General features: G+C 66.8%; 49 protein-coding genes (2 of these 49 cut by a window edge). 24 read left to right on the top strand and 25 right to left on the bottom strand.

The features are described from left to right. The 7 genes from trxA to ACX12F_RS29175 all read right to left on the bottom strand — a co-directional run. Positions 1 to 171: the 5' portion of a thioredoxin gene (trxA, locus tag ACX12F_RS29205; protein WP_138232308.1), read on the bottom strand. The gene continues 162 nt to the left of window position 1, outside the view; 171 of the gene's 333 nt are visible here — the first part of the coding sequence; the start codon lies at positions 169 to 171; its stop codon lies beyond the left edge, outside the window. Between the two features lie 41 nt (positions 172 to 212). Beyond that, positions 213 to 1,148: a thioredoxin-disulfide reductase gene (gene trxB / locus ACX12F_RS29200; protein ID WP_459367692.1), complete on the bottom strand. Its 936-nt coding sequence runs from the start codon at positions 1,146 to 1,148 to the stop codon at positions 213 to 215. 121 nt (positions 1,149 to 1,269) lie between these two features. Then, positions 1,270 to 2,034 (bottom strand): RsmA family anti-sigma factor, encoded by a 765-nt coding sequence (locus ACX12F_RS29195; RefSeq protein ID WP_459367691.1) that lies wholly within the window; start codon positions 2,032 to 2,034, stop codon positions 1,270 to 1,272. A gap of 86 nt (positions 2,035 to 2,120) precedes the next feature. Further along, complete coding sequence (gene sigM / locus ACX12F_RS29190) at positions 2,121 to 2,672, bottom strand: RNA polymerase sigma factor SigM (RefSeq protein ID WP_459367690.1); 552 nt, start codon at positions 2,670 to 2,672, stop codon at positions 2,121 to 2,123. A 96-nt stretch (positions 2,673 to 2,768) separates the two neighbouring features. Then, positions 2,769 to 6,158: a murein biosynthesis integral membrane protein MurJ gene (murJ, locus tag ACX12F_RS29185; protein WP_459367689.1), complete on the bottom strand. Its 3,390-nt coding sequence runs from the start codon at positions 6,156 to 6,158 to the stop codon at positions 2,769 to 2,771. After that, the gene (locus tag ACX12F_RS29180) at positions 6,155 to 8,578 is read right to left on the bottom strand and encodes a hypothetical protein (protein ID WP_459367688.1); all 2,424 of its coding nucleotides are present in this window, start codon (positions 8,576 to 8,578) and stop codon (positions 6,155 to 6,157) included. Before ACX12F_RS29180 ends, murJ begins: the two co-directional genes overlap by 4 nt. After that, a complete protein-coding gene (locus ACX12F_RS29175; RefSeq protein WP_459367687.1) occupies positions 8,575 to 9,372 on the bottom strand; it encodes an NUDIX hydrolase in 798 nt (265 codons plus the stop codon). Before ACX12F_RS29175 ends, ACX12F_RS29180 begins: the two co-directional genes overlap by 4 nt. Before the next feature lie 198 nt (positions 9,373 to 9,570). Between ACX12F_RS29175 and ACX12F_RS29170 the strand changes: the two genes are divergently transcribed. Both ACX12F_RS29170 and ACX12F_RS29165 read left to right on the top strand, forming a co-directional pair. After that, a complete protein-coding gene (locus tag ACX12F_RS29170; RefSeq protein WP_459370554.1) occupies positions 9,571 to 11,007 on the top strand; it encodes a CCA tRNA nucleotidyltransferase in 1,437 nt (478 codons plus the stop codon). Between the two features lie 18 nt (positions 11,008 to 11,025). Further along, complete coding sequence (locus tag ACX12F_RS29165; RefSeq protein ID WP_459367686.1) at positions 11,026 to 11,517, top strand: pullulanase; 492 nt, start codon at positions 11,026 to 11,028, stop codon at positions 11,515 to 11,517. On the opposite strand, the gene ACX12F_RS29160 is transcribed toward ACX12F_RS29165, so the two are convergent. Continuing rightward, a complete protein-coding gene (locus tag ACX12F_RS29160) occupies positions 11,514 to 12,296 on the bottom strand; it encodes a TIGR03084 family metal-binding protein (protein ID WP_459367685.1) in 783 nt (260 codons plus the stop codon). The genes ACX12F_RS29165 and ACX12F_RS29160 overlap by 4 nt on opposite strands. Positions 12,297 to 12,409: 113 nt before the next feature. Between ACX12F_RS29160 and ACX12F_RS29155 the strand changes: the two genes are divergently transcribed. Then, positions 12,410 to 13,381 (top strand): IS481 family transposase, encoded by a 972-nt coding sequence (locus ACX12F_RS29155; protein ID WP_459367633.1) that lies wholly within the window; start codon positions 12,410 to 12,412, stop codon positions 13,379 to 13,381. Between the two features lie 24 nt (positions 13,382 to 13,405). Here the strand turns inward: ACX12F_RS29155 and ACX12F_RS29150 are convergent, their stop codons facing one another. Continuing rightward, positions 13,406 to 14,695, bottom strand: a complete 1,290-nt coding sequence (locus ACX12F_RS29150) for an MFS transporter (protein WP_459367684.1) — start codon at positions 14,693 to 14,695, stop codon at positions 13,406 to 13,408. 118 nt (positions 14,696 to 14,813) lie between these two features. Here ACX12F_RS29150 and ACX12F_RS29145 point away from each other — a divergent pair, with 118 nt between their 5' ends. Beyond that, a complete protein-coding gene (locus ACX12F_RS29145) occupies positions 14,814 to 15,434 on the top strand; it encodes a YqgE/AlgH family protein (protein WP_459370553.1) in 621 nt (206 codons plus the stop codon). Here ACX12F_RS29145 and ACX12F_RS29140 read toward each other — a convergent pair. Continuing rightward, positions 15,431 to 15,787 carry a hypothetical protein gene (locus ACX12F_RS29140; protein WP_459367683.1) on the bottom strand — a complete coding sequence of 119 codons (357 nt, stop codon included), beginning with the start codon at positions 15,785 to 15,787 and terminating at the stop codon, positions 15,431 to 15,433. The genes ACX12F_RS29145 and ACX12F_RS29140 overlap by 4 nt on opposite strands. Positions 15,788 to 15,836: 49 nt before the next feature. Next, positions 15,837 to 16,838, bottom strand: a complete 1,002-nt coding sequence (locus ACX12F_RS29135; protein WP_459367682.1) for an LpqN/LpqT family lipoprotein — start codon at positions 16,836 to 16,838, stop codon at positions 15,837 to 15,839. A 253-nt stretch (positions 16,839 to 17,091) separates the two neighbouring features. Between ACX12F_RS29135 and leuS the strand changes: the two genes are divergently transcribed. Next, a complete protein-coding gene (gene leuS / locus ACX12F_RS29130) occupies positions 17,092 to 19,926 on the top strand; it encodes a leucine--tRNA ligase (protein WP_459370552.1) in 2,835 nt (944 codons plus the stop codon). A gap of 62 nt (positions 19,927 to 19,988) precedes the next feature. Here leuS and ACX12F_RS29125 read toward each other — a convergent pair whose 3' ends face one another. Further along, on the bottom strand, positions 19,989 to 20,654 hold the full coding sequence (locus tag ACX12F_RS29125; RefSeq protein ID WP_459367681.1) for an SDR family oxidoreductase: 666 nt from the start codon (positions 20,652 to 20,654) through the stop codon (positions 19,989 to 19,991). A gap of 54 nt (positions 20,655 to 20,708) precedes the next feature. Between ACX12F_RS29125 and ggh the strand changes: the two genes are divergently transcribed. Then, complete coding sequence (gene ggh, locus ACX12F_RS29120; protein WP_459367680.1) at positions 20,709 to 22,049, top strand: glucosylglycerate hydrolase; 1,341 nt, start codon at positions 20,709 to 20,711, stop codon at positions 22,047 to 22,049. A gap of 1 nt (position 22,050) precedes the next feature. Here ggh and ACX12F_RS29115 read toward each other — a convergent pair whose 3' ends face one another. From ACX12F_RS29115 to ACX12F_RS29070, 10 genes are all read right to left on the bottom strand, one after another. Further along, positions 22,051 to 22,515 carry a MarR family winged helix-turn-helix transcriptional regulator gene (locus ACX12F_RS29115; protein WP_459367679.1) on the bottom strand — a complete coding sequence of 155 codons (465 nt, stop codon included), beginning with the start codon at positions 22,513 to 22,515 and terminating at the stop codon, positions 22,051 to 22,053. 40 nt (positions 22,516 to 22,555) lie between these two features. Then, positions 22,556 to 23,293, bottom strand: coding sequence for an amino acid ABC transporter ATP-binding protein (locus tag ACX12F_RS29110; RefSeq protein ID WP_459367678.1), 738 nt, complete (start codon positions 23,291 to 23,293; stop codon positions 22,556 to 22,558). Next, positions 23,290 to 25,050 (bottom strand): ABC transporter substrate-binding protein/permease, encoded by a 1,761-nt coding sequence (locus tag ACX12F_RS29105; protein WP_459367677.1) that lies wholly within the window; start codon positions 25,048 to 25,050, stop codon positions 23,290 to 23,292. Before ACX12F_RS29105 ends, ACX12F_RS29110 begins: the two co-directional genes overlap by 4 nt. A gap of 78 nt (positions 25,051 to 25,128) precedes the next feature. Continuing rightward, positions 25,129 to 25,911, bottom strand: a complete 783-nt coding sequence (locus ACX12F_RS29100; RefSeq protein WP_459367676.1) for an LLM class F420-dependent oxidoreductase — start codon at positions 25,909 to 25,911, stop codon at positions 25,129 to 25,131. A 9-nt stretch (positions 25,912 to 25,920) separates the two neighbouring features. Next, complete coding sequence (locus ACX12F_RS29095) at positions 25,921 to 26,835, bottom strand: Rv0045c family esterase (RefSeq protein ID WP_459367675.1); 915 nt, start codon at positions 26,833 to 26,835, stop codon at positions 25,921 to 25,923. A gap of 21 nt (positions 26,836 to 26,856) precedes the next feature. Further along, positions 26,857 to 28,428: an alkyl hydroperoxide reductase subunit F gene (ahpF, locus tag ACX12F_RS29090; RefSeq protein WP_459367674.1), complete on the bottom strand. Its 1,572-nt coding sequence runs from the start codon at positions 28,426 to 28,428 to the stop codon at positions 26,857 to 26,859. A 131-nt stretch (positions 28,429 to 28,559) separates the two neighbouring features. Then, complete coding sequence (gene ahpC / locus ACX12F_RS29085; protein ID WP_459367673.1) at positions 28,560 to 29,123, bottom strand: alkyl hydroperoxide reductase subunit C; 564 nt, start codon at positions 29,121 to 29,123, stop codon at positions 28,560 to 28,562. 189 nt (positions 29,124 to 29,312) lie between these two features. Next, the gene (locus tag ACX12F_RS29080; protein ID WP_459367672.1) at positions 29,313 to 30,401 is read right to left on the bottom strand and encodes an inositol-3-phosphate synthase; all 1,089 of its coding nucleotides are present in this window, start codon (positions 30,399 to 30,401) and stop codon (positions 29,313 to 29,315) included. A gap of 53 nt (positions 30,402 to 30,454) precedes the next feature. Then, the gene (locus tag ACX12F_RS29075) at positions 30,455 to 31,027 is read right to left on the bottom strand and encodes a PadR family transcriptional regulator (protein WP_459367671.1); all 573 of its coding nucleotides are present in this window, start codon (positions 31,025 to 31,027) and stop codon (positions 30,455 to 30,457) included. Between the two features lie 179 nt (positions 31,028 to 31,206). Further along, a complete protein-coding gene (locus ACX12F_RS29070; protein ID WP_459367670.1) occupies positions 31,207 to 32,061 on the bottom strand; it encodes a DUF1707 SHOCT-like domain-containing protein in 855 nt (284 codons plus the stop codon). 144 nt (positions 32,062 to 32,205) lie between these two features. Between ACX12F_RS29070 and ACX12F_RS29065 the strand changes: the two genes are divergently transcribed. Genes ACX12F_RS29065 through ACX12F_RS29050 form a run of 4 tightly spaced genes read left to right on the top strand, consistent with a single transcriptional unit; the run spans position 32,206 to position 37,253 of the window. Continuing rightward, positions 32,206 to 32,637, top strand: a complete 432-nt coding sequence (locus tag ACX12F_RS29065) for a DUF5318 domain-containing protein (RefSeq protein ID WP_020099850.1) — start codon at positions 32,206 to 32,208, stop codon at positions 32,635 to 32,637. Between the two features lie 4 nt (positions 32,638 to 32,641). Continuing rightward, positions 32,642 to 35,101: a transglycosylase domain-containing protein gene (locus ACX12F_RS29060; RefSeq protein WP_459367669.1), complete on the top strand. Its 2,460-nt coding sequence runs from the start codon at positions 32,642 to 32,644 to the stop codon at positions 35,099 to 35,101. Beyond that, positions 35,098 to 36,747 carry a glycosyltransferase family 87 protein gene (locus tag ACX12F_RS29055; RefSeq protein ID WP_459367668.1) on the top strand — a complete coding sequence of 550 codons (1,650 nt, stop codon included), beginning with the start codon at positions 35,098 to 35,100 and terminating at the stop codon, positions 36,745 to 36,747. The genes ACX12F_RS29060 and ACX12F_RS29055 overlap by 4 nt, the downstream gene beginning before the upstream one ends. Positions 36,748 to 36,788: 41 nt before the next feature. After that, positions 36,789 to 37,253 (top strand): SRPBCC family protein, encoded by a 465-nt coding sequence (locus ACX12F_RS29050; RefSeq protein ID WP_459367667.1) that lies wholly within the window; start codon positions 36,789 to 36,791, stop codon positions 37,251 to 37,253. Between the two features lie 174 nt (positions 37,254 to 37,427). Here ACX12F_RS29050 and ACX12F_RS29045 read toward each other — a convergent pair whose 3' ends face one another. Further along, the gene (locus ACX12F_RS29045) at positions 37,428 to 38,093 is read right to left on the bottom strand and encodes a hypothetical protein (protein WP_459367666.1); all 666 of its coding nucleotides are present in this window, start codon (positions 38,091 to 38,093) and stop codon (positions 37,428 to 37,430) included. Positions 38,094 to 38,286: 193 nt separating this feature from the next. On the opposite strand from ACX12F_RS29045, the gene rpsF reads away from it, so the two are divergent. From rpsF to ACX12F_RS29020, 5 genes are all read left to right on the top strand, one after another. Then, complete coding sequence (gene rpsF, locus ACX12F_RS29040) at positions 38,287 to 38,577, top strand: 30S ribosomal protein S6 (protein ID WP_020099843.1); 291 nt, start codon at positions 38,287 to 38,289, stop codon at positions 38,575 to 38,577. Positions 38,578 to 38,658: 81 nt separating this feature from the next. Beyond that, positions 38,659 to 39,168 carry a single-stranded DNA-binding protein gene (locus ACX12F_RS29035; RefSeq protein WP_064857464.1) on the top strand — a complete coding sequence of 170 codons (510 nt, stop codon included), beginning with the start codon at positions 38,659 to 38,661 and terminating at the stop codon, positions 39,166 to 39,168. A gap of 47 nt (positions 39,169 to 39,215) precedes the next feature. After that, positions 39,216 to 39,470, top strand: coding sequence for a 30S ribosomal protein S18 (gene rpsR, locus ACX12F_RS29030; protein ID WP_459367665.1), 255 nt, complete (start codon positions 39,216 to 39,218; stop codon positions 39,468 to 39,470). A gap of 15 nt (positions 39,471 to 39,485) precedes the next feature. Continuing rightward, entirely contained in the window at positions 39,486 to 39,941 is a 456-nt protein-coding gene (gene rplI, locus ACX12F_RS29025; protein WP_459367664.1) for a 50S ribosomal protein L9, read from the top strand. A 509-nt stretch (positions 39,942 to 40,450) separates the two neighbouring features. After that, positions 40,451 to 43,516 (top strand): replicative DNA helicase, encoded by a 3,066-nt coding sequence (locus ACX12F_RS29020; protein ID WP_459367663.1) that lies wholly within the window; start codon positions 40,451 to 40,453, stop codon positions 43,514 to 43,516. Between the two features lie 348 nt (positions 43,517 to 43,864). On the opposite strand, the gene ACX12F_RS29015 is transcribed toward ACX12F_RS29020, so the two are convergent. Then, the gene (locus ACX12F_RS29015) at positions 43,865 to 45,034 is read right to left on the bottom strand and encodes an IS3 family transposase (RefSeq protein ID WP_459367662.1); all 1,170 of its coding nucleotides are present in this window, start codon (positions 45,032 to 45,034) and stop codon (positions 43,865 to 43,867) included. Positions 45,035 to 45,320: 286 nt separating this feature from the next. Here ACX12F_RS29015 and ACX12F_RS29010 point away from each other — a divergent pair, with 286 nt between their 5' ends. Both ACX12F_RS29010 and ACX12F_RS29005 read left to right on the top strand, forming a co-directional pair. Then, positions 45,321 to 45,689 (top strand): winged helix-turn-helix transcriptional regulator, encoded by a 369-nt coding sequence (locus tag ACX12F_RS29010; RefSeq protein ID WP_459367661.1) that lies wholly within the window; start codon positions 45,321 to 45,323, stop codon positions 45,687 to 45,689. A gap of 487 nt (positions 45,690 to 46,176) precedes the next feature. After that, positions 46,177 to 47,331: an MCE family protein gene (locus ACX12F_RS29005; RefSeq protein WP_459370551.1), complete on the top strand. Its 1,155-nt coding sequence runs from the start codon at positions 46,177 to 46,179 to the stop codon at positions 47,329 to 47,331. 21 nt (positions 47,332 to 47,352) lie between these two features. Here ACX12F_RS29005 and ACX12F_RS29000 read toward each other — a convergent pair whose 3' ends face one another. Beyond that, complete coding sequence (locus ACX12F_RS29000; protein ID WP_459367660.1) at positions 47,353 to 48,324, bottom strand: IS481 family transposase; 972 nt, start codon at positions 48,322 to 48,324, stop codon at positions 47,353 to 47,355. Positions 48,325 to 48,691: 367 nt separating this feature from the next. On the opposite strand from ACX12F_RS29000, the gene ACX12F_RS28995 reads away from it, so the two are divergent. The 7 genes from ACX12F_RS28995 to ACX12F_RS28965 all read left to right on the top strand — a co-directional run. Beyond that, a complete protein-coding gene (locus ACX12F_RS28995) occupies positions 48,692 to 49,969 on the top strand; it encodes an MCE family protein (RefSeq protein WP_459367659.1) in 1,278 nt (425 codons plus the stop codon). Positions 49,970 to 50,966: 997 nt separating this feature from the next. After that, positions 50,967 to 51,659: an MspA family porin gene (locus tag ACX12F_RS28990; RefSeq protein WP_459367658.1), complete on the top strand. Its 693-nt coding sequence runs from the start codon at positions 50,967 to 50,969 to the stop codon at positions 51,657 to 51,659. Between the two features lie 68 nt (positions 51,660 to 51,727). Continuing rightward, on the top strand, positions 51,728 to 52,912 hold the full coding sequence (locus ACX12F_RS28985) for a hypothetical protein (protein WP_459370581.1): 1,185 nt from the start codon (positions 51,728 to 51,730) through the stop codon (positions 52,910 to 52,912). Between the two features lie 61 nt (positions 52,913 to 52,973). Beyond that, complete coding sequence (locus ACX12F_RS28980) at positions 52,974 to 56,111, top strand: hypothetical protein (RefSeq protein WP_459367657.1); 3,138 nt, start codon at positions 52,974 to 52,976, stop codon at positions 56,109 to 56,111. 15 nt (positions 56,112 to 56,126) lie between these two features. Further along, positions 56,127 to 57,134 (top strand): hypothetical protein, encoded by a 1,008-nt coding sequence (locus ACX12F_RS28975; RefSeq protein ID WP_459367656.1) that lies wholly within the window; start codon positions 56,127 to 56,129, stop codon positions 57,132 to 57,134. Between the two features lie 34 nt (positions 57,135 to 57,168). Beyond that, positions 57,169 to 57,501: a hypothetical protein gene (locus ACX12F_RS28970; RefSeq protein WP_459367655.1), complete on the top strand. Its 333-nt coding sequence runs from the start codon at positions 57,169 to 57,171 to the stop codon at positions 57,499 to 57,501. A gap of 49 nt (positions 57,502 to 57,550) precedes the next feature. Beyond that, positions 57,551 to 57,671 carry the start of an SPFH domain-containing protein gene (locus tag ACX12F_RS28965; RefSeq protein WP_459367654.1) on the top strand. Its footprint extends 800 nt past the window's final position, so only the first 121 of its 921 coding nucleotides appear in the window; the start codon lies at positions 57,551 to 57,553; its stop codon lies beyond the right edge, outside the window.

The following is a 57,671-nucleotide window of genomic DNA, read 5'->3' as shown; positions in this document are numbered from 1 at the left end:
GGTCAACTCACCGGCCTTCTCACCCGCCAGCTCCTCGAGCACCGGGGCGATCATCTTGCACGGTCCGCACCACGTCGCCCAGAAATCGACCAGCACCGGGGTGCCGCTCTTGATGACGTCGCTGTCGAACGAACCGTCCGTGACGGTCAGCGTTGCGCTGCCCTCGCTCATGTATTGCTCCTCTCGGGTGAACTCTGTGGGGGATAGGACGATCAGCTGTGTTCGGCCAGCCAGCGCTCGGCGTCGATGGCCGCCGAACAGCCGCTGCCGGCCGCGGTGATCGCCTGCCGGTAGGTGTGGTCGACCAGGTCGCCGGCGGCGAACACGCCATCCAGTGACGTGTTGGTGGTGCGACCCTGCACCTGCACGTAACCCTCGTCATCGAGATCCACGAGGCCGCGCACCAGGTCCGACCGCGGGTCGTGGCCAATGGCGACGAACACGCCGGTGACGGGAAGCTTGCTCTCCTCGCCGGTGGCGGTGTTGCGCAGAACCAGCCCGCTGACCTTCGAATCACCTTCCACCGCAAGAACTTCGGTGTTGGTGACGAAGGTGATCTTCTCGTTGGCCTGTGCGCGTTCCAGCATGATGCGGGACGCGCGGAACTCGTCCCGGCGGTGAATCAGCGTCACCGAACGGGCGAAGCGCGTCAGGAACGTCGCCTCCTCCATGGCAGAGTCGCCGCCGCCGATCACGGCGATGTCCTGGTCGCGGAAGAAGAAACCGTCGCAGGTGGCACAGGTGCTCACGCCCTGGCCGATCAGCTCCTGCTCACCCGGGATACCGAGGTGCCGGGCAGCGGCACCCATCGCGAGGATGACCGCGCGCGCCTGGTAGGTCTCGCCGTCGACGGTGACGGTCTTGATGGGGCCGTCCAGAGACACCGCGTCGACGTCCTCCATGCGCAGGTCGGCGCCGAACCGCAGGGCCTGCTCGCGCATCTCCTCCATGAGCTCGGGGCCGGTGATGCCCTCCTTGAAGCCTGGGTAGTTCTCCACCTCAGTGGTGGTCATCAACGCACCACCGAACTGGACACCTTCGAAAACCAGCGGCTTGAGCTGGGCGCGCGCCGTGTACACCGCGGCGGTGTAGCCGGCCGGCCCGGAGCCGATGATGATCACGTCGTGCACGGTGTCTTGGGTGGTCATGGCCGCCTTTCATCTGGCTCTGGTCAGGCTCATACCTGGCTGGCCTGCTGCCAGAGTCGGTACGCCTATAACACCAGGGTAGGTGCCGGTGTTCCCGGGCGGTTGACGGGCTCCGGGGCAGTCAGCGGCTGGATTGTGTCGGTGGGCCCGGAGCGTCGAGGATGACGGCATCGGCGATCAGGCCGGCGTTGGCGGAATTGCAGTCGGCAGACACGACCAGGGCCATCGTCGGGCCGCGGTCGGCCTCAGGCAGCAGCAGGAGCACCTGGGCGCGGTCGTGCACGGTCAGGGTGGCGGCACCCAGAATCGGGGTTGTGGGGGAGTAACCGAGCCCCTGTAGACAGGACTGCAACCGGTCCGGCGGGGCGAGCGCTCCCAACTCGGCAGGCCGGCCCCGCAGGTCGAGGATCTGCCGGTCGGGCCACGGCATGCCCGCCTGCCGCTGCACGGTCAGCGACGCCGCCTTGGGGCCGGCCGAGACCCGCGCCGGTTCGTCAGACCCGCTGAGCACGACGGTGGCGCCGACGGCGATCGCGATCAAACCGGCGGCGGCGCCGGCGATGACGGCGGGATGTGCGCTACGCGCACCATGGCCGGCCGAGTGCCCAGGGACGACGGCGTGGCGGGGCGGTCGAGTGCCGGCCTCGCGCAGGGCTGATCCGATGTGTGCGGTGACGTCGGCAGGGATGTCGCTCTCGCCGTTGTCGTCCGCCAGGTCATGGAGGTCGCGGCGCACCCGCTTGAGTTCGGCGTACTGCCGCGCTACGACGGGGTCGTCCCGGATGCGCCGGCGCAGTCGGGCTGCCGTGGCGTCGTCGAGCAGTCCGGCCTGGAGGTCGGCGAGCAGTTCCAGGGAGACGGGCTGGTCGGCGTGTTCGTCGTCCACCTGCCGAAGCCTAATCCGGCCGTCGCGGGGCGCGACCGCCCATCGAATCCGGTGTGCGGTGGAAAAACGTCACGTGACCGGCCCGGTCAGTCGGAGAGATGTGCCAACGACCGGGCGAGCTTGGCCCGGGCCCGCGCGCAGCGGCTCTTCACCGTGCCCTCGGCGATGCCCAGCATTGCCGCGGTCTCGGCCACCGAGTAGCCCTGCATGTCGACGGCGACCACCGCTGCCCGCTGTTCGACCGGCAGCCGCAGCAGTGCGCGTTCGACGACGATGGTGGTCTCGACCCGGTGCGCGGGGTCCGCGGTCTGGCAGGCCGTGTCGTTGAGTTCTTCAGTGCGGCGAAACTTGTTGTGGCGCAGGCGGTCGAGGCACGAGTTCACCACGATGCGGCACAGCCAGCTGCGGACCGAACTGTCGTGCCGGAACCGCGGCGCATGGCGGTGGGCTTTGAACAGCGCGTCCTGCAGGGCGTCCAGGGCGTCTTGCGGGTCGTGGCTCGTCAACCGGGCGAGCCGGTACAGCTGGTGGCGATGCCGGTAGAACAGCTCTTCGAACGCGTACCGCTCACCGGCGACATGCGCCGCGAGCAATTCTGCGTCGGATGCGTCCGACTGTGGCCCCCCGAAACTCCCCACCTCCGAACCATAAATCGGGTTCGGCAGCGGCCCCGACGCGAATTGAGCGGTGCGGTTCTGACCTGCGCAGATGGCCTGCTCAGGCCTGTGGATAACTCAGGCGGCCGCCTTCACGACGACGTTGGAGATGTCAGTCTTGCTCTTGCCGTCGACCGTCCCCAGCGTCGAGATCCAGATCAGCAGATGTGAGGTCGGCTGCGCGCCCGAGATCGTGATCGTGTTGGTTCCGGGCTTCATGGTCGCCGGCTGCGTCAGGACGGTCGTGGCATCCAGCGAGGCCGGGGTGGCCGTCTGAGCCGACCGGATCTGGACGGCGGTGCCCGTGCTGGTCAGGTTCAGGCTGACCGATGCCACCGTGGTCGCCTGGGGCAGAGTCAGCATGAGGCCGACGCCGCTCTTGAAACTGGGGAACGGCGTGGGATCGGTGTAGATATCGGTGGACCACGCATCGCCTGCGGCGCCGGTGATGGCCTTGCCCGCGGACTCCGGGGAGTCTGCGCCACCGCCAGGTGAAAACACCGTCACCCCAACGGGTTTCACCACGTTGCCGGGGGCCGGGGCGCCGCTCGAGGTCGGGTGCTGGCTGTTGAGGCCGAGCTGCTGCTTGTCCAGGCCGCCGCCGACGTCACCGAAGATGCCCCTGAGCACCGACGCCAGCACCAGTAGCGCCACGAGGAGGACGGCGCCGCCGACACCCACCCCGATCAGCAGTGCCTTGCGTCGCTTCGCCGCGGCATCGAGTTCTGGCGCGTCTGCGGCTTCCGGATGCTGCGAGCCATCGACGGGCTCCAGCAGTTCCGTGGTGTCGGCGACGGTGGTCGCCTGCTGAAGCAGATTCAACAGCGTTGGCGCCGACCGGATTCCGCCACCCTCCTGGACCGCCCTGGCCGCCGCCGCGGAAATCTGGAAGGGGATGGTCCCGTCGACCGCGCGGGGTTCGACGGGCTGGCCGGCGCTGTTCTTCGTCGCGGGCAGCATGCCGCTGAGGGCACCGGATTCGGGCAGGGGCCAGCGGTTGGTCAGCAGCGCGTACAGCGTGGCGCCGATGCCGCGGATGTCGTCTTCTGGTGTGGCGGACGGCAGCGTGCCGGGGAAGGCGAGCACCACGTCGCCCTCGATGCTGACCCGGATGCGGCCAGGGTGGTCGACCGACAGCGCGACGCCGGACCGGTGTGCGGACTCGGCCGTCGACGCCAGGGACTGGATGGCGCGGGCACCGCCCATCGCGGACGGTTCCGTCGCGGCCACCTCGGCCAGTGAACCGCCGCGGATCCATTCGCTGACCACCAGGCCGCCATGGCCGAGTCGGGTGACGTCCAGGATCCGGGCCAGCCCGGGTCCCTCGATGTGGCTCAGTTTGCTTGTCCGGGTGAGGATTTCCTGCACCATGGACTGGGGCAGCTCGCCGTCGTGGTCGACGAACGTCAGCGCCACCTGGCGATCGAGCGGAATGTCCAGGGCATGCCAGAACTGCAGATCGGGCGGACCGCCATGGAAGACGAGCAGCCGGTAGCGGCCGTCGGCCACCACGGCGCCGGCCCGCAACGCGACGTCGTCGGCGCCGCCTGACGTATCCGGGATGTGGGCGGATCCCTGGTCCGCGGGTGCGTCGGTCACCGCAAATCCTTTCCGAAGCCCGCCCGCGGTACCACTTTCCGGGGTTGCCGCGCCGTTGGCAGACGCGCCGGGCCGGCGTGGTACCGGAGATGAATTGCCGTGTCCAGGGTACGGGACCACGGTCCGTCCCGAGTCCGGTACAGCAGAGCTGACCTGGACTGCGGGGGCGGGTGCCGGGCTGCTGCGGCCCAGCCGGCGCTGTACGAAAGCCACCGCGGCCAGGGCGTCGGGCACCTTCGCGGCCACCAGAACCGCCACGATCACCGGGAGCATGATGAGCCCGAGCAGAAACAGCCGCAGCAACGATCCGGCGGCGCCGCCGTGCTCGGTCAGCCGACCGAACCCCAGCAGCCGGTCGGCGACATAGGCCAGCAGCCCCGAACCCAGGGCGGCACAGATGGTCACCAGAATGGTCCGGACCACCGGCAGCTCGACCATCCGGCCGTGCGGCGGCCGCAGTGCCGACCGCAGCAGGATGTAGCCGACGGTCGCGCCGGCCAGGAACCCCACCCCATTGGCCAGCCCCAGGTATCCGGCCACGAGTTCCCGGTCATCGGTCAGGTGGGGGGCGATCAGCGAGCCGACGATCTTCACCACGGTGATCACGACGATCAGCACGATCGGGATCCACGGTTGTTCGCGGGCGTAGAACACCCGAAGTTCCAGCAGCACCATGGAATACGGGATGAGCGTGAACGCCGACAGGGTGATGGCCATGCCGAGATAACCGGCATCGGTGGCACCGAAGTTGCCGTACGCGAAGAGGGCACTGCCGATGGCGGGGCCCGCGACGGTCATGAAGGCGACGATGGGGATCAGCGTCACCATGGTCAGCCGGGTGGCCAGCGAGAAATCGGCGAGCACCGCGGGGTTGTCGTTCGCGGCGGCGTTGCGGGACAGCCGCGGCATCACCACGGTCAGCACCGTCACGCCGATCATGCCGAATGGCAACTGCAGCAGCAGCCACGCGTAGTTGTAGATCGCCGGACCGGATGCGGCTGCGTGGCTGGCGATTTCGTTGCCGACGATCAGACCGATCTGACTGATCAGGACGTACAGCATCATGGCGACGGCCATGGTCCCGAACTTCTTGAGCCGGTCGTCGATGCCCCACAGCGGCCGCAGGTCGACGCGGTGCCGGTGCAGGGAGTACAGCAGCACCCCGGCCTGGGCCACGACGCCGAGCGTGGTGCCGATGCCGAGAACCAGCAGCTTGGCGTTGCCCATCTCGACGGGATCGATCGAGAGTTCGCCCGGGACAAGCACATACACGCCCAGCGTGATGATGGCCACCACGTTGTTGAGCACCGGCGCCCAGGCTGGCGGCCCGAAGACGTTGCGGTTGTTCAGGATTGCCATGTAGACCGAGGTCAACCCGTAGAAGATGATCTGCGGCAGAAGCAGATACGCGAAGGCGGTGGTGAGCGGCTTGTTCACCTGGGGGTCGCTGCCCAGCATCAGCCGCACCAGCAGCGGTGCCGCCGCGACCGACAGCACCGTCGTCACCAGCAGCAGCGCGGTGGCCAGCGTGACCAGCCGCCGCACGAACGCGGCGCCACCGTCGGCGTCGTCGCGTTCGGCCCGGGCCAGCACCGGCACGAAGATCGCGGTGAAGGTGGCTTCGAGCACCAGGGCGGCCACCATGTTCGGCAGCTGGTTGGCGACCGTGAACGAACTGGACAGTGCCGCACCGAGAATCGCGGCGAGCAGCACGATGCGCAGGAAGCCGGTGATGCGGCTGACCAGGGTGGCGAAGGCCATGCCCCAGGACCGGGAGACGACGGCGGCGTCGGACAGCTCAGCCCGCCGAGGTGGTGGTGGCGGCGACACTATGGCCTGCGGCCGGGGACCACCACGCGGGGCGCTCATGAGTCCTCCGGGGCGTGGGCGATGGCGGTGTCGAGCGGGTCGGGGCGGTCGGGCTGGGAGGTATCTGCCGGGACCGGCCGGGCGTGGTGTGGCCGGTCCAGGTCGGCCCGGTCGGGCTGACCGCGGAACCGGTGCCACAGCCGGCGGCCGGCCAGCAGGAACAGCACCGCGCCCGCGGACAGCGTGATGAAGAACAGCACCTTGCCGTAGGCGTTGGAGTGCACCGACAACCGGACCGGTTCGCCGAGCGTCAGTCCGTTGACGGTGCGCAACGCGGCGTCCACTGCGACGCGCTGGGTGAAGTGCACCTCGATGGGCACGCGCAGTGGCAGATAGCCCGGCGGCAGTTCGATCTCACCCATGTCGGTGACGGTCATGCCGGGTGGCGCGTCGATGACCAGTCGCACCCGGATGGGCAGCGGGAGGTCGTTGCGCAGGGCGAGGGGGAGGGGACTGCGTTCGGTGGCCAGCGTGTACGAGCCGCCGGGGTTGACGACGGTGACCGCGTGGAACAGGTCGTCCATCGTGGCCTGCGTGGTGGTGACGCGCTGCTGGGCCAGGGTTTCGCGGACGGTCGGTGGTAGCGACTGGGTCAGCGCCCGCAGCATGTCCTCGCGTAGCGGCGCCGTGTACTGATCGCCGGTGAGCCCGGTTTGGGTGTTGACGGTCAGCGCGGCGGTCAGGCCCCAGATGCGCTCCATCGCGGTCGAGATCTGGCTGGTGATGCCGTCGCCGTAGCGGGCCTTGGGGTTGCCGGTTCCGTTGTCCGGCGGTGTGGCGGACGGCGTCGGCGGCAGGGCCTGGGCATCGGCGATCACCGCGGGCATCGGGCGGGCGACCGCCAGCCCGGAGTGGATCGCCGTGGCCACCGACGTCAGGATCGCCTGCGCGTCGTCGGGGGTGACGTCCCACGCCAGCGGGGGCATCAGGATCTGGTTGCGGGGCTGCGCATCGGGTTGCAGGCCACGCCACAGGACGGAGGCGATGGCGTCCTGGCGACGTGCCACCGGCGAGTCATGGATGAGCGGCACGTGCAGCGACGTGTCGAGGTATCCCGGCGAGATCGGGGTGCGCCCGGCGCCGGCGAGGGCCGCGGCGACGCACGGGTCGAATGGCGCCACGGTGACTTTGTCGCTGTATCGCCGGGGTGCGGTGTCGGCGGGATGATCGGACTCGTCGGCGGTGATCGGCGCCGCGGCGATCGCGACGGTCGGTTCGGGCTGCGCGGACAGCAGTCGGACGGCCGGGCCGGTGAGCGGGCCGTCGCCGACGACCGTGGCGCCGCGCAGGGCTTGGATGCCGAGAAGCTGGTTGACGATCGGTCCGGCGTCGGTGGTGGCGGTGGAGCTCAGGGCGGCGTCGCCGACGCGCTGCAGCGCGCGCAGGTCGGCCTGGGCGTACACCGTCGGGGTGACGCAGACCCGCTGTGCCAGCTCTCGCAACCGGTGCAGCCACTCGGTCGCGGCCTGTTGTCCGGCGCCCGGGTGGGTGGGGGAGTTGAGGCCGGCGGCGGGGTCGTCGGATACGACGTAACCGCCGCTCATGGCATTGACGGTGATCAGCAGATCGGGGTCGATGGCCAGGCACATGGCGCCGCGCATCAGGCCGCCGGGATCGACCTGGTCGTTGGTCGCGAAGTCGGCGGCGGCCAGCAGCGTGTCCAGGCGGCCGCCGTTGGCCAGGGAGGTGGCGAGGTCGTCGTCGGCCAGGCGGGCCGGTTCGGTGCGGCCGGGCACGCCGGCGGCCAGGTGCGGACGGTCGGCGAGCGGCCACAGCAGGGTCAGTGCGACGGGATGCGCGGTGTCGGGCGGGACGACGGCGTCGATGGGCTGCTGGCCGGTGCCGCCGGGGACGGCCGGGGTGGCGGGCACGCCCAGCACGGGTAGCAGGAAGCGGGCGTCGTCGAGCCGGGCGGCCGACCCGTAGTCGGGTGTCCCGTTGACGTTGACCAGCAGGGGATACACCCCGGGCTTGTCGATGTCGAGGGCCGGATGGTCGGCCGACCGCACCGGGTAGGCCAGCCGGAACGGCACGCTCTGGCCGCGCGCCAGATCCTGCGAGACGGTGGTGAAGTCGCCGACCGCGGAGTAGTCCGTCGGTTCGGCGGCGAGCGTCGTCCGCAGCCCGGACGACGACGTCACCGCGGGCGAGTGCTCGAGACGGACCATGACGTCGTGCACCGGGCGGTCACCGACGTTGGTGACGGTGCCGGTGACCGTCACCACCGGCTCGCTGGTGGTGGTGACGACGTCTGGGGTGACGTGGTCGATGCGCAGTTGCAGGAACGTCGTCCCGCCCGGTTCCCCGGCCGACGACTGCGGCGTGATGGGAGCGGTGAGCAACAGCAGCAGGGCGGTGGCCGCCAGGATGCGCAGGAGAGCTGTCGAGGCTAGCCCCAACAGCTCTCGCCTGACCTTCACGACCCGGGTCCGCAGCCGTTCGCGCGGCGGCCGGGCTGAGTGTGGGCGGAGTCGTCGTTGCGATGGTTCCGCGTGCGGGAATGGGTCTGTGGGCGGCGGCGCGGCGCGGTGCGCGGCAGCGGCGGCAGGGCGCCCGGTCCATCGGTGTGCAGTTTGTCGATCAGTTCGCCGGCCACCTCGGCAAGCTTGCGCTCGTCGGCGTAGGCCAGGCGGGACGGCAGTTCCCGCAGCGGCACCCATGCCACTTCGGTGACCTCGACGTCGTCGTCGGAGAGTTCGCCGCCCTGGAATCGCATCAGGTAATGGTGCACTGTCTTGTGGACGCGCCGGCCTTCGGTCACGAACCAGTAGTCGATGCTGCCGAGCGCGGCCAGCACGCTGCCCTGCAGTCCGGTCTCCTCGGCGACCTCACGGATGGCGGTCTGTTCGGCCGTCTCGCCGAGTTCGATGTGTCCCTTGGGCAGTGACCACAGCATCCGGCCGCGGCGGTCGATGCGGCCGATGAGCGCCGCCTTCTGGGTGTCCTTGGGGCCGTCGAGCCCGTCGATCACCAGTCCGCCGGCTGAGGTCTCGTGCACGGTGCGCAGTCGGTCGTTGTTCGACTTGCGCGGCGCGGGAGCCGACGGTGCGGAGGCCGCGGCGGTGGGAACAGCCTGGGCGGTCCCGTTGTTACGGCTGGCAGCTGCCGAATCGGAGTCGGCGTGCTGGGTACTGTCACTGGGCGGACCGGCCGAGCGTCGACCGCGACGTCGCCCGCGGCGTCGTCGTGGTTTGGCACGCTCGCCTTCCGACACCCAAGCGATAGTAGCTGCTCAGCTTGGGCGGTCTGTCCCCACTCGCCGGTCAGTGGCCCAGTTGTGACCGTGCCGCGATGGTCGGTACCGGCCGGTGGGGTGGGCGCATTAGGCTCATCGGACGTGCCGAACGATGCAAGTGCCGACGCTGGGTCGGAGCGGAGTCCCCAGAGTGCTGAGGGCGGCGACCCGACAGCATTGCTGACCGCTGCCGCGGTCGCACTGAACAAGCATGCGGATTTGCTCGTGGACCTGGGCCGGGTGTTCGCCGCGGCCGGTCATGAGCTGTATCTGGTGGGCGGCAGTGTGCGCGACGCGCTGCTGGGCCGCGCGCTGAACGACCTGGACTTCACCACCGACGCCCGTCCGGCGCAGTTGCAGAAGCTGCTGCGCGGCTGGGGAGAAGCGTTGTGGGACACCGGGATCGAGTTCGGCACCATCGGGGTCGCCAAGTACGGACAACGCATCGAGATCACCACCTTCCGGGCCGACACCTATGACCAGGTGTCGCGGAATCCCGAGGTGGTGTTCGGTGACCGGCTCGAGGACGACCTGCTACGCCGGGACTTCACCGTCAACGCCATGGCGGTCCGGATCAACCCGGACCTGCCCGGCGCCATCGGCGAATTCCACGATCCGCTGGGCGGACTGGCGGGCTTGGCGGGTCGGGTGCTGGATACCCCGTCGGCGCCGCAGGTGTCGTTCGGCGACGACCCGCTGCGCATGTTGCGGGCCGCCCGGTTCGTCTCGCAGCTCGGTTTCGCGGTCGCGCCGCGCGTGCTGGAGGCGCTGCTCGAGATGGCGCCGCAGCTGGGCCGGATCACCGTCGAGCGGGTGTCAGCAGAGCTGGACAAGCTGATGCTGGGCGCCGACCCGGTGGCCGGCGTGGACCTCATGGTGCAGACCGGGCTGGGTGACGTGGTGCTGCCCGAGGTCGGTGCCATGCGGATGGCCATCGATGAGCACCATCAGCACAAGGACGTCTACCACCACTCGTTGACGGTGCTGCGCCAGGCCATGGATCTGGAGGAGCCCGAGAGCGGGCCCGATCTGGTGCTGAGGTGGGCAGCGTTGCTGCACGACATCGGCAAGCCGGACACGCGTCGCCACGAGCCAGATGGCGGCGTCAGCTTCCACCATCACGAGGTGGTCGGCGCCAAGATGACGCGCAAGCGCATGCGCGCGCTGAAGTACTCCAAGCAGATGATCGACGATGTCTCCCAGCTGGTGTATCTGCACCTGCGGTTCCACGGCTATGCCGACGACAAGGGCGCCGGCATGTGGACCGACTCCGCGGTGCGCCGCTACGTCACCGACGCGGGGCCGCTGCTGGGCCGGCTGCACAAGCTGGTGCGTGCGGACTGCACCACCCGCAACCGCAGGCGCGCGGCGCGATTGCAGGCCAACTACGACGGTCTCGAGCAGCGCATCACGGAACTGGCCGCGCGGGAGGATCTCGCGCGGGTGCGGCCGGATCTCGACGGCAACGAGATCATGACCTTGCTCGGCATCCCGGCCGGCCCGCAGGTCGGGGAGGCATGGCGGTTCCTCAAGGAGCTCCGGCTGGACCGCGGCCCGCTGACCCACGACGAGGCCGTCACCGAGTTGCAGAAATGGTGGAACGCCAAGGGCTGACCATCCGTCCAATCAGGTATGGACTATTGCCTGAGTGATGGGGACGGGTCGGCGTCGTGGTGGCCGGGGGCGCCGGCGGTGGACGCCGACGGCGACGGCACGCTCGACGGGGTACGGCTCGATGTGGACGGCGACGGATTGTTCGACGACGCGCTGGCCGACTTCGACGGCGACGGCCGGGCCGACCACGCCGTCATCGACGTGGAGGATATTGCGGCTCGGCGCACCCTCACCGATGACGGATCAGGTACCTGGGCGGTGGGCTCGGGGCTGCGGTGGTTTGGCCTGGACGGCACCCAGCAGAGCGGGGGAGCGGTCGTCGACTTCGACGGCGACGGTGCGGCAGACGACCGGCTGGTCGACGCCGACGGCAACGGTCTCGCGGACCGGGTGCTAGCCGGGTCTGTGGGCTACGTGGACACCGACGGAGACGGGCGGTGGGATATCCAGCTGACCGACACCGACGGTGACGGTACGGCCGACGCGGCCGCCCCGGTCACGCGCGGCTAGTTCCGGCCCGCTCCCGGCGGCCCGGCGAACGCCTGGGCGATGGTGAGCCACTTCTGGGCGTCTTCGCCGACGGCCTTCACGTCCAGTTCGCGCAGCGGCCGCCGCTGCGTCACCAGCAGACAGAAGTCCTCGGCCGAGCCGGTCACCCGCTGCGCGGCGTCGTCGGGTCCCCAGGTCCAGAGGGAGCCGTCGGGCGCGGAAAGTTCCACGTGAAACACGTCCGTCGGCGGCGTCAGCTCATGGAGAGTGAACGCGAAATCCCTTGTCCGCACCCCGATGTGCGCAATAGACCGCAGCCGGGCTGTCGGTTCGCGCCGGACCCCGAGAGCGTCAGCGACGTCGGCGCCGTGCGCCCACGTTTCCATCAGCCGCGCGCTGGCCATGGACGCGGCGCTCATCGGCGGGCCGAACCACGGCAGCTTGCGGCCGTCGGCGACCCCTTCGAGTGCGTCGTGCAGGGTGGCGCGAGTGGCGCGCCACTGCGCCAACATTTCCGCCGGCGGGGTCTGCGCAAGCTCTTCCGCCGCCACGTCCACGAACCCGAGCGGGTCCTTCCACGCTTCGGCGAGAGTCGCGGCGAAGGCTTCCTCGTCGGTCACCGCCAGCACGGACACCTGGTCGGTCCACCACAGATGCGCGATCTGATGGGCGATGGTCCAACCCTCGGCCGGGGTCGCGGCCGCCCATTCGGCGGGCGGCAGATCGGCAACCAGTCGGTCCAGGTCGTCACTCTCGGCACGCAGATCGGCGATCACACCGGCAGCAGCATTGGGGGCCATGGCAGCACCCTAGATGTCGTGACCCAAGAGGTTGTTGACGGCGTGCCTGCTTGAAATGGGGAGGACCTCCTGACGGAGTGGATGTGTCTGGCATTCACCCGTAGGAGGTCCTCGTGTCTCACGCTAACGCCCGTACCAATCTGTTCGCTCGTCGCCTGATCGTTGAGCGTGTCGCCGCTGGTTGGCCACCGGCGCATGTGGCCGAGCAACTCGGTATTTCACGGTCGACGGTGTACAAGTGGCTGCGCCGATATGCCGAAGGCGGTGAGGCGGCGTTGGCCGACCGCTCATCACGCCCGAATCACATGCCCCGGCGCACCAGCGCCCAGGTCGAGAAGAAGGTGCTGGCCGCCCGGGCCCGCCGCAAGCGTGGTGCGGTGGTGCTCGCCGCCGAACTGAATCTGAATCCGTCGACGATCGGACGGATTCTCGCGCGCCATCAGGTGCCGCATCTGTCGGCGATCGATCCGATCACCGGCACGTCGGTGCGCACCTCGCGGCGCCAACCGAACCGCTATGAACACCGCACCCCTGGGGCCATGGTCCATGTCGATGTCAAAAAGCTCGGCCGAATCCCCCGTGGTGGGGGTTGGCGGTTGCACGGACGCGACGCCAAAGTGTCAATTGCCAACCGGCACAAGAAAACCAAGATCGGCTACGACTACATCCACACCGCTATCGATGACCGCACCCGGCTGGCCTACAGCGAAGTGCACACCGATGAAAAAGACCTGACCTGCGCAGCGTTTTTGCACCGAGCCTTGCTCTGGTTCGCCGGCCACGGCGTGCGCACGAGGCGACTGCTGACCGACAACGCCTTGGTCTACCGCCGCGGCACCAACTGGGGCTGGGTGTGCTCCGCGTGGCAGCTCAAACGCCGCTTCATTAAACCCGGCTGCCCCTGGACCAACGGCAAAGCCGAACGCTTCAACCGGACCCTGCTCACCGAATGGGCCTACGCCCGCCCATGGACCTCCAACAGCCAACGCACACACGGCCTTGACCGATTCCTCGACCACTACAACACTCAACGAGGCCACTCCGCCCTCAGCGGAAAACCACCCATCAGCCGGCTCGCCGCCTGACAACAACGTGTCAGGTCACGACACCTAGACGGTACCGGCGGTTCTGCTGCGCTTGCCCAGCGTCGCGTGCAGGACCAGGCCGATGACGTAGACGACAGCGCCGGCGGCCATGAGCGCCGACGATTTTCCGTCAGCCGGGATCACCGCCGCGGCGGCCGTGATGGCGACGATGAACGCCAGCCAGAACAACGCGTCCTGAACCGCGAACACGTGGCCGCGCAGGGCGTCGTCGACGTCGAGCTGCATGGCTGAGTCCGCGCACAACTTGACCACCTGCCCGGCCGTTCCCAGCACCAGACTGCAGGCGATGAGCACCGGTATCTGTAGGCCGGCGCCGGCCAGCTGGACCGGCGCCGCGATGGCGAGGGCACCGTTTGCGGTGGCATATCGGCCCCAGCGTCGTACCGCGGCCGGCATGACGAGGTTGGCGAGGAACGACCCGAGCCCGGCGGCGGCCACGAACACGATGGTCACCGCGAACCCCGCAACGTGTTCGCCGCCGCCGTGCCGGACGATCACCAGCACCATGAGGGTGTTGATCCCGAAAACCATCCGGTGGGCCGCCAGACCGGTCAGGGTGGCGGTGACCGTCGGTACGTTCGCCACCGATCGGAGCCCGTAGACCCAGCCCGTGACGACGGCGTAGATGACCGAACCGTGGACCGCGCGGGCGCTGTCGTCGGGCCCCAAGAGATGGCGGTGGAACCGCACCGACAGCCAGAGCGCCAGTGCGACGGGCAACGCCGCCAGCCAGATCACCACTGCCGAGCTGGTGTCGCCCGCGCCCAGCAGCCAGCGCGGCAAGAGCATCACGTTGGCGCCGGCGAACGCCGACACGGCGCCGACCGCGGTGGCGACCGAGTTCATCGATACCACCTGTGCGGTCGGTACGACGTGTGGCAGTGCGGCCGACAGGCCCGAGGAGACGAAGCGGGTGAAGCCGTTGACGATCAGCGCGCCGAGCAGGATCGGCTTGTCTGCTGCCGCCGTGGCCAGCAGTGCGCCGACGCAGATCATCACCAGCAGCCGCGCGAGGTTGGCGCCGATGAGCACTTGCCGGCGGTCCCACCGGTCGAGCAGCGCGCCGACGAACGGACCCAACAACGAGTACGGCAGGAACAGCGCGGCGAACGAACCCGCGATGGCCCACGGTGTGGCCGCCCGATCCGGGCTGAACAGCAGTCCGCCGACCAGGCCCGCCTGGAAAAGTCCGTCGCCGAACTGGCTGACCGCACGCAGTTCCAGCAGCCGGCGGAAGTCCGGCAGGGCCTGCACCGCATGCAGGACGACGTGGTGAGAACGGCGGTCGGTCACTGGAATATTCGTGTCCTGACTTGAAGGTGCCGGGCGTGATTGAAGCGACCCGCTCCACAGTACAAATATCCCGGCAAGCCGTGTGCGTTGGTCACGCCGACGGCGCGCGAGTGCGATGATGGACGGCGTGGCGCAGTCAGAGGAACCGGAGGATTACCGTGATTTCGCTCCCGCCTCGCATGGGATTCGAGCGGGGACGCTACTGCTCGCCAACACCGATTTGCTGGAACCGACGTTCCGGCGCAGCGTCATCTACATCGTCGAGCACAACTCCGGCGGTACGCTCGGCGTCGTCTTGAACCGGCCCAGCGAGACGGCCGTGTACAACGTGTTGCCGCAGTGGGCGAAGCTCGCCACCAAACCCAAGTCCATGTTCATCGGCGGTCCGGTGAAGCGCGATTCCGCGCTGTGCCTGGCGACCATGAAGGTCGGTGTTGACGCATCCTCGGTGCCCGGACTGCGGCATGTCCAGGGCCGCATCGCCATGGTCGATCTGGACGCCGAACCCGAGGACATCGAAGGCGCCGTCGAGGGTGTCCGGATCTACGCCGGCTACTCCGGGTGGTCCGTCGGGCAGCTCGACGGGGAGATCGAACGCGACGACTGGATCGTGCTGTCGGCGCTGCCGTCGGACGTCCTGGTGGAACCGCGGGTGGATCTCTGGTCGCGGGTATTACGGCGTCAGCCGATGCCCATGGCGATGCTGTCGACGCACCCGATCGATGTGAGCCGGAACTAGCTGCAGGACAGCGTGCAGCTGGCGCAGCTGCCGGCGCAGCCGTCACCGGCGGGCCCGTTCTCGTGGGCGATCATGGCGGCTCCGGCCTTGGCGCCCTGGTAGCAACCGGCGGCGAAGGTGCCGACGGCCCCGATGACACACACCATCAGCACCGTCACGCCCGTGCTGCGCGGCGCGACGAGCGCGGCGGCACCGCCGGCAGCGAGCATCACGGCCGTCGCGAGTTGGATGGGCGCCACCGAGCGCAGCACCCGCGGCACGGTGTCGGTGGAATGGGGGCGGCGCAGCGACCAGGCGCCGACGCCTGCGGTCACCACGGCCGCGCACAGGCACAGCACCGCGGCGATCAGCATGCGTCTCAGGATAGGGGCGGCCGGGCGGCCACTCCAAACCGGCGACCGGTCAGCGGCCCAGTCCGGGGATCGATGCCGTGAGGGGCACGGCCCCGGCAGCGTGCGGCAGGACGGCGGCCGGAGCCGGCACCATCGGTGCGGCGGGTGCCGGCGCGGCGGGCGCCGGCGCGGGGACAGCCGCCGGTGCGCCCGGTGCGCTGATCTTGAAGCCGTTGACGATGGCGTCGGTGGCGCTGCCGGAGGCCACGGTCACCTGGGCGCTGGTGGTCACCGATAGCGTCACGAGGTACCGGTCCGCGCCCGATGTCGCGATGACGTGCCGCCGCGAGGTGTTGAGCGTCATGTTGTTCTCGCGGTAGGTGCCTTCGATGATCGACGACGGCATGCCATAGAAGTCGGCCATCGAACCGTCGGTGGACCGCCACGCGACCTGCTGCTGGCTGTCGATGAACCCGTGGCTGATGGCTTCCCGCGGGTCGAAGTCGCCGACCAGCTTGTAGACCTGCAGCGCGGCGTTCGAGGTGTAGAGGCCGTCGCCGCCGACGCGGTCCGCGATGACGGCGAAGGCGTCGGGCACATTCGGATCGGGTACCGCGGCCCAGCCCGGGGGCACCGGCAGGACGATGTTCAGCGCGGTGAAGCCCGCGGCCGTCTGCCGCTGCATGGCGACGTTGTGGGCATGGAAGAAGTCGGCGATGGTGCCCGAGGCGGCCGGTGCGATCGCCGGTGTCGGGGCGGGGGCCGGGGCGATCGCCGGTGCCGGGGCGACGATCGGTTGGGCAACGGCCGGCTGGGGAATCGTGGCCGGTTGGGGGACCGCTGCGGGCTGACCGGCGGGAATGAAGGCGGGCCCGGCCGGTTGCGCCGCGGCCGCTGGCGCCGGGGCGGCCTGCACGGTGACGGTCTGGGTCACCGTGGCGGGGGCCGGGACGACGGGTTGGGGCGGGAGCGGTTCGGCGGATGCGATGTTGCCGGCGAAGCCGACGACGCCTGCGAGACCCGCGGCGACACCTCCTGCCAGCAGTCGCCAGTGGCGGGCGTTCTCGAACATGTCGTGCCGATCCTTCCGCTTCACTTCTGCCTCACGCGTTGCACTGGAGCCGACTGTATGTAGGTACATGTAGGGCCACCAGATCCGGCGCGCACCTGCAACCGTGCTCTGACCGCACTGCAACGGAACCGAGACCAACGGCCCCCGGCGCTCAACTGGCTGGCGTGATGCAGGTCGCGCCGGGGGCGTTGACTACCCTGTGCACGTGAGTGATTCCCCGAATGCGCAGGCCAACGTGCGTCCCGAGGCGGCCATGGCCGTCGACGCCGACAGCCCGCAGCACCGTTACACCGCCGAACTGGCCGGTTTGATTGAGGCTGATTGGCAGCAACGGTGGGACCTGCTCGGCACTTTTCACGTGCCCAACCCCGTCGGCTCCCTCGCGCCCACAGACGGCTCCTCGGTGCCGGCCGACAAGATGTTCGTGCAGGACATGTTCCCGTACCCGTCGGGCGATGGCCTGCACGTCGGGCACCCGCTCGGCTACATCGCCACGGACGTGTACGCCCGCTATTTCCGGATGACGGGCCGCAACGTCCTGCATGCCCTGGGCTTCGACGCCTTCGGTCTGCCCGCCGAGCAGTACGCCGTGCAGACCGGCACGCACCCGCGCACCCGGACCGAGGCCAACATCGTCAACTTCCGGCGGCAGCTGGGACGGCTGGGCCTGGGGCATGATGCGCGGCGCAGCTTCGCCACCACGGATACCGACTTCTACAGGTGGACGCAGTGGATCTTCCTGCAGATCTACAACGCCTGGTTCGACGTATCGCAGCAGAAGGCCCGGCCGGTCGCCGAGCTGATCGCCGAATTCGATTCCGGCACAAGGACTCTCGATGACGGCCGGGACTGGTCTGCGTTGACGGCCGCCGAACGTGCCGACGTGGTGGACGGGTATCGCCTGGTGTACCGCTCCGACTCGATGGTGAACTGGTGCCCGGGTCTGGGCACCGTGCTGGCCAACGAGGAGGTCACCTCCGACGGGCGCAGTGAGCGCGGCAACTTCCCGGTGTTCCGGAAGCGGTTGCGGCAGTGGATGATGCGGATCACCGCGTACTCCGACCGGCTGCTCGAGGACCTGGACGTGCTGGACTGGCCCGACAAGGTCAAGGCCATGCAGCGCAACTGGATCGGCCGCTCCGTCGGTGCCGAGGTGCTGTTCTCGGCGGGGGACGCCGACATCGAGGTCTTCACCACCCGCCCGGACACGCTGTTCGGCGCCACCTATCTGGTGCTGGCCCCCGAGCATGATCTGGTGGATTCGCTGGTGGCCGAATCCTGGCCCGCCGACGTCGACGACCGGTGGACCTATGGCGCGGCCACCCCGGCCGAGGCCGTCGCGGCCTACCGCGCCGCCATCGCGGCCAAGTCGGACCTGGAGCGCCAGGAGAACAAGACCAAGACCGGTGTGTTCACCGGCGCCTACGCCACCAATCCGGTGAACGGACACCAGGTTCCGATCTTTATCGCCGATTACGTGTTGGCCGGTTACGGCACCGGCGCCATCATGGCGGTGCCCGGCCACGACCAGCGTGACTGGGAGTTCGCGACGGCGTTCGGCCTGCCCATCGTGGAAGTCATTGCCGGCGGCGATCTCTCAGAGGCGGCCCATACAGGTGATGGTGCGCTGGTCAACTCCGACTACCTCGACGGCCTGACCGTCGCCGACGCCAAGGCCGCCGTCACCGAGAAGCTGGTGGCGGACGGCCGCGGCCAGGCCCGCGTCGAATTCAAGCTCCGCGACTGGCTTTTCGCGCGTCAGCGGTACTGGGGCGAGCCGTTCCCCATCGTCTACGACGCCGACGGCCGGGCCCACCCGTTGCCGGATTCGGCGCTGCCCGTCGAGCTGCCGGACGTGCCCGACTACTCGCCGGTGCTGTTCGACCCGGACAACGCCGACAGCGAGCCGTCGCCGCCGCTGAACAAGGCCACCGAATGGGTGCACGTCGACCTGGATCTCGGTGACGGGCTGCAGTCCTACACCCGTGACACCAACGTCATGCCGCAGTGGGCCGGCAGCTCCTGGTACGAGCTGCGCTACGCAGACCCGCACAACTCGGAAGCGTTCTGCGCCAAGGAGAACGAGGCGTACTGGATGGGCCCGCGGCCCGAGATCCACGGGGCCGCGGACCCGGGTGGCGTCGACCTGTACGTCGGCGGCGTCGAGCACGCGGTGCTGCACCTGCTGTACTCGCGGTTCTGGCACAAGGTGTTGTTCGACCTCGGCCACGTGTCGTCGCGCGAGCCGTACCGCCGCCTGGTCAACCAGGGCTACATCCAGGCGTTCGCCTACACCGACTCCCGTGGCGCCTACGTGCCGGCCGCGGAAGTTGTCCCGCGCGACGGCAAGTTCTTCTGGACCGGCCCCGACGGCGAGATCGAGGTCAACCAGGAGTTCGGCAAGATCGGCAAGAGCCTGAAGAACTCCGTCTCGCCCGACGAGATCTGCGAGGAGTACGGCGCCGACACCCTCCGCGTCTACGAGATGTCGATGGGTCCGCTGGAGGCCTCCCGGCCGTGGGCCACCAAGGACGTCGTCGGTGCGCACCGGTTCCTGCAGCGCGTGTGGCGTGTCGTCATCGACGAGACCACCGGTGAGCCAAGGGTTTCGGACGATGCGCTGTCCGATGAGACGCTCAAGCAGTTACATCGCACTATCGCCGGGGTGAACGAGGACTACGCCGCGCTGCGCAACAACACAGCTGCCGCCAAGCTCATCGAGTACACCAACCACCTGACCAAGGAGGGTGTCACCGCCCGCGCGGCGGTTCAGCCGCTGGTGCTGATGGTCGCGCCACTGGCCCCGCACCTGGCCGAGGAACTGTGGCGCCGCCTCGGCAGTGACGCGTCACTGGCCCACGGCCCGTTCCCGATCGCCGACGAGCGCTACCTGGTCGACGACACCGTCGAGTACCCGGTGCAGGTCAATGGGAAGGTGCGCGGCAAGATCGTCGTGGCGGCCGATGCCGACAAGGCCACGCTGGAAGCCGCGGCCCTCGCGGACGAGAAGGTGCAGGCCTTCCTCGCCGGCGCCACGCCCAAGAAGGTCATCATCGTGCCCGGCCGATTGGTCAACATCGTCGCCTGACGCGGGATTTGTGCACGACAAGGTACGTTCACCGCACCAATTCGTGCACAAATCGCTGGGGATCAGCGGGGGCGGATGATCACCTCGTGCTGGTGGGCGTCCTCCGGGGTGGCCACCACCTGCGCGATCACCTGCGCGACGGTCGACGGCTTGAGGAAGCGCTCGGGCTGGTATTCGCCGCCCTCATACGCCACCAGGTTCCACTGCATGTCGGTGTCGATCCGGCCCGGGTACACCGTCGTCACCCGCAGCGCCGGTTCGTCGGCGCGCAGGGCATCGGCGAAACCGCGCAGCGCGAACTTGCTCGCGGAGTACGCCGCCAGGCCGGGGGACGGGTTGCGGCCGGCGCCGGAGTTGACGAAGATCACCTGGCCCCGGGCGGCGCGCAACGCCGGCAGCAGGGGCAGCGTAAGTCCCACGGCGCCAAGCACATTCACTTCCATGGTGGCCCGCCACTCCTCGATGGAGGACTCGCCGACCCGGCCCGGGTACGCCACGCCGGCGTTGTGCACCAGCACGTCGAGCTCGACGATCGGCTCGACAGCCGCCTCGACGCCCTCGTAGTCGGTGAGGTCCATGGGCCAGGTGGTCGCGCCTAGCCGCTCGGCCACGGCGTCGAGTTCGGCCGACGGCCGGCCGGCCAAAAACAGGGTGTGCGTCGGCGCGAGGGCTTCGGCGATGGCCATCCCGAGGCCCCGGGAAGCGCCGGTGATCATTGCGGTCGGCATGGCGTGAGCCTACCGATCAGCGAATCCCGGGGCGGCGACGCACAATAGACAGCGATGCCACCGGACCACAGCTTCGCGCCCACCCAACTCTCCGCCCGCGCCGCCTACCTGCTGCGCGGCAATGACCTGGGTGTGATGACGACGGCAGCGCCGCTGCTGTACCCGCACATGTGGAGCTGGGACGCCGCGTTCGTGTCGATCGGTCTGGCGTCGCTGACCGTCGAGCGCGCCGTCGTCGAACTGGACACGTTGTTGTCGGCGCAGTGGGCCAACGGCATGATCCCGCACATCGTGTTCGCCAACGGGGTCGACGGCTACTTTCCCGGGCCGGCCAGGTGGGAGACCTCCACGCTCGCCGTCAACGCGCCGCGCAATCGGGAGACTTCCGGGATCACCCAGCCGCCGGTGCATGCCATTGCGGTGCAACGCATTCTCGACCACGCCCGCACCCGCGGCAGGTCGACGCGCGTGGTCGCCGAGGCGTTCCTGGACCGCCGGTGGGACGACTTGGTGCGCTGGCACCGCTGGCTGGCCGAGGCGCGCGACCCGCAAGAGCACGGCCGGGTGACGCTGTATCACGGCTGGGAATCCGGCATGGACAACTCGCCGCGGTGGGATAGCGCCTACGCCAACGTGGTTCCGGGTGCGGTGCCCGAGTATCAGCGTGAGGACAACGCGATCATCACCGATACCAGCCAGCGTCCGTCCGACGTCGAGTACGACCGCTACCTATGGCTGCTCGAGGAGATGAAGTCGGTCCGGTACGACGACGCCCTGCTGCCGAAGGTCATGAGTTTTCAGGTCGAGGACGTCTTCGTCTCGGCCATCCTGTCGGTGGCGTGCACCGTGCTGGCGGAGCTCGGTGAGGACTACAAGCGCCCGAATTCTGATGTGCGCGAGCTATATTCGTGGGCCGAACGGTTTCGCCAGGGCGTGGTGGCGACCACGGATGACCGCACCGGAGCGGCCCGCGACTTCGATCTGCGCGCCGGCAAATGGATTCAGAGTGAGACGGTGGCGCAGTTCGCGCCATTGCTCTGCGGGGGCCTGCCGCATGAGCGCGAACGCGCGCTGCTGCGGTTGCTGGAAGGCCCGCGGTTCTGTGCGCATCCCGACCTCAAGTACCCGCTGATCCCGTCGACGTCACCGGTGTCCCGCGACTTCCGCCCACGCGAGTATTGGCGCGGCCCGGTCTGGCCTGTGATGACGTGGCTGTTCTCGTGGTGTTTCGCGCGCCGCGGCTGGGCCGAGCGCGCATCGATCCTGCGGCGGGAAGGCTTGCGGCAGGCCAGCGACGGCACGTTCGCCGAATACTACGAACCGTTCACCGGGGAACCGCTGGGCAGCATGCAGCAGTCGTGGACTGCCGCCGCGGTACTGGACTGGCTGGGTTGACCTAGTCGTCGTTGCTGGTCGCCAGCTTCTCCAGCGGCGCAAGGGCCCTGGAGATGCTTTCGATGTCCTCGGGCGTCAGCTTCGACATCATCGCGACCAGCACCTTGCGCCGGGCTTCCAAGGCCTCGCGGTGCTGCACGAGTCCCCGCGGCGTCACGTTCACCAGGACGGCGCGCAGGTCGGAAGGGTCACGCGACCGCTTGACCAGACCCAGCTTCTCCAACCGCCGGATCGCCACCGTGGTGGTGGGCGTGCGGACCCGTTCGTGCGCGGCCAACTCGGTCATCCGGATGGGTCCGCGGTCCAGCAGGGTCAGCAGGATGGATAGCTGCGCCAACGTCAGATCGGCGCCGGCTTCGGCGTCCTTAGGGATTTCGACGCGTCGGCGCATCACGTTGAACAGCTTGGAGAGGACCTGCTGCAGGTCTCCTGCAAGGTCCGCGACCTGCGGTTCCGTCGACGACATAGTTCGATAGTCTAACGTGTATGCCGGAAACTGGTCGCAGTTAGACAACCTGTGCCAGAAATTGACGTAAACGTTGAGTAGCGGCGGATTCGAAAATTTGCCTGGGCGTTCCGGTCTCGATCACGCGGCCACCGTCCATGAACACCACCGCATCTGCCGCTGACCGGGCGAAACCCATCTCGTGGGTGACCACGACCATGGTCATGCCGTCCGCGCCGAGTTCGCTGATCAGCGCCAGGATGCCCTTCACAAGTTCGGGATCCAGGGCGGAAGTGGCCTCATCGAAGAACATCACCTGGGGGCTCATGGCCAGCGCACGCGCGATCGCGACACGTTGCTGTTGACCGCCTGAGAGGGTGCTGGGCCGGACCTGGGCCTTGTGTTTGAGCCCGACCCGGTCCAGCAGCTGCAGGCCGAGTTCGCGGGCCGCGTCGGTGTCCAGGCGCTTGAGTTTGCGGGGCCCGAGGGTGACGTTCTCCAGCACCGTCCGGTGCGGGAAAAGGTTGAAGTGCTGGAACACCATGCCGATCCGCTGGCGCAGCTGATCGGGGTTGTCTTTGAGGACCGAGCGCCCGTCGAGAAGGATGTCGCCGCGGTCCGGTTCGTACAACCGGTTCAGGGTGCGCAGCAGCGTCGACTTGCCCGAGCCCGACGGCCCGATGACGGCCGTCGTGGTGCCGGCCGGGACGTCCAGGTCGACGCCGCGCAGCACCGTGCTGGCGCCGAAGGATAGGTGAATGTCCTTGGCGGCCAACGAAACTGCTTGTGGCGTGGTCATATGATCTCCTGAGTCGGGATCTCGGCTGCGGCGGGCTTGCCCTTGCTCAGTCGCCGGTCGATGTAGTTGACCAGATGGGTCAGCGGAACGGTCAGGGCCAGGTAGAACAAACCGGAAGCGACCAGGGGAGAAAGGTTTCCGGTCTGCGCGTTGAGGTCGCGGCCGACCTGGAACAGCTCGCGCTGGCTGGCGATCAGCCCGAGGAAGTACACGAGCGACGACGCTTTCAGCAGCGAGATGAACTGGTTCATCAATGCGGGCAGCACCCGTCGCACCCCTTGTGGCACCACGACCAGGCGCATCGACGCCGGGTAGCCGAAGCCCAGCGCGCGCGAGGCCTCGAGTTGGCCGGCGTCCACGCTCTGGATGCCCGAGCGCAGAATCTCACCGATGTAGGCGCCGGCCATCAGCCCCAGCGCGGCAATTCCCAAGGGGTAGGGGTTGTTTCCGGTCAGCGAGCCCACCACCGGTCCGATGCCCAGCCCGATCACCAGAATGATCACGACTTCCGGCAGGCCGCGGAAGATGTCGGTGTACACCCGGGCCGGCCAGCGCAGCCAGCGGGACCGGGAGATACCGGCGATGGCCAGCGCCATGCCGATGGTCAGGCCGATGACGCTGGCACTGACGGTCAGGATGAGGGTGTTGGGCAGGCCGGTCTTGAACAGGTCGGGGATGGCCTGCCGGTAGAGGTGCCAGTCCCCGAACGCGTCCTTCAGTTGGGACAGTGTGGATTTCGGTCCGGGACCGGACGTCGGAGCGGCCGACGCATGCGCGGCCGCGATGGCGTTGAAGTCGGGCAGTTGCGGCAGCGGCGCCGCCTTCGATCCGGGCTTCCAGCCGGGCGGCAGGGCGCGCGGCACCCAGTTCGAGTAGAGCTTGGCCCAGGTACCGTCGGCGATCACCGCGTCGAGTCCCGCGTTGAGCGCGTCGATCAGCGGCTTGTTCTCCTTCGCGACCGCGTAGGCCACGAAATTGTCCAAGCTGAAGGTGTTTTCGACGATCCGGGCCGGGTCACCGGGCTGTACCGTGCCGGACGCCTGTTGTGACGGCGCGACCCAGGCATCGATCTGCCGGGTCTTGATGTTGGCGTACACCGTGGCGTAGTCCGGGAATTTGACCGGCTGCAGGTGCAGGGTGTCGACGACGTAGGCCTCCTGCACCGTGCCCTGCACGACGCCGATGCGCTGCCCCGGCTTCAGCGCGCCGAAGCCGTTGATCGCCGACCCGGTCGGCACGACGAGCGAAAAGTAGCCGAAGTCATAGCCATTGGTGAATCCGACGGTGCGGCGACGGGCGTCCGTCGTGGTGATCGACGACGATCCGACGTCGAACCGGCGCGAAGCCACTTGGGCCAACAGTCCGGCGAAGTCGGTGCCGACGAAGTTGACGCGCAGGCCGATCTTCTCGGCGATGGCCCGCAGCAGCTCGTTGTCGAACCCGGTGAACTGGCCGCTGGAGTTGATACAGATGCTCGGTGGCGCGTCGGACAGCGTGCCGACGGTCAGCACTCCGGGCGTGCCCAGCCCCAAGGCGTCCGGGCGCACCGTCGAAAGCGGTTGGGTGCCAGGCGTCGTGTACTTGTCGGTGCCGTCGCCCTGGGCGGCGGTGGCCAGGTTGGTGGGCAGCGCGCTGGCGCTCTGCTCGCCGGGCGGTGCGCACTGGTCGGTGGTGGCGCGGGCCGGGACGCCCACGCACAGCGAGCCGACCAGGAGTGCCACCAGTATCGCTACCGTCGCACGCAGGAAAGAGGTCACGCAGGTCAACCTAGCCGGTACCCGGCCGAATGCCCCGGCTTCAGCTCGCCGGGAATTCATCCGGCCGGGCCGCCTCGACTACTGGCTGTCGCGCCAGCGGCACAGCTTCTCGGCGTCGCCCAGGTCGTAGTCGGGCCCGTTGACGCCCACCGTCAGCAACGAAACACCCAGTGCGGTAAGGGCTTCGGCGTTGGCGATCAGGCCGTCGCCGCTGTTGTCGACGCCGGCGGAGCGCACGATGGTGCTGGGGTCGCGACCGACGTCGGCGCAGTGCCGGTCCAGGACGGCGGCCTTCTCCGGATAGGTCGACGCCGTGGTGAAGCTTTGCCACATCTGCGCGTACTGGGCGACGAGCTTCAGCGTCTTGCGCTCGCCCTGCCCGCCGATCAGGATCGGGATCTCGCGCACCGGCTGGGGGTTCAGCTTGCCCAGCCGCGACATGATCCGCGGCATGGCCGCCGCCAGGTCGTCGAGTCTGCTTCCGGCCGTGCCGAATTCGTAGCCGTACTCGTCGTAGTCCTTCTCTTTCCAGCCCGATCCGATGCCCAGGATCAGTCGCCCGTCGGAGATGTTGTCCACCGTCCGCGCCATATCGGCCAGCAGTTCCGGATTGCGGTACGAGTTACAGGTGACCAGCGCCCCGATCTCGATGCGCGAGGTCTGCTCGGCCCACGCGCCCAGCATGGTCCAGCATTCGTAATGCGCGCCGTCGGGGTCGCCGTACAACGGGAAGAAGTGGTCCCAGTTGAAGGCGACGTCGACGCCGAGGTCCTCGCTGCGACGGACCGCGTCGCGCATCAAGCCGTAATTGGGGGAGTGCTGGGGTTGCAGTTGGACCCCGATGCGGATGGGTTGGGTCATGGCCCCACGCTAACCGCCGAGGACGCCCCGCAGGATCTCGACGAGCGCCGCGGGCTGGTCGCCCTGCACCGAATGCCCGGAATCGGCGACCACATGCGTCCGCTGGAAACCTGGCGCGCCGGCGGCGAAGGCGGCGGCATCGTCGTCGTTCACGAAGTACGACTTGGCGCCGCGCACCAGTGTCGTCGGCATGGTGATGGACGGGACGTCGTCCCACAGTCCGACAAAACCGTCACCGCTGCGGAACGAGTCGTACCGCCAGGTCCAGGTGCCGTCGTCGAGTTGCTTGGCGTTGTGAAAGACGCCGCGGCGCAACGAGTTCCGACTGCGGTGCGGCGACGCCGCCGCGGTGACGTCCAGCATCGCCTGGAAGCTGGGGAAGCTCCGGTCGCCCTTCACCAGCGCGACCGCGCCGAGTTGTGCCTTCGTCATCTGCTCGTGCCGTTCGGGCGCCGACGGGGTGACGTCCACCAGTACCAGCTCGGGCACCAGGGATGGCTCGGTCGCCGCGATGCGCAGCGCCGTCAGCCCACCCAGCGACATCCCGACCACCAGTCGGGCGTCGGGTGCGTGTGTGCGGAGCACCGACCGAAGAGTTTCAGCGTTGAGCTTCGGGCCGTAGTCGCCGTCCTCGCGCCACGCCGACCGCCCGTGCCCGGGCAGGTCGATCGCCAGTGCCGGCACCCCGAGCCCGAGGATCACGGTGTCCCAGGTGTGCGCGTTCTGCCCACCGCCGTGCAGGAACACCACCTCGGGTGCGGCGATGCCCCACTTCAGCATGCTGATCGGTCCGTTGTCTATCCGCGATACCGTCGGCAGCGGACCGGCCGCGCCGATCTGCTCGGCGTTCTCGGGCAGCAGCGCGAACTCGTCGAGCCTCAGCAGGTCGTCGTCAGAAATGTCGAGGGCCACATCTGCGGACATTACCCCCGGTGCGGGAACCGCTCAGCTGCCGACGGGAGCGGTGGTCCGGATCAGGTGATCGAACGCCGACAGGGCAGCGGTCGCGCCGGCTCCGGCGGCGATGACGATCTGCTTGAACGGCACCGTCGTGCAGTCGCCGGCGGCGAACACGCCAGGCACCGACGTCTGGCCACGTTCGTCGATGACGATCTCGCCGCGCTTGGACAGCTCGACGCTGCCTTCCAGCCACTCGGTGTTGGGCAGCAGACCGATCTGGACGAAGACGCCCTGCAGGTCGAGGTGGTGCGACTCGCCGGTGGTGCGGTCCTGGTAGGTCAGGCCGGTGACCTGGTCGCCGTCGCCGAGGACCTCGGTGGTCAGCGTGCTCAGCAGGACGTCGACGTTCGGCAGGCTGCGGAGCTTGCGCTGCAGCACCTCGTCGGCGCGCAACACCGAGTCGAACTCGATGAGCGTCACGTGGGAGACGACGCCGGCGAGGTCGATCGCGGCCTCCACGCCGGAGTTGCCGCCGCCGACGACGGCGACGCGCTTGCCCTTGAACAGCGGTCCGTCGCAGTGCGGGCAGTAGGTGACGCCCTTGTTGCGGTACTCGGCCTCACCGGGCACGTCCATGGCGCGCCAGCGGGCGCCGGTCGCGAGGATCACGGTGCGCGCGGTCAGCGAGGCGCCGCTCTCCAGCGAGATCTCGATGAGACCGCCCTCGTCGAGTGCGGGCAGCAGCTTCGCCCCGCGCTGGGTCTTCATGACGTCGACCTCGTACTCGCCGACATGGGCTTCCAGTGCCGCGGCGAACTTCGGTCCCTCGGTGTGGGGGACGGAGATGTAGTTCTCGATGGCCATGGTGTCGAGCACCTGGCCACCGAACCGCTCGGCGACCACACCGGTGCGAATTCCCTTGCGGGCCGCGTAGATTGCGGCCGCCGCGCCTGCTGGGCCACCGCCGACGACCAGCACGTCGAAGGGGTCCTTCTCGGCGATGGCTTCGGCGGTGCGCTGCGCTGCGCCGACGTCGACCTTGCCGATGATCTGCTCGAGGGTCATGCGGCCGGAGTCGAACACCTCACCGTTCAGGAAGACCGTGGGCACCGCCAGCACCTTGCGCTGTTCGACCTCGTCCTTGAACAGCGCGCCGTCGATGGCGACATGGGTGATGCGCGGGTTGAGGATCGCCATCAGGTTCAGCGCCTGCACCACGTCGGGGCAGTTCTGGCAGGACAGCGAGAAGTAGGTCTCGAAGTGCAGGTCGGCATCGAGGCCACGCACTTGCTCGAGCAGTTCGGGGGCTTCCTTCGAGGGATGCCCGCCGACCTGCAGCAGGGCCAGCGCCAGCGAGGAGAACTCGTGGCCGAGGGGGATGCCGGCGAACCGGACCTCGACGTCTGTACCGGTGCGGCGGATGGCGAACGACGGCCGGCGGGCGTCGTCGTCTGCTCGCGAGTAGGTGATCTTGTCCGACATCGCCGCGATCTCGGTGAGCAGTTCGGCGAGTTCGGCGGACTTGGGGCCGTCATCGAGGGAGGACACCAGCTCGATCGGCACGGTCAGCCGCTCCAGCAGGGACTTCAATTGGCCGGCGAGTGCGGTGTCGAGCATGCGGATCAACTCCATCGAGGATAGGTCTGGCTGGGCCGTTTGCGGCCCGAAAGATTTTGGGATGAAGCAGTTCTGGTGAGCGGCACGGGGCGGGCGGACCAGGCCCGTACCGCTCACCAGCGACGTCGGTGCTAGATCTTGCCGACGAGTTCCAGCGACGGAGCCAGGGTCTCTTCGCCCTCTTCCCACTTGGCCGGGCAGACCTCGCCCGGGTGGTTGCGCACGTACTGGGCGGCCTTGACCTTGCGGACCAGCTCGGCGGCGTTGCGGCCGATGCCCTCGGCAGTGACCTCAGTGAACTGGATGACGCCGTCGGGGTCGACCAGGAAGGTGCCGCGGTCGGCCAGGCCCTGGCCCTCACGCAGCACCTCGAAGTCGGTGCTGATCTGCAGTGTCGGGTCGCCGATCATGGCGTACTGGACCTTGCCGATGGTGTCGGACGAGTCGTGCCACGCCTTGTGGGTGAAGTGGGTGTCGGTGGATACCGAGAACACCTCGACGCCGAGGCGCTGCAGCTCCTCGTAGTGGTCGGCGAGGTCGCCGAGTTCGGTCGGGCAGACGAAGGTGAAGTCGGCCGGGTAGAAGAAGAAGATGGCCCACTTGCCCTTGATGTCGGCGTCCGACACGGGGATGAATGTGCCGTTCTTGTACGCGGTGGCGGAGAACGGCTTGATCTGCTTGTTGATCAGGGCCACGAGAACCTCTCTTCGGGTCTGTCGGATGTCTGTTACGAGTACCCACCTTAGTCGTATTTTTTGGACTCAATCCAGTTTGAACGGCAGTTGTGGCCAGTCTCACAGGACGGTGGTCCTGATCGCCCGTCGCCTCAAACGCCAAGTGGGCGGCCAGGTTTCACCTGGCCGCCCACTATGACGAAAGAAAGACTAGCCCGCGATGAAGGCTTCCAGCTGCGCACGGGCGAGGTCGTCGGAGACCTGCACCGGCGGGCTCTTCATCAGGTAGGCCGAGGCCGGCAGGATCGGGCCACCGAGGCCGCGGTCCTTGGCGATCTTGGCGGCGCGCACAGCGTCGATGATGATGCCGGCCGAGTTGGGGGAGTCCCACACCTCGAGCTTGTACTCCAGATTCAGCGGCACGTCACCGAAGGCGCGACCCTCGAGGCGCACGTACGCCCACTTGCGGTCGTCGAGCCACGCGACATAGTCCGACGGGCCGATGTGCACGTTCTTGTCGTAGACCTTGTCGGCCAGCGAGCCGGTCAGGTTGGAGGTGACGGCCTGGGTCTTCGAGACCTTCTTGGACTCCAGACGTTCACGCTCGAGCATGTTCTTGAAGTCCATGTTGCCGCCGACGTTCAGCTGGTAGGTGCGGTCCAGGGTGACGCCGCGGTCCTCGAACAGCTTGGCCATCACGCGGTGGGTGATGGTGGCGCCGACCTGGCTCTTGATGTCGTCGCCGACGATCGGGACGCCGGCGTCCTCGAACTTCTTGGCCCACACCGGGTCGGAAGCGATGAACACGGGCAGCGCGTTGACGAACGCGACCTTGGCGTCGATGGCGCACTGGGCGTAGAACTTGTCGGCCTCTTCGGAGCCGACGGGCAGGTAGGAGACCATGACGTCGACACGGGCGTCCTTGAGTGCCTTGACCACGTCGACCGGCTCGGCGTCGGACACCTCGATGGTCTCCGAGTAGTACTTGCCGATGCCGTCGAGGGTCGGGCCGCGCTGCACGATGATGTCGGTCGGCGGCACGTCGGCGATCTTGATGGTGTTGTTCTCGGAAGCGCCGATGGCCTCGGAGAGGTCGAAGCCGACCTTCTTGGCGTCCACGTCGAACGCGGCGACGAACTTCACGTCGCGCACGTGGTACTGGCCGAACTTGACGTGCATCAGGCCCGGGACGGTCGAGTTCGCATCGGCGTCCTGGTAGTACTGCACGCCCTGTACGAGCGATGCCGCGCAGTTGCCTACGCCGACGATTGCGACGCGAACCTCGTTCGACTCAGACATGTGACGGTCTCCTTTTCCTACTCTTCCAGTGCATTCGCCGGGGGCGTGTGCGCTCAGGTTTGGTCGGCGTGGCCTTGTGACGGCGGTGCCGTCGGTCCGGCAGTTGCCACGCGCTCGGCAGCAATCAGCTCGTTGAGCCATTTCACTTCGCGCTCACTGGACTCGAGCCCGAGCTGATGCAGCTGGCGGGTGTAGCGGTCGAGTGAACTGCTGGCCCGTGCGATCGCCTCGCGCAGACCTTCGCGACGCTCCTCGACCTGACGGCGCCGCCCTTCCAGGATTCGCATCCTGGCTTCGGCGGGCGTCCGGTTGAAGAACGCCAAGTGCACACCGAATCCGTCATCGGTGTAGTTCTGGGGGCCGGTGTCCGCGACGAGTTCAGTGAACCGTTGCTTGCCGGTGTCGGTGAGTTGGTAGACGCGGCGAGCGCGACGCACCTTCGTCGAACCGAGCGGTGCCGCGTCTTCGACGATCAGGCCGTCGGCCTGCATCCGGCGCAGCGCCGGGTAGAGCGAGCCGTATGAGAAGGCCCGGAATGCGCCGAGCAGCCCGGTCAGTCGTTTGCGCAGCTCGTAGCCGTGCATGGGGGACTCCAGCAGAAGCCCCAGGATGGCCAGCTCCAGCACAGTGTCACCTCCCAGCTCGAATCGACTATGTGAATTGACGCCACTAGATATTGAGCGCTAGGACGCTTCAACACCTCGCACAATAGTATCGCGCCGATATATACGGGGCCAATCGACGGCGCACGCGGAGATGAACGGTATTCGATGCGGCCGTCAACGCGGCCCGAACATGCGGCGAATCAGTTGGGGTAATTGATGCGCTTCTGGTTGCCGTCCGGATCCAGCTCGATATAGCCGCTGTTGTTGAACTTCCCGGACACGTAGATCGAGATGGCGACAGTGTCCTGCGGGGCGGTGATGTCCTTGCTGCCCTTGATGTCGATGTAGACGGTGCTGATCTCGTTGCGCTTGATTCCGAGCGTCTCCGGCGCGCCGTGCAGGATGCCGGCGATCTTCTCCACGTCGAACTTGCCGAGGTCGACGACCCGCTCGTCGCTGCCCACCGACGTGGTGTCGGGGTCGTCCCACCCGCCGCGGTAGTCGTACCGCAGCACGCGACGTGGCTCGGCCGGATCGGGACGCTCCAGGATCGCGTAGTCGGAATAGATCGAGAGCTCGTAGCCAGTGGTATCGCCGAACTTCTTCTTCATCTGGGTGAGGAGTCCGGTCAGGCCGCCGAGCGACTGCAGCTGGCGCGGCGGCGTCAGCACGATCGGGGTGATGCCATCGGGCTTGGCGCCGGGGTCTTGCGCGGCGGTCATCGGGGACTGGCCCGGCGCGGCGTAGATACCCCAGCCGATCGCGATGCCGACCACCAGCATCACCGCGGCGCCGGCGGCCAGGATGCCCCAGCCGGTGGTGCGGACGGGCCGCCCGGCACCGGTCTTCAAGTTGGGTAGTTGGACCGGCGCGTTCCCGGTCTGCAGGTCGGTCACCAGCGAGCGCAGGTCCCCGAGGGTGACAGCGGTGGTAGCCGACGCGACGCGCTGCCGGTGTTCCTCGGCGGACAGCTGGCCGTCGGCCAACGCACTGTCCAGTATCTGGCACGTGTCGTTGCGGTCGCTGTCTTTCGCCCGGGTTGCTGCGGTGGCCACCGGGAAAGCGTAGAGGTCAGGCAGCAGGCTCGCGTGAGCCCGGCCACAGGCCATTTACCACGGCACCTACCAAGCTGGCTACAACCCGGCTACATGCATGCCATCACGCGTCGGCGTCCAGGTGCCCGACGTACTCTGGTCAACGTGCGATTGCAGCGGCAGGTGGTTGACTATGCGCTCCGGCGCAGGTCACTGCTGGCCGAGGTCTACTCAGGCCGCACCGGTGTCACCGAGGTGTGTGACGCCAACCCGTATCTGCTGCGCGCAGCAAAATTTCATGGTCGTACCAGTTCGGTGATGTGCCCGATCTGCCGCAAGGAGCCACTGACATTGGTGTCGTGGGTCTTCGGCGATCATCTCGGAGCGGTGTCTGGTTCGGCCCGCAGCACCGAGGAGCTCGTCCTGCTGGCTGCCAAGTTCGACGAATTCGCGGTTCACGTGGTGGAGGTATGCCGCACTTGCAGTTGGAATCATTTGGTCAAGTCATATGTATTAGGGACGCCGAGTCCCCCGAAAGCAGCGAAGCCTCGTGGCACCCGCGCGGCGCGCTCGAAAGCGCGCACCGCCAGTGAGTGACGGAATGAGCGGGGCCGGGCGCCACAGCCGGTCGGATAACGACGCGGCCAGGGGACCGGCCGCCGGCGCACAGCAAGGTCGCCCTGGCCCGGTGCCGCCGGATGACCGGCGCACCATGATCCTGCCGCCGGTCGGGAAGGTCGACGACCCGCGGCTGCGGGATCCGATCGATGCCGTGAAGGCAGCGCTGGACGGCACGAAGCGTCCGAGCCAGTTCCCTGTCGGCGCGGGCGCGGGTATGACCCCGCCGCCGAAGTCGCCGCCACCACCGCCACCGCGGACCGGCGGTGGCAAGTCCGGCGGGCCCCAGCTGCCGCACATCAACTGGAACTGGAAGCTGTTCCGGCGGCTCTGTTATGCGGGCGTCGTGGTGCTGCTGGTGCTGCCGATCGTCACGTTCGGCATGGCGTACCTCATCGTCGACATCCCCAAGCCGGGTGACATCCGCACCAACCAGGTGTCGACCATCCTGGCCAGCGACGGCAGCGAGCTCGCGAAGTTCGTTCCGCCGGAAGGCAACCGGGTCGACGTCAACATCGACCAGATTCCGGTGCACGTGCGTAACGCGGTGATGGCCGCCGAGGACCGGGATTTCTACACCAATCCGGGCTTCTCGTTCTCGGGCTTCGTCCGCGCGTTCAAGAACAACATCTTCGGTGGCGACCTGCAGGGCGGGTCGACCATCACGCAGCAGTACGTGAAGAACGCGCTGGTCGGCGACGCCCGCTCCGGTATGGGCGGCTTGGTCCGCAAGGCCAAGGAGCTGGTGATCTCCACCAAGATGACGCGGCAGTGGTCGAAAGACGAAGTGCTGCAGGCATACCTGAACATCATCTATTTCGGCCGCGGCACCTACGGCATCGCCGCGGCGTCCAAGGCGTACTTCGGCAAGCCCGTCGAGCAGCTCGACGTGGCCGAGGGCGCGCTGCTCGCGGCGCTGATCCAGCGGCCCTCGACGCTGGACCCTGCTGTCGATCCGGAGGGCGCCGCCGAGCGCTGGAACTGGGTGCTCGACGGCATGGTGACCATGGGCGCGCTCTCCAAAGAGGACCGCGCTCAGCAGAAGTTCCCGGCCACCGTGCCACCGGAGCAGGCGCGCCAGCAGAACCAGACCGAAGGGCCCAACGGGCTGATCCAGCGGCAGGTGATGAAGGAACTGCAGAGCATCTTCAACATCAACGAGCAGGCGCTGAACACCGAGGGGCTGCAGGTCACCACGACCATCGACCCGAAGGCGCAGAAGGCTGCCGAAGATGCGGTGTCGAAGTACCTCGACGGCCAGGCGGACGATATGCGGGCGGCGGTGGTGTCGGTCGATCCGCATACCGGCGGGATCAAGGCCTACTACGGCGGCTCCGACGCCAACGGCTTCGACTTCGCGCAGGCTGGTCTGCCGACGGGTTCGTCGTTCAAGGTCTTCGCCTTGGTGGCGGCGCTGGAGCAGGGCATCGGCCTGGGCTACCAGGTGGACAGCTCGCCGGTGACGGTCAACGGCATCAACATCACCAACGTCGAGGGCGAGGGCTGCGGTACGTGCAGCATCGCCGAGGCACTGAAGCGGTCGCTGAACACCAGCTATTACCGCTTGATGCTCAAGCTCAAGCACGGCGCGCAGGACGTTGCCGACGCCGCGCACAAGGCCGGCGTCGCGGACAGCTTCCCCGGCGTCGAGCACACGCTGTCCGAGGACGGCAAGGGCGGACCGCCCAACAACGGTGTGGTGCTCGGTCAGTACCAGAGCCGTGCGCTGGACATGGCGTCCGCATACGCCACGCTCGCGGCGTCCGGCGAGTACCACAAGCCGCATTTCGTCCAGAAGGTCGTCAACGGCGACGGTCAGGTGCTGTACGACGCGACGTCCCAGGACAATTCGGGTGAACAGCGGATTCCGAAGGCTGTCGCGGACAACGTGACCTCCGCGATGCAGCCCATCGCCGGCTACTCCCGCGGGCACAACCTGGCAGGCGGCCGGCCGTCGGCGGCCAAGACCGGCACCGTGCAGCTCGGTGACACCGGCGCCAACCGCGACGCGTGGATGGTCGGTTACACGCCGTCGCTGTCGACTGCGGTATGGGTCGGTACGACGGCCGGGACGCAGCCCCTGGTGAACAAGGGCGGCGGGCCGGTGTACGGCTCGGGGCTGCCGTCGGACATCTGGAAGTCCACGATGGACGGCGCGTTGAAGGGCACTGACAACGAGTCGTTCCCGAAGCCGACGGCCATCGGTGGGTACGCCGGGGTCCCGCAGGCGCCGGTCATCAAGCCGCCGTCGCCCGATGACCAGCCGCAGGTCCCGGTGCCAGGTGCTCCGACGGAGACTGTGGTCCAGCCGACGCTCGTTATCGCCCCGGGCATCACGATTCCGTTCGGCCCGCCGACCACCATGCAGGTTGCCCCGCACCAGGACGCGCCGCCTCCGGGTGGTGGCGACCCGAATCAGCCTGGCCCCCCGCCGCCGCCGTGACGGTCGAGGAACCAGACGAGTCCGCCGTGGTGACGGTCTCGCCGGCCCGGCTGGCCCCGGACTTGCGCAGCGCCGACGACCGCGACCTGCCCAGCCGGACCGACGTCATGGGCGCGGCGCTGTCCGGTGTCGTCGGCGGGCCGGTCGGCCGGCACGCGATGATCGGCCGGGCGCCGTTCCTCACGCCGTTCCGGGTGATGCTGCTGATCGCACTGGTCTTTCTCGGGCTGGGTTACACGACCAAGGCGCCGTGCCTGGTGACGACCGGTTCCGGCACCGCGGACCAGCGCGTCGCCAACTGGCAGAACCAGCGGGCCTACTACGAGTTCTGCTACTCGGACACCGTGCCGCTGTACACCGCGGAGCTGCTCAATCTGGGTAAGTTCCCGTACAAGTCCAGCTGGATCGAGACTGACAGCGCGCACAAGCCGCGCGTCCAGTACGACGGCACCCGCGCCGTCCGCTACATGGAGTATCCGGTGCTGACCGGCATGTACCAGTACGCGTCGATGTCCGTCGCCAAGACCTACACGGCACTGTCGAAGCTGGTGCGGATACCCGTGGTCGCCGAAGTGATCATGTTCTTCAACATCTCGGCGTTCGGGTTGGCCCTGGCCTGGATGGCCACTGTCTGGGCGACCATGCGAATGTCCGGGCGGCGGCCCTGGGACGCCGCCGTGGTCGCTGGGTCGCCGATCCTGATCTTCCAGGCGTTCACCAACTTCGACGCGCTCGCCACCGCGTGTGCGGCCGGCGCCATGCTGGCCTGGTCGCGCCGCAAACCGGTGGTGGCCGGTGTGCTCATCGGGGTCGGGGTGGCCCTGAAGCTGTACCCACTGCTGTTGCTGATCCCGCTGGCGATGCTGGCGGTGCGGACCGGCAAGTGGCGGCCGGTGGCGAAGACCGCGATCACCGCGCTGGTCACGTGGATCGCGGTGAATCTGCCGATCATGGTGATGTATCCGCGCGGGTGGTCGGAGTTCTTCCGGCTCAACACCCGCCGCGGCGACGACATGGACTCGCTCTACAACGTCGTGAAGTCGTTCACCGGCTGGGGCGGTTTCGACACCAACCTCGGTTTCTGGCAACCGCCGACGGTGCTCAACGCCGTCAGCGCGGTGCTGTTCGTCTTGTGTTGTGCGGCAATCGCTTACGTCGCGTGGACGGCTCCGCAGCGGCCGCGGCTCGCGCAGCTGGCCTTCCTCGTGGTCGCGGCTTTCCTGCTGACCAACAAGGTGTGGAGCCCGCAGTACTCGCTGTGGCTGGTGCCGCTGGCCGCACTGGCGCTGCCGCATCGGCGAATCCTGTTGGCGTGGATGACCATTGACGCCCTGATCTGGATTCCCCGGATGCTGTATCTCTACGACGATCCCAAGTTCGGGCTGCCCGAACAGTTCTTCACCACGACGGTGCTGGTGCGCGACATCGCGGTGATCGGGTTGTGCGCGTTGGTCGTTCGCGCCATCTACCGGCCCGAGCATGACCTGGTCCGCTGGGGTGGCCGAATCGACGATCCGTCCGGCGGAGTGTTCGACGAAGCCGGCGACAATGCGCCCCGCTGGCTGCCGGCCCGGTTGCGGCCGCGCCCGACGGCCGCCCCCGAACCCGATCGCGACCCGGAACCGGAGCTTGCGCCGACGGCGTAAATGAGCTGCTTTCCGCGGGCCGCGGTGGCAGGGTCGTGGGCGTGACCGATCTGACCTTCTCTGATTCCGTCGTCGTCGACACCGATCCCGAAACCCTCTACGCACTGGTCTCCGACGTGACCAACATGGGTAAGTGGAGCCCACAGTGCAAAGAGTGCTGGTGGGAGGACGAGGACGCCGGCCCGGTGGCCGGTGCCTGGTTCAAGGGCCGCAACGAAGTGCCCGGCCGGATCTGGGAGACCCGCAGCCAGGTGGTGGTCGCCGAGCCCGGCCGCGCGTTTGTCTGGGAGGTCAACGGCGGCTGGGTGCGCTGGGGCTTCACCCTCGAGCCCATCGAGGAGGGGACCCGGCTGACGCAGTCGTGGGAGTTCCTGCCGGCCGGGATCGCGGGCTTCCACGAGCGCTGGGCCGACGACGCCGAGGCCCAGATAGCCCTTCGTACGAAGTACGCGAAGGAAGGCATCCCGCTGACGCTGGCGGCGATCAAGCAGACGGCCGAGGCTTAGGTGCTGTTCGCCCCGAGGTTGACCCGGCGCTGAGGGCACAAAAATTCGAGTAGGCGAACCCTGGCTACAGGGTCAGTATCAGCGGTTTCCGTGGTGGCCGTTGACCCTGAAGACATGGCGGGGAAGTTCGAGTGGACATCGCCGCTGGCGCAGGGTCAACAACCAACTCTCGACTCAGCTCGGGTACTGCGGGTACTGCGGGTACTGCGGAAAATATTGCGGGGCAACGGCGTTGCGCCCGGCCTGAATCCACGCGGTGGTCGAGGGCAGCATGATCAACACGATCGTCGTGATCGGGAAGACCATGCCCAGTAGCGGGAGCACGCCGAAGCCGCCGTAGCCCGGGTAGCCGGCTGTCGCAGCGCTGCGTACCGCGAAGCCGATCACGTTGCTCACGATGGCGAGCGTGCACCCACCAACGACGAGCCAGCGCCCGAGCATCTTGCGTTGAAACAACATCACGGAACCGGTCAGGAGCACCGCGCCGAAGACGATGCTGGCCAGGCTCCCGACGATCAGCACCGCGTAGACACCGCCGCCGAGGTCCGTACCGTGCGACAGCCCGGAATCACTTTTGATCGCGGCAATCCCGATCAGCGCGAGAATCCCGCTGCCGAGGCCGGCCAACGCGCCCAGCGCTGCCAGCACCCCCGCAGTGATCGCCGTGCCGCCGTTCGGCGCCGCGGCAGGCATGGGCGCCATGCCCGGATAACCACCCGGTTGCGGGTATCCCTGCTGGTAGACGGGCTGGGCCGGATAGCCTTGCGGATACCCCGGCTGCTGCGGGTACCCGGGCTGCCCCGGAGATCCCTGGCCGTAAGGCCCCTGCGGATACGTCATGCGTCCCTCTCGCCGAGAATGATCGTGCACCCAGCCTAGCGATCCTGACGGCTCCGCCAGGGCGGCTCTCCCGAGCGCCGATTTCGCAGCTCAGGGCCTCTTCGGGTAGCCTGAGCCGGTTGCCGACGCAGGCGACCCTCCTGCCACGGAACACGCCGTGGCCGATACGACCATAGGAGGTGATGGGTTCCACATGCGTCCATACGAAATCATGGTCATTCTCGACCCCACACTTGACGAGCGCACCGTAGCTCCGTCGCTGGAGACGTTCCTGAACGTCGTCCGCAAAGACGGCGGCAGCGTCGAAAAGGTGGACATCTGGGGCCGTCGCCGGCTGGCTTACGAGATCGCCAAGCACGGTGAAGGCATCTACGCGGTTGTCGACCTGAAGGCCGAACCGGCCACGGTCAACGAGCTCGACCGTCAGCTGAACCTGAACGAGTCGGTGTTGCGTACCAAGGTCCTGCGGACCGACAAGCACTAGAAGCACCGAAGCTCTGCGGATTTGTCGCGGGCCTTGCGTAGGCTCGCGCCTAATTCACCCAATCCGTCCCAGGAGGATCTCGTGGCTGGTGACACCACCATCACCGTTATCGGAAACCTGACCGCTGACCCGGAGCTGCGTTTCACGCCGTCCGGTGCTGCTGTTGCGAACTTCACCGTGGCCTCGACGCCGCGGATGTTCGACCGGCAGAGCAATGAGTGGAAGGACGGGGAGGCGCTGTTCCTCCGCTGCAACATCTGGCGTGAGGCGGCCGAGAACGTCGCCGAGAGCCTGACCCGGGGGTCGCGTGTCATCGTGACCGGCCGGCTGAAGCAGCGCTCGTTCGAGACCCGTGAGGGTGAGAAGCGCACCGTGATGGAGGTCGAGGTCGACGAGATCGGCCCGTCCCTGCGGTACGCGACGGCGAAGGTGAACAAGGCCAACCGCAGTGGCGGAGGCGGTGGCGGCTTCGGCGGAGGCGGCGGGGGTTCCCGTCAGTCCGCTGGCGGCGGCGCTCCGGCCGACGACCCGTGGGGCAGCGCCCCGGCATCGGGTTCGTTCGGCGGCGCCGACGACGAGCCGCCCTTCTGATCCACGTAATTGGCTGGGCAACCAGCTAGACCCAGAAAGAGAAAGACATGGCCAAGGCCACCAAGCGGCGTCCGGCGCCGGAAAAGCCGGTCAAGACCCGCAAGTGCGTGTTCTGCTCCAAGAAGGCGCAGACCATCGATTACAAGGACACCGGACTGCTCCGGACCTACATCAGCGAGCGCGGCAAGATCCGTGCCCGTCGCGTCACCGGTAACTGCGTGCAGCATCAGCGCGACATCGCCATCGCCGTGAAGAACGCCCGCGAGGTTGCGTTGCTCCCGTTCAGCGCGTCGACTCGATAGGGAGGACTGAGAAATATGAAGCTCATTCTGACCACTGAGGTCGAGCACCTGGGTTCGGCCGGCGACGCCGTCGAGGTTCGCGACGGTTACGGCCGCAACTACCTGCTGCCCCGTGGCCTGGCCATCGTGGCCAGCCGTGGTGCCGAGCGTCAGGCCAACGAGATCCGTCGTGCGCGTGACGCCAAGACGGTTCGCGACCTGGACCACGCCAACGAGCTGAAGCAGGCGATCGAGGCCCTCGGCCCCGTGTCGCTGGCTGTCAAGGCCGGTGCCGACAGCGGCAAGCTGTTCGGTTCGGTGACCGCGGGCGACGTTGTCGCCGCGATCAAGAAGGCCGGTGGCCCGAACCTGGACAAGCGCACCGTGGAGCTACCCAAGGCGCACATCAAGTCGGTCGGCACCCACAAGATCGCGGTGCGTCTGCACCCGTCGGTCAACGTGCCGGTGTCGCTGGCTGTCGTCGCCGGATAGGCACGCGGTAGCTCAAACAGCAGAACGCCCGGGTGGAGTCAATCTTTGACTTCGCCCGGGCGTTTTCTGTCGACACCGGGCGAATTTTTTAGGCGAATCTGCAAACAGTGATCTACGCCGGCTGTTAACCTGCGCGGCCCTTTTCTGCCATACGCGCGCAACACAACACGCCCGAGATGGCTACCCGGCACGACACGCCGCACCAATTCTCATACACAGGCACACAGCCGATATATAGGCCATTGACGTGCTCATTTGGGAATTTACCCACGGGTATTCCACAAGTTCTCCCCAACCGGTCAACATCGATGTCCACGTCTTTCCACATTTCATCCCCAGGGTTATCAACAGGTGTGGTTTCGGACGGCCCCAGCAACGTCTAGCGTGATGCGTCGCGCGACAGGTGAGCGGCTTGCGGGCCCGATTTGTCGGCAGGGTGAACTACGGTCATGGCTAGCCCGTTTCGAACACTTGTTTGGCATTGATTTCGGGGGAGGGAGGAGCGCTTCGTGGCTGTCGCTGACGACCTGGGTCGGTCCGACATGGAGGAGCCGCCCAGCGAGGATTTCGGCCGTCAACCGCCGCAGGACATGGCTGCAGAGCAGTCGGTGCTGGGTGGCATGTTGCTGTCCAAGGACGCGGTCGCTGACGTCCTGGAGCGGCTGCGTCCCGGTGACTTCTACCGTCCGGCGCATCAGAACGTCTACGACGCCATCCTGGACCTCTACGGTCGCGGGGAGCCCGCAGACGCCGTCACCGTCGCCGCCGAGCTCGATCGCCGCGGTCTGCTCAAGCGCATCGGGGGTGCCCCGTATCTGCACACCCTGATCTCCACCGTGCCCACCGCCGCCAATGCCGGCTTCTACGCCGGCATCGTCGCGGAGAAGGCCACGCTGCGTCGCCTCGTCGAGGCCGGCACCCGCGTCGTGCAGTACGGCTACGCGGGCGCTGAAGGCGCCGATGTGGCCGATCTGGTGGACCGGGCCCAGGCCGAGATGTACGACGTCACGCAGACGCGCAGCAGCGAGGATTTCACCGTCCTGGAGGAGCTGCTGCAGCCCACCATGGACGAGATCGACGCCATTGCCTCCAATGGCGGTATCTCGCGTGGCATCCCGACCGGCTTCACCGAGCTCGACGAGATCACCAACGGTCTGCATCCCGGGCAGATGATCATCGTCGCCGCGCGCCCCGGTGTGGGTAAGGCGCTGGCACTCGATACCCCGCTGCCTACGCCCGGTGGTTGGACCACCATGGGCGACGTCTCGGTGGGCGACGAGCTGGTCGACGCCAATGGACAGCCCACCCGCGTGGTGGCCGCGACTCCGGTGATGGAAGAGCGGCCGTGCTACGAGATCGACCTGTCGGACGGCACCACCATCGTGGCCGACGCATCGCACCAGTGGCCGACCGGCCGCGGCATCGTCACCACCGCGACCCTGAGGCCCGGCGCCGACCGGCTCGAGCCGGCATTGACCGCCGGCGGGCTGGCCGTGCTCACCCGCCCCGTGACGATCACCGATGTGCGCCGGGTGGATTGGGTGCCGGTGCGCTGCGTCGAGGTCGACAACCCGGCCCACCTGTACCTGGCCGGGCGGTCGATGGTGCCCACGCACAATTCGACGATCGGACTGGACTTCATGCGGTCCTGCTCGATCAAGCACCAGCAGGCCAGCGTCATCTTCTCGCTGGAAATGAGCAAGACCGAGATCGTCATGCGACTGCTCTCGGCCGAAGCCAAGATCAAGCTCGGTGACATGCGGTCGGGCCGCATGAGCGACGACGACTGGACCAAGCTGGCCCGCCGTATGAGCGAGATCTCTGAGGCGCCGCTGTACATCGACGACTCACCGAACCTGACCATGATGGAGATCCGGGCCAAGGCTCGTCGTCTGCACCAGAAGGCCAACCTGCGGCTCATCGTCGTGGACTACATGCAGCTGATGACCTCGGGTAAGAAGTTCGAGTCCCGGCAGCAGGAAGTCTCGGAGTTCTCACGGTCGCTGAAGCTGATGGCCAAGGAGCTCGAGGTTCCCGTGGTCGCCATCAGCCAGCTGAACCGTGGTCCCGAACAGCGCACCGACAAGCGCCCGCAGGTGTCGGACCTTCGTGAGTCGGGCTGCCTGACCGCCTCGACACGCATCCTGCGCGCCGACACGGGCGCCGAGGTCACCTTCGGTGAGCTGATGGCGACGGGGGAGCGGCCGCTGGTGTGGTCGCTCGACGACCGCAAGCGCATGGTGGCCCGGCCCATGACCAACGTCTTCTACAGCGGGCACAAGGAGGTCTTCCTGCTGCGCCTGGCTTCCGGGCGTCAGGTGGAGGCCACCGCCAACCACCCGTTCATGACGCTGAGCGGCTGGGTTTCCTTGGGCGACTTGGCTGTTGGTGATCGTCTCGCGGTGCCGCGCACCGTACCTGAGCCGGTGCACACCGAGCGGATGGACGAGTCCGAGGTCATCATGCTCGCGCACATGATCGGCGACGGCTCGTGCGTCAAGCGCCAGCCGATCCGCTACGCGTCGATCGATGAGGCGAACCTCGTCGCCGTTGCCGGTGCGGCGCGGCACTTCGGAGTGACGGCCGTGCGCGACGAATACCCCGCCGCCCGCGTGACGACGCTGCGGATGCCGGCACCGTACCGCCTGACCCACGGCAAGCGGAACCCGATCGCGGCCTGGTTGGACAAGCTGGGGCTGTTCGGCAAGCGGAGCTACGAAAAGTTCGTTCCCAAAGAGGTTTTCGCGCTGCCTAATGATCAGGTGGCGTTGTTCCTCCGGCACCTCTGGGCGACGGATGGCTCGGTGCGCTGGGACGCGAAGGTTGGCCAGGGTCGGGTGTACTACGCGACGACGAGCCGTCAGCTGGCCGACGACGTGGTGCAGCTGCTGCTGCGCGTCGGGGTGTTCGCGCGCATCAAGCGGGCGAAGAAGGCGGGCTACCGCGACTGCTGGCACGTTCTGATCTACGGCGCCGCCAATCAGCGTCGGTTCGTGACGGTCGTAGGCGCGCACGGTGGGCGCGACGTCAAGGCCATTGAATTGTTGGCGCAGCTGCGCGGCGTTGAGTCGAACACGAACCTGGACACGGTGCCCAAAGAGGTTTGGCAGCAGGTGAAGTCGACGTTGACCCGCCGCGGCATGTCGCATCGAGGGTTCGCCGACGCGATGGGTACGCAGTTCTGCGGCTCGACTATGTGGAAGCACGCACCGAGCCGTAAGCGGCTGCACCAGGCGGCGGCCGTGCTGACTGACACTGAGCTACACGACCTCGCGACCAATGATGTCTTCTGGGACGAGGTCATCGAGATCACCAGCATTGGTGAGCAGGACGTCTACGACGGCACCGTTACTGGCACGCATAACTTTGTGGCACAGGGGATTTCGGTCCATAACTCCCTCGAGCAGGACGCCGACATGGTCATGCTGCTGCACCGCCCGGACTCCATCGACCGCGACGACCCGCGCGGTGGTGAAGCCGACATCATCCTGGGTAAGCACCGTAACGGCCCGACCGCGAATATCACTGTGGCACATCAGCTTCACTTCTCGCGGTTTACGAATATGGCGCGGTAGCGGGACAGCAACTCCTCTGTCGAGATGCGGGGGAGATTAGCAGACGCGCATTGCTTGTTAAACAAGATCGCTAGCTAACTAAAGTTAGCTAGCGATCACCGATTCTTGTGGAGCGCCCGGGCCACCACGTGCAGTGATTGACCCAGGTTCTGGCGCTGATGATTTGCCGTGGATCACCGTTGAGCCTCGATCCGGTGTGGCTCCGCCGAGAGCGCGAAGTGAAGCATCGAGCGATCTACGACATCGCCGACGAAATCGGCTACTCAACTATGACAGGCAACGGGGACCCGCTGGCGTGTTCCCTGTGAATGAGACCAACTGATCTGTCCCCGCTGTTTCGAGCCGCGGTCATGCGAGTTGAGGGATCGAATAGGTGGATGTCCAGAGCGTTTCGAACTCCGTGGGGCTGATGTTACCGAGGTAGCTGTGGCGGCGTTCGACGTTGTAGAAGTTGTCGATGTAATCGGCCATGGCGGCGGCCAATTCGATGGTGGTGGCCCACTTGCGGGTGTTGAGTAGCTCGACCTGCATCCGGGCCCAGAACGACTCCATGGCGGCGTTATCGAAGCAGTCGCCCACCGTGCCGAATGAGCCGAGCAGGCCCCATCGGCGCATGTTCTCCCCGAAGCTCCAGGACGTGAACTGCGTGCCGTGATCGGTGTGCAGAATCGTTGAACCACTTCGGTTTCGGCTTTCGACGGCCATGTTGACCGCATTGTTGACCAATGCGGTGTCCGCGGTAGTTGAGAAGGTGCGGGCCACGATCATCCGGGAGAAGCAGTCCAAGATCGCGCAGCAGTACACCTTCCCATCACGCGCGGGGTGTTCGGTGATATCCGTGCACCAAAGTTCGTTGGGCCTGCTAGCAGTGAACCGTCGATTGACCAGGTCAACTGGGGTGTCGACGCCGATCAGGTTAGGTTTTCGCCGCCCGGGGCGCGGCAACCCGTAGAGACCTTGCTCGGACATGATCGAGTTGACAAGTTTGTGGTTGACGTTCATGTCGTAGTCGGCCAACAGCGCAGCGCGCACCCGCTTGCGCCCGTAGGTACCGCGGGATCGCTGATAGATCTCGGTGATTGTGTCAGCCACAATTAACCGCCGCACCTCACGGTCCGGGACGGGCCTGCGCCGGTGATACTGCAACAGGGAACGGGCCAATCCGGTTATCCGGCAGGCAGATCGGGCTGAGTGTCCTCGCGCGATCAGTCCCTCAGCGATCGCGCGTCGGCGTTTTGGGGGCACCACCGCCTGTTCGTCGAATAAGGCGCACGCGTCGCGTGTCAACGCCAACTCGGCCTCGAGTTGGGCGATGCGCTTGTGGGCGGCTGCCAGTTCGTCGGCCTCCACGCTCGGGGTGCCCTCGATGACGCCGGCATCGATGAGCGCTTGATGTTTCCAACGGAACAGCGTCGCCTGGCAGATACCGGTTTCGGCAGCCAACACGGCTACCGGTTCACCCGACCGAAGCCGGGCAACGATTTGCCGACGCACCGACGACGAATACTGACGGGGCATGTGACCTCCCGATGATCACTCTGCCCTCGACTCTCACAACCGTGGACCAACAACACGGGTACAGATCAGGTGGACTCAATAACGGGGGCTCGCCAGTCCTGTTGGTGCGGTCTCCGCGATTCAGGCGACGTCGCTATCCGTTGTGCCGCCCCGGGTGAGTTCGCATTCGATGGGAGTGCGTCATCCGGAACCTTTGGTGCCGCGTTCTTGTCGTTGTGCCCGTTCGTCGTCACGATCACCGCTGAATCGCTCAGCTAACTGTGCTGGCGCGGTTCGCCGGGCCAGCTTGTTGTTACTGCGGGAGGCGTTCTACGGGGCGCATCGGTTCGAGGAGTTCTCGCGTCGGGCGCAGCTCAGCGAGAAGATCACCGCCACGCGGCTGCGGGAACTCGTGGACGAGGGCCTCCTGGAGAAGCGCGCGTACCACGAACCCGGTCAACGCCGCAGAGAGGATTACCATCTCACTGACAAGGGCGAGGACTTGCTGCCGGCGCTACTCGCCTTGATGCGCTGGGGTGACAGGTGGGTGCGTGCCGACGGCGGCCGGGTGCGGCTGTCGCACAAGGATTGCGGGGCGCCTATTGGTGTCGAGGTGCGTTGCGGCGCCGGGCATTCCGTGACCGCCGATGATATTCAAGCCGCTCGCCCCAGCTGATCACACCCCTGCTTTGGGAGCGATTCGTGTGGTCCGGAACTCTAGTGGCGTGGCGGTCGATGCCTGCCGGTAGCCGTGCGGGAGGCAGACGGCGGACCGACGGGCCAGCTGCCGCATGAGTATCAGTTGGGGTGTTGTCACCGACCGCCTGCTGTCGCACCCGCGCGGCTCGTCGATGTTCAGGCATATCGAGGCCATCAGCGCGCACGAGATTCCGCCGGCACAATGTGCGCGACGCGCGACACGTTAGTGGGGCCAACGTGAGCCCAAACACCGCCTAGGCGAAGAAGTGTCTCTCAGCCCCGATAACGGCGTTTAATGACAGGGCCGCTTGGCGCGTGCGAGCCAGCAAGGGGGTGCGATGGCCGGTTCCGACTCGGAGGAGGAAGGCCTCGACGGATTGCCACCGCCGCCGATCGCCCCGGGGCAGGTCCACGCCCCGTTGAACCCCGACCGAAGCCCGCCGTACCGCGCGGCAGCGGTGGGGATGGTGCTGGTCTTTGTGCTGGTGCTGGCACTGACGTGGGCCCAGTTCCGAGGCTATTTCGACACCAAAGCCACGCTGTATGTGGTGTACAACCGGTCCGGGTTGTCGATGGATGCAGGTTCCAAGGCCACCTACAACGGGGTGCCGATCGGTCGGTTGAAGGCCGCTGAGGCCCACATCGGGAATGACGGTCAGCCACAGGCCAAACTTGTTCTCAGTGTTGATCCGCAGTACCTGGACCTGCTGCCCAGCAATGTGGACGTCAAGCTGTTGGCCACCACGGCCTTCGGCAACAAGTACATCTCATTCACCTCGCCGGCGAACCCGTCGCCACAGCGCCTCAAAAGTGGGGACGTGATCAACGCCAGCGGCGTCACCACTGAGTTCAACACCCTGTTCGAGACCATCACCGCGATCTCCGCCCAGGTCGACCCCATCAAACTCAACCAGACGCTGACGGCGGCGGCTCAGGCTCTCGACGGGCTGGGTGACAAGTTCGGGCAGTCTTTGGTCGACGGCAACGAGATCCTGGGTGACGTCAACGCGCGGATGCCCACGCTGCGGCATGACATCAACGCCTTCGCCGACCTGGCCCAGGTGTACGCGAAGGCGTCGCCGGACCTGTGGGACGGCCTCAAGAATGCCGTCACCACCGAGCGCACCCTGAACGATCAGCGCGACACCTTGGACCGGGCGTTGATGGCCGCGGTCGGGTTCGGTAACACCGGTGGCGACATCCTCGAGCGCGGCGGCCCGTACCTGATCCGGGGCGCCCGGGACCTGCTGCCGACCTCGGCACTGCTGGATAAGTACAGCCCCGAACTGGACTGCACGATAAGGGAATACGCCACCGCTGACCCGAAGGCTGCCCGCGGCCTCGGTGGTAACGGTTACTCGCTGGCGATACACACCGAATTGGTCGGTGCCGCCAATGCCTACGTGTATCCGGACAACCTCCCCAGGATCAATGCCTCGGGTGGCCCGAACGGGCGGCCCGGTTGCTGGACGGTTACCAACGACATCTGGCCCGTTCCGTACACCGTGATCGATTCAGGTGCCTCCATCGCGCCGTACAACCACTTCGGCCTGGGTTCGCCATTTGCATCCGAATACGTCTGGGGTCGTCAAGACGGCGAGAACACCATCAACCCATGACTGGCGAAGGGCACAGATGCCCTAGCTGTTCTTCACAGGCAGGTTGTGAACGCGTAGGCGGTCGATGGGTGTCTTGCCTTTGATGCCGCTGTGGGGTCGATGGTGATTGTAGTGATGCAGCCAGTGGGGATAGGTCACGGCGCGTTCGTCCTCTGATAGGTAGGTGCGTGCGTACGCCCATTCGGTGGCCAGGGTCCGGTTGAATCGTTCGACCTTGCCGTTGGTTTGGGGACGGTACGGCCGGGTCTTCTTGTGGCTGATGCCATCGCCGAGCGCGGTAGCGAAAACCTTTGACCGATAGCATGATCCGTTATCGGTCAGCACCCGCTTAACAGTGATGCCGTAACCATTGAAGTAGGCGTTGGCCCGGACCCAGAAATCGGCGGCGGTCTGTTTGCGCTCATCGCCGAGGATCTCCGAGTACGCCAACCGCGAGTGGTCATCAACGGCATGGTGCAGGTAGGCGTAGCCGGCCCCGCTGCGGTTGCGCCGTCCGGCTTGGCGCCCGAGTTTGCGATGCCCACCGCCGTCGGGGATGCGACCGAGCTTTTTGATGTCGACGTGGACCAGGTCTCCGGGCGCGGGATGCTCGTAGCGGTGAGGTTTGGGTCGGCGCACGACCAACCCGGTGTTCTGGTCCAGATCACGCAGCAGCGGCATCCGGTAGCGGCGCAGGACCGCCTCCACAGTCGAGCGGGGCAGCCGTAGGTGCGCCGCGATGCGGTGCGGGCCCCAGCGACGGGTGAAGCGCACCTTGATGATCCGGCGCTCGCGACGCTGCGCCAGGCGCCGCGGGCTACGGTGCGGGCGGCTGGAGCGATCGGCCATCGCCTGCTTACCTCCAGCGCGGTAGCGATCGGCCCATTTCTTGGCCGTGGCCCTCGAACACTGGAATCGCTCGGCAGCACGAGCCAGCGGCCATCGGTCATCAACAACACACTGAGCCAGAGCCAAACGGCCACGCGGAGTCAGGAAGGCATTACGGTGAGACACGAGGACCTCTCGGTGATCGATGTGTGTGTGGTAACCACAGCGATACCGGAGGTCCTCACCTATTTCCGCTCACCACGCCGTTCACAACCTGTCCAAGAGTTACACCTAGCGGCCAGGCAGCAATGAACCGCAGATTCAATGAACGCCCCTGGTGTGTCACAACCGAGCGCGGCGCGTCGCTGCTCATGGAATCTCGAGGTCATCAGCGCGCAATAGATCTTCGCCAGACTTGGTCGACGTGACGGCTGACACGCCGGCCGGGGCCATGTGAGCCCGAACACCATGCAGGCGAACAAGTTTCGGCAAGCCCCCGATACAGCGTTTAATGACAGGGCGCGTGGCGCCAGCGAATCAGCAAGGAGGTGCGATGGCGAATCCCAATTCGACGGAAGACGTCGATGGGTTGCCACCACCGCCGATCGCCGAGGGGCAGGTCCACGCCCCGTTGAATCCCGACCGGAGTCCGCCGTACCGGGCGGCAGCGGTGGGGTTGGTGCTGTTCGTGGTGCTGGTGCTGGTGCTGACGTGGTTCCAGTTCCGAGGCTATTTCGACACCAAGGCTCAGCTGTATGTCATGTACAACCGGTCCGGGTTGTCGATGGATGCAGGTTCCAAGGTCACCTATAACGGGGTGCCGATCGGCCGGTTGAAGACCGCTGAGGCCCAGGCCGGCGATGATGGTCGCACACAAGCCAAACTCGTCCTCAGCGTTGATCCGCAGTATCTGGGTCTGTTGCCCGGCAATGTGGACGTGAAGCTGTTGGCCACCACGGCCTTTGGCAACAAGTACATCTCGTTCACCTCGCCGGCGAACCCGTCGGCCCGGCGCCTCAAAAGTGGTGACGTGATCAACGCCAGCGGCGTCACCACCGAGTTCAACACGTTGTTCGAGACCATCACGGCGATCTCCGAGCAGGTCGACCCCATCAAGCTGAACCAGACGCTGACGGCGGCCGCGCAGGCGCTCGACGGTCTGGGGGACAAGTTCGGTCAGTCGTTGGTCAACGGCAACGTCATCCTGGCCGACCTGAATCAGCGGATGCCGACCTTCTGGCACGACACCAAGGCGCTGGCCGACCTGACTGAGGTCTACGCGAAGGCGTCGCCGGATCTGTGGGACGGGCTCAAGAATGCCGTGACCACCGAGCGCACCCTGAATGATCAGCGCGGCAACATCGATCAGGCGCTGATGTCGGCGGTCGGGTTCGGCAACACTGGCGGTGGCATCCTCGAGCGCGGCGGCCCGTACCTGGTCCGCGGTGCGCAGGATCTGCTGCCGACCTCGGCACTGCTGGATAAGTACAGTCCTGAGCTCGACTGTTTGTTCCGCGGGTTCGCCGCCGGTGCGCCGGCCGCGGCCAAGGGCCTGGGCGGCAATGGTTACTCGCTGGCGATGAACATGGAACTGGTCGGCGCGGCCAACCAGTACGTCTACCCGGACAACCTCCCGCGGATCAACGCCTCCGGCGGTCCGATGGGCCGCCCGGGTTGCTGGACGGTCACCAAGGACGTCTGGCCTATGCCGTACATGGTGATGGACACTGGCGCGTCGATCGCGCCGTACAACCACTTCGGTCTCGGTTCGCCGTTCGCGTCCGAATACGTCTGGGGTCGTCAAGACGGGGAGAACACGATCAACCCATGACCCACGTGTCGCCCGACGGCACAGTGGGTTGTGGCTGAGTGGCCCAGTGGATCAGTACCACGGCCGGCTCGGTCAATGAGATGAGTCGGCGTAGGCAGCCGGTATCCGTGACCGGCCAGCGCGACCGTTACCTCGGTGTCGCGGTAGCACCCCGCTTGGGCGGATAGACAACGCCGAACGAGCGATCCAATTGTTGGGTGGACGCAGTGGAATCTGCCGATACTGTGCGATGTTCCGTTCGGACCATGCCGGGCCCTGAATATGATTGCGATGCAGGGACTTACGGGACTCTATGATGGCAAGGCCGAGCTTGCGGTGCAGATGCAATCTGCTGATGCCGGCCCACGGCCCTTCTATATGAGCTGAGGCCAGTCGAAGGCTGCGACGCGTCAACCGATTTCGGTGTGCTCCAAATCACCGTCGAGTGACGTTCGGTTGGGCATCGGTTCGCCGACTACATCTTGCATAACAGATCGGCGTGCTCCGCCGGCTGGCGGAGAAGCGGTGTGTGCAAGGGGGATTCACGGTTGTGATCGTGTTGTCGGCTTCCCGGCTGTGGGGGATTCGCGGTCATTGGCGGCGAACTGCTGCGGCTGTGGTGGCCGTTGCGGTGCTGATTGGCTGCGGGGTGTTTTGGCTGGCCAGCATCGATGGAACGCCAGATGGCTTGAGCCGACCGGTACAACGAGGGGTTGCCGGTCGGCTCGTTCAATTGCCGGCAGACCTGACTACTAACGCATTTCGCGGCGCAGAGGGGACGAGCGGTCGGCAAGCGGCGGCCGACGGTTCGGCGCGCGTGATCGAGCCTGCTGAAGTCGCTGTGTTAGCTGGAGGAGTGTAAGACTGCTCGTGTTGACCCGCGTCGATAAGTGTGGGAACGTTCGCGGCGTAGGCGAAATATGAAGGCAGCTGGGGGGCTTGGTCGGATTTCGCGGGGGAGGATCACTTCATGAATGTCAGTCGGGGGACTGCTCGGTCGCTATTTGGCGGCGCAACGATGTTCGCTGTCTTTGCAGCGTCATGTACGTTTGCGGCGCCGAGCGCAGTGGCTGATCCGCAGCCGATGCCCGATCGCTGGACCCAATTCGTCACCGATGACGGGTGGGTAGTGGATGTGAACACCACCAATGAGGTCATCGATCACATCGACAATCTGGCGGGCGCGTCTAACTCCTGGCAGGCCAGGGTCACGTTGCGCTCAGAGGCACGGATCACGGGTACGGGAGGCTCGCCGATCCAGGACGCGCAGCTGGAGTCGGGCTATTTCGTGGGGTGTCGTACCGACTCATCACCAGGTGTGGAGGTCGGTGTCGATGCGGGCATTGATCCGTATCAGCAGATCAACGGCCAGGTGTACGGCGGCGGTTTCGGTCAGGGCCAGGGTGGTGCCGGCGGTGGCGGCGGCGGTGGCGGTGGCTTCGCCGGTGCCTCAGCTGGTGCCACCCTCGGCGTGCAGGAGCATTTGGGTGGCCATATTCGGGTGCTGTTGAAACCTGGTGGGCTGGCGCAGGTTCCGATGGATCGCATCAGCCTGCGCAGCATGCATGCGGTGTCGAATCTGCGCGATCAGAACATCGAAGCTGATGGCTGCGGTGGCCAGGTGAAAATCCAGTCGTACACCACCATCCGGGTGCGCACCGACAACGGCAACGACACCCAGACCCTCTACGGCGAGCCGAAGGACTTGTGATCGTGGCACACACATTGCGTTCGGGGCACCAGCGTTCGGGACAGTCGTCGCGTGCCACTCGCCGACGGATGACAGTTGTCGCCGCGGCCTTCCTGATGATGAGCAGCGGTGGAGTCGTCAATGTCGCCGACACCGCCGGCGCAGACCCCGCGGCACCGGCGCCGCCACCCCCGATGCCGGTGCCGGTGCCGCGGCCCATGCCCGCCGATCCGGGACGGGTGAATCCGATTGGTGGCGCGCGGGTTTCCTCTACCACCCCGCAGGGGGAAACCGCGGGCATGGAACGGCCGCTGGCTGCGCAAGGTGAGCGCAGTGCGGTGACCGTGCCGATGTGGGCCAAAGACGGCATCTTCGTACCGACCGCCCACCCGAATCGGCAGCTGGCGATCCACCTACCCGGCGAGCTTGGCCTGGGCCCAGCCGCCTGGACCGCCGATGGTGGTGCGATCTACGGTTCCAATGACGTTGACTACCAGGTTGTTCCGTCTGCCGGCGGCGGCACAGACATCACCATCACGCGCAAGACCGTGTTCTCGGGCAGCACCTACCCGATCGGGGTGAAACTCCCCGGCGCGACGCATCTACGTCAAGGTGTCAACACCGTATTGGTGGAAACCGATGCGGCACCGGGTAATCCGGCTCGGGTGATCGGTACATTCAGCATCCCCACCGCCCTTGACGCCAACCACGTGGCGTTATCGGTCACCCCGACGTTGGGGCCGGGGTTCCCGCCCGGGCAATCCAACCTGACCATCGATCTGGGTCCGGCCAACATGTTCGCGTTCCCGGTGACCATCGCGCTGTCGTACCGGGCCTCCGACATCCCGACCACCGGCGCATTGTCTCCGGACTGGGCGGGTCTGCCACCGGGGACTCACACGCCGATTGAAGTGATCGCGAAGCCGGCGAACTACGTCATCGACCCCACCGGGGCCCATCGCCCCGATGGTGTCGACCCGGCACTGTATGCCCAGCGGCACTCCGGGAACTGCCAGGGCGGACCCAACCAATACGCCGCCGCCGACGGCCGGTCCGCCGACTTCCTTGCCTCCTGCCAAACCCAACAGCTTTGTCTAGCAGGAACTCCCGCAAGCACGAGTGTGGACTCCTGCAACGACCGCTTGTTGGCCAACATGTCTGCTCAATGCGTCGCCGTCTTCGGATCCACTGGAGATGAGTACAACGCCTGCATCCATACCGCATCCGACGAAGTCGCCTGGGTCAAAGCCAACATGGCCGGCGGACCCGAATGACCAAAACAGCCTCCAGCGCTGCAGCGTCCGCAAATTCCCTGCCGGGACGAAGGGCCAGAGCATGAGCCGCGCTATCACCAGTCCTGGCCGCGGCAATGGCGAATCGCGCACCGAGCCACTGCCGGCGGTTCCCGCGGCCCCAGCGCCGCTGACCGGATTTGGCGCCGGGGCCACCGGCGCAGCCCTTCTCGTCGGCGGCGTATGGGGCATGCATCTGCTTTCGCCACTGGGGAGAGGCGTCGCCCTGTCGCCGGGTGCGGTAGTGCTGCTGCTAGTAGCATTCACCGCCCTCGGCAAGGGCATCAGCCTGCTGCAGAAGGCATTGGCCCCGGTGACGACGGTGGCAGCGATGGCGGTGTCCGGCGTACCGGCAATGGTGCGCGCGATCGCCGCGATTGTGGCCGGTGCGGCGGGCATCTGGTGGGTGCTGCGCGGACATGCCGCCTTCTGCTGGGCCTTGACTACCGGCACCACCCAGAACTGGTCGTTGATCTTGGCGCTGGTGCAGGTCGCGCTGATCGCCGTAGCCGGAGCCATGCTGTTCGGCGGCGCGAAAAACCTTGCGGGACTGCTGGCGCCGGCGTCGGCCGCCCGCCACCGCAGCGATCGGTGGGTGTCGTGGTGGTCCTCGCGCCCGGGTCTGGGTGTGATGCTGCTGGGTGGCGCCACCGCCACTGTGGTGTTGTCCGCGTACATCGTGCCGCGGGTATCGGGCTGGCTGCTAGGCGATGACCTATGGGCCGCGCTCACCGCGATCGTTGTGGTCCTGACCGCCGGGTTGTTGGCCAACACCTGGTGGTGGGGCGCCCTGTCCGGGTGGTGGACATGGGCGCACCGCCCGCATACCCCCGGCGGCACCGCGACTCCGGTGGGCCAGATCCACGCGAGCGCGGCAGTGGTGGCGCTGCTGTGGTTCTCGGCCACCGCGTTCGGTCTGGCCGTCCCCGACTCGTACACCGGGCCCGGGGCGATGCCGCGCGCTCATGCGGATTGCCCACCGGACTGCGGCGGCAGCGCCGGGTCAGGCTCGTTCGGACCCGACCCCTCTCAGTTCCAGCCACCCCAAATGACCAGTCCCCCAGGGCAATACCAGGGTGGCGCGAATTCGGGATACCCCGGCCCCGATCAGGGAAACGGCATATCGATCTACAACCCGTCCACCGGTCAGACCGGCCCGTCGCAGGGCGGCTACTCGCCATACCCCGCGCAGGGACAGCCCGGCCCGCCGGCCAACGGTGTCCAGCCGCCTAATTACGACGCCCCGCGACAGCCTCAGGCACCTGCACCGCAACAGGGCGCAGCCAGCCCGCAGCAGGCGCCGCCGCTTCCTCAGCAAGCCCCGGCCCAGCAGGGCCCACCACAACCCGCCCAGCAACCGCAAGGCCAGGCCGGGCAACAGAATCAGGGCCCTCAGCAGCCAAACCAGTCCTCGGATCAGCAGCAACGTGTCGATGACCTGACCCGCCAACTCCACGATCAACAGCAGCGCTCTGGTCAGGATCGTCAGCGGATCGATGACCTGACCAAGCAGCTTCAACAGAACACACAGAACCAGAAGCAACAGCAGTCGCCGAAGTTCCCGTCGAAGGACAAGAAGAACGACAAGGACGACCAAAAGAACCGCGACGATCAGTCCGGGGACAGCGACCTGACGGCATTGCTGTTGGGTGCATCTTCGACGCGGCGCCGTAAGCAGGATGGGCAGGAAAAGGGCCCCGACACGGAGGCGCTGGGGCAGGACGCATCGCAAGCAGCGCAGGGCATTCCGGGTGATGTGCAAACGTATGTGCAGTCCGGGCAGCAGATCGGCGAATCGTCGGGTCAGGCCGCCCAAGGATTCGGGCAGGCGGGGCAGGCCGGTGCTTCGCTGGCTTCCTCGGCACAGTCAGGGGCGGTCAACCCGCAAGATGTGCAGAGCCTGATCCAGGGTGTGTCGCAAGGTGTTCAAGGCACCGCCGATGCGGTCAACTCCGGAGCCCAAATCGTGAGAACCGGGCAGAACGAAGCCGATGAGGTCGCCCAAGCGGTCGGGGATGCCAACCCGCAGCTCAAGCCTCAGATGGACAAGCTGACCCAACTCAACGATCAGGTATCCCAGGTCACCGACGGTGTCGGGCAGGGCGCGCAGCTCACCTCACAAGGCGCGGGAGCGGTCAACACCGTCTCCAGTCTCGGCGCGGGCGGAGCACCCGACATCGGTGGAACGGCCAGTGATGCGCCGTCACAGGCGCAGACGATAGAAAAGCAATCCGGCGACCTGCCTGCCGATGCGTCAGGAGCGGGACTTCCACCGGACCAGAACGAAATCCAGCAGCTGCTGGATCAGGCCATCGTCGATAGGCAGCAGCAGGCCCAATCGCTGCAGCACGCCTTCGATAATTCGGCTGCCCAGGCATACATGCAGGGGCCTGGCACCAGCGGGTTCGATTCGGCAACAGCACAAGCCGGGCAGCTTCGCGGACCGCTTGCCCAGCTCTACGGCGATATTGGTGCGTTGTCGCACTCTGCGGATTCCGTCGGCGGGCTGCAAGGCGGCCTGCAGGACGGGACGGGGACACTGTTCGACCCGTCGAACATGTTCCAGTACACCTTCAAAGACGGTGCGCTGACCAGCGTTAATTACCTTGACCCCGGACAGGTCCAAGCGACTCCCGAGCCGCTGCTCTCAGTGGTGATGACGATCGTTCCTGGCGGATGGGGTGCGGCCAGGGGCATTAGTGCGCTGCTGTCCCGCGGGGGCGGCGAAGCGGCCGCCAGCGTCACCACCGAGAATGTGCTCTCCCTCGCCAACACCGCGGCGACCACCCAAGCCTCCAGTGCCGCGGCGCGGCTCGCCGCGAACCAGGCCGCAGGCAACGCATTCCGCGACGGATTCGCTCAACAACTCGGCGGAGCAGCCAACAATATCCAAACCGAAGCGTACCGAAGCACCAGCCTGGGCGCCCGTTACATCGACGTACTCAACACCCGAACCTTGGTTGCTTTCGAAACGAAGGTGGGGCGTACGGCGTTTGGCAGCAGAATCCGGGCGCAGGTCGCCAAAGACGCCGAACTACTGACCACCGGGCAGGTCAAGAGTGTCACGTGGGTGTTTAAGCTTGCCAATCCGGCGCTGCCCGCGTCGGCCGCCAATGGTGGGCCGACCGCAAACTTATTGAACGCGTTGACGAAAGTCGGCATCGGCGTTCTCTACCGATAGATACGAGGGATTCTGATGGTGTATCGGATTGATTTCGACACGGCCCCCGATGTGGAGGCTGTGGTCGCTGAGCTGGCCGCGACGGCGGCTGCAGCGGGTGCGCATATGGTCCCCGCGTTCGAGGATCGAGCGGGTCGCTACCGCGTCGAGCCGTGGGACATCACGGTGGACATGGACTGGCAAGTGCACCTGTCCATCCCGACGCGCCCCGACGCCGACCCCGCGGCCGCGGTGCATCGGCTGTATCTGTTGGCCCGCGACCTGGACAGTCTCGGTTTGCGCGGCGTGGACCGCGAGCTGGGCACCCCGGTCAGCAGCATCACCGACCTTGATATCCCCGCGGCCGAATTCGCCGCACAAATCGAGAAAGCCAAATCCCCGGTCCCAGATGCTATGCCGCCAGCTAATACTGATCGGGTGCCGTGGCCGACCAACTGGGACAGCTACACCCCGTTCGAACGCATCGGCGGCCATCTACCGGGCAGGGACATTCCCAAACCTGAGGCGTTGGCACGGTTCGAGCAGATCACCAGCAGCATCGAGGCACGCATCGCCGAACTCGGCAAACTCACCCGCGCTCACGGATTCGAATTGGGCACGGGTCCGGACCGCGTCGACCAGCTCACCGCCTGGCTGATCGCCAGCCTCGAAGACGATGGCTACGGAAAACTGCGCCCTTACTGGGACTCGGTACTCGACGATGTGGCGATGTTCGTCGGCGACGCGCTGATCAAGCGCATCCCCTACCTGTCATGGACCATCCCTACCAAAGGCACACGCCGTTCCACGCCGCACTTCTACGACACCGTGGTAGGAGGGTTCAAAAACCTCTCGTTCACCACGACCGAAGACGTGTTCATGGACGTCCAGCCGGTCTGTGGCATCACGTCCGCGAATACCTATCGACCCCGCGACCATCAGAGGCTCGCCGAGCTGATCAACATGAAGGACGAACCGCTACCGAAATTCGTACCGTCACCGGAGCTACAGGAAGCCTTGAGCAGGCCCGACGACGAGGACTAACTTCGCCGCCGACGGTCTAACCGCAGGGATTCTGATGGTGTATCGGATTGATTTCGACATCGCCCCCGACTCGCAGGCCGTGGTCGCTGAACTGACCGCGACGGCGGCTGCAGCGGGTGCGCACATGACTCCCGCGTTCGAGGATCGCGCGGGGCGCTACCGCATCGAGCCGTGGGACATCACGGTGGACATGGACTGGCAGGTGCACCTGTCCATCCCGACGCGCCCCGGCGCTGACCCCGCGACTGCCGACTTACGTTTGGCAGCAACATCATTGAAGGCGGCATTCATCCGTTTGGCTGGTCCGCACTCGCAACCAGAAAACCACCACCGCGAGCTAACGTCGTCGTGGTACGCATTCAGGTGACTTGGCCGTGCCATCGTGGGCACGCGAAATCCCAGGGGAGGGTAAGAACGTGATCTCAACGATCTTCGTAGTGATATTGATGCTGGCTGGGGTTGGGGTATTGGTCGCCGTCCTGGTCACGTCCACTGACAAGAAACGCAGGGCCGCCGCGCTCGGCATCGCAATCATCT

This window comes from Mycolicibacterium sp. HS_4_1 (assembly GCF_054515875.1).
The sequence above is the reverse complement of the archived record's forward strand: the minus strand, read 5'-3'. Positions and strand labels throughout refer to the sequence as shown.

Excerpts from the sequence above, each read along its gene's own strand:
- trxB (WP_459367692.1), bottom strand. The coding sequence starts at position 1,148 with ATGACCACCCAAGACACCGTGCACGACGTGATCATCATCGGCTCCGGG.
- murJ (WP_459367689.1), bottom strand. The coding sequence starts at position 6,158 with ATGAGCGCCCCGCGTGGTGGTCCCCGGCCGCAGGCCATAGTGTCGCCG.
- ACX12F_RS29165 (WP_459367686.1), top strand. The coding sequence starts at position 11,026 with ATGGACTATTGCCTGAGTGATGGGGACGGGTCGGCGTCGTGGTGGCCG.
- ACX12F_RS29160 (WP_459367685.1), bottom strand. The coding sequence starts at position 12,296 with ATGGCCCCCAATGCTGCTGCCGGTGTGATCGCCGATCTGCGTGCCGAG.
- ACX12F_RS29145 (WP_459370553.1), top strand. The coding sequence starts at position 14,814 with ATGGACGGCGTGGCGCAGTCAGAGGAACCGGAGGATTACCGTGATTTC.
- ACX12F_RS29140 (WP_459367683.1), bottom strand. The coding sequence starts at position 15,787 with ATGCTGATCGCCGCGGTGCTGTGCCTGTGCGCGGCCGTGGTGACCGCA.
- ACX12F_RS29135 (WP_459367682.1), bottom strand. The coding sequence starts at position 16,838 with ATGTTCGAGAACGCCCGCCACTGGCGACTGCTGGCAGGAGGTGTCGCC.
- leuS (WP_459370552.1), top strand. The coding sequence starts at position 17,092 with ATGGCCGTCGACGCCGACAGCCCGCAGCACCGTTACACCGCCGAACTG.
- ACX12F_RS29125 (WP_459367681.1), bottom strand. The coding sequence starts at position 20,654 with ATGCCGACCGCAATGATCACCGGCGCTTCCCGGGGCCTCGGGATGGCC.
- ggh (WP_459367680.1), top strand. The coding sequence starts at position 20,709 with ATGCCACCGGACCACAGCTTCGCGCCCACCCAACTCTCCGCCCGCGCC.
- ACX12F_RS29115 (WP_459367679.1), bottom strand. The coding sequence starts at position 22,515 with ATGTCGTCGACGGAACCGCAGGTCGCGGACCTTGCAGGAGACCTGCAG.
- ACX12F_RS29110 (WP_459367678.1), bottom strand. The coding sequence starts at position 23,293 with ATGACCACGCCACAAGCAGTTTCGTTGGCCGCCAAGGACATTCACCTA.
- ACX12F_RS29100 (WP_459367676.1), bottom strand. The coding sequence starts at position 25,911 with ATGACCCAACCCATCCGCATCGGGGTCCAACTGCAACCCCAGCACTCC.
- ACX12F_RS29095 (WP_459367675.1), bottom strand. The coding sequence starts at position 26,835 with ATGTCCGCAGATGTGGCCCTCGACATTTCTGACGACGACCTGCTGAGG.
- ahpF (WP_459367674.1), bottom strand. The coding sequence starts at position 28,428 with ATGCTCGACACCGCACTCGCCGGCCAATTGAAGTCCCTGCTGGAGCGG.
- ACX12F_RS29080 (WP_459367672.1), bottom strand. The coding sequence starts at position 30,401 with ATGTCTGAGTCGAACGAGGTTCGCGTCGCAATCGTCGGCGTAGGCAAC.
- ACX12F_RS29060 (WP_459367669.1), top strand. The coding sequence starts at position 32,642 with ATGAGCGGGGCCGGGCGCCACAGCCGGTCGGATAACGACGCGGCCAGG.
- ACX12F_RS29045 (WP_459367666.1), bottom strand. The coding sequence starts at position 38,093 with ATGACGTATCCGCAGGGGCCTTACGGCCAGGGATCTCCGGGGCAGCCC.
- rpsF (WP_020099843.1), top strand. The coding sequence starts at position 38,287 with ATGCGTCCATACGAAATCATGGTCATTCTCGACCCCACACTTGACGAG.
- rpsR (WP_459367665.1), top strand. The coding sequence starts at position 39,216 with ATGGCCAAGGCCACCAAGCGGCGTCCGGCGCCGGAAAAGCCGGTCAAG.
- rplI (WP_459367664.1), top strand. The coding sequence starts at position 39,486 with ATGAAGCTCATTCTGACCACTGAGGTCGAGCACCTGGGTTCGGCCGGC.
- ACX12F_RS29015 (WP_459367662.1), bottom strand. The coding sequence starts at position 45,034 with ATGCCCCGTCAGTATTCGTCGTCGGTGCGTCGGCAAATCGTTGCCCGG.
- ACX12F_RS29005 (WP_459370551.1), top strand. The coding sequence starts at position 46,177 with ATGGTGCTGGTCTTTGTGCTGGTGCTGGCACTGACGTGGGCCCAGTTC.
- ACX12F_RS28995 (WP_459367659.1), top strand. The coding sequence starts at position 48,692 with ATGGCGAATCCCAATTCGACGGAAGACGTCGATGGGTTGCCACCACCG.
- ACX12F_RS28990 (WP_459367658.1), top strand. The coding sequence starts at position 50,967 with ATGTTCGCTGTCTTTGCAGCGTCATGTACGTTTGCGGCGCCGAGCGCA.
- ACX12F_RS28985 (WP_459370581.1), top strand. The coding sequence starts at position 51,728 with ATGACAGTTGTCGCCGCGGCCTTCCTGATGATGAGCAGCGGTGGAGTC.
- ACX12F_RS28980 (WP_459367657.1), top strand. The coding sequence starts at position 52,974 with ATGAGCCGCGCTATCACCAGTCCTGGCCGCGGCAATGGCGAATCGCGC.
- ACX12F_RS28975 (WP_459367656.1), top strand. The coding sequence starts at position 56,127 with ATGGTGTATCGGATTGATTTCGACACGGCCCCCGATGTGGAGGCTGTG.
- ACX12F_RS28970 (WP_459367655.1), top strand. The coding sequence starts at position 57,169 with ATGGTGTATCGGATTGATTTCGACATCGCCCCCGACTCGCAGGCCGTG.